Origin of the sequence: Paenibacillus amylolyticus, from assembly GCF_001570725.1 — a bacterium.
Taxonomy (GTDB): Bacteria; Bacillota; Bacilli; order Paenibacillales; family Paenibacillaceae; genus Paenibacillus; species Paenibacillus amylolyticus_A.
This window is the reverse complement of record NZ_BCNV01000001.1, coordinates 575,152-632,822: the sequence shown is the minus strand read 5'-3', so window position 1 is coordinate 632,822 and position 57,671 is coordinate 575,152. Positions and strand designations below refer to the sequence as shown.

54 protein-coding genes (2 of these 54 only partly in view) are annotated in these 57,671 nt (G+C 48.1%); 7 read left to right on the top strand and 47 right to left on the bottom strand.

Annotated elements, in window-relative coordinates:
• The 3 genes from PAHA3_RS03040 to PAHA3_RS03030 all read right to left on the bottom strand — a co-directional run.
• Nucleotides 1-1,462 carry the 5' portion of an ABC transporter substrate-binding protein gene (locus PAHA3_RS03040; protein ID WP_062833418.1) on the bottom strand. Its footprint begins 92 nt before the window's first position, so the window shows 1,462 of its 1,554 coding nt (coding positions 1-1,462); the start codon lies at nt 1,460-1,462; the stop codon falls past the left edge of the window.
• A 100-nt stretch (nt 1,463-1,562) separates the two neighbouring features.
• Complete coding sequence (locus PAHA3_RS03035; RefSeq protein ID WP_371327924.1) at nt 1,563-2,426, bottom strand: carbohydrate ABC transporter permease; 864 nt, start codon at nt 2,424-2,426, stop codon at nt 1,563-1,565.
• A gap of 96 nt (nt 2,427-2,522) precedes the next feature.
• Entirely contained in the window at nt 2,523-3,428 is a 906-nt protein-coding gene (locus tag PAHA3_RS03030) for an ABC transporter permease (protein ID WP_017689672.1), read from the bottom strand.
• 398 nt (nt 3,429-3,826) lie between these two features.
• Between PAHA3_RS03030 and PAHA3_RS03025 the strand changes: the two genes are divergently transcribed.
• Nucleotides 3,827-6,079, top strand: coding sequence for an AraC family transcriptional regulator (locus tag PAHA3_RS03025; protein WP_062833417.1), 2,253 nt, complete (start codon nt 3,827-3,829; stop codon nt 6,077-6,079).
• A gap of 135 nt (nt 6,080-6,214) precedes the next feature.
• Here the strand turns inward: PAHA3_RS03025 and trmB are convergent, their stop codons facing one another.
• Both trmB and PAHA3_RS03015 read right to left on the bottom strand, forming a co-directional pair.
• Nucleotides 6,215-6,958, bottom strand: a complete 744-nt coding sequence (gene trmB, locus PAHA3_RS03020; RefSeq protein WP_062833416.1) for a tRNA (guanosine(46)-N7)-methyltransferase TrmB — start codon at nt 6,956-6,958, stop codon at nt 6,215-6,217.
• 152 nt (nt 6,959-7,110) lie between these two features.
• Nucleotides 7,111-7,311, bottom strand: a complete 201-nt coding sequence (locus tag PAHA3_RS03015) for a hypothetical protein (RefSeq protein ID WP_036610190.1) — start codon at nt 7,309-7,311, stop codon at nt 7,111-7,113.
• Nucleotides 7,312-7,629: 318 nt separating this feature from the next.
• Here PAHA3_RS03015 and PAHA3_RS03010 point away from each other — a divergent pair, with 318 nt between their 5' ends.
• The 4 genes from PAHA3_RS03010 to PAHA3_RS02995 all read left to right on the top strand — a co-directional run bounded on the left by PAHA3_RS03010 (nt 7,630) and on the right by PAHA3_RS02995 (nt 11,357).
• On the top strand, nt 7,630-8,583 hold the full coding sequence (locus PAHA3_RS03010) for a TIGR01212 family radical SAM protein (protein WP_062833415.1): 954 nt from the start codon (nt 7,630-7,632) through the stop codon (nt 8,581-8,583).
• Nucleotides 8,584-9,168 (top strand): class I SAM-dependent methyltransferase, encoded by a 585-nt coding sequence (locus tag PAHA3_RS03005; RefSeq protein WP_062833414.1) that lies wholly within the window; start codon nt 8,584-8,586, stop codon nt 9,166-9,168.
• A 189-nt stretch (nt 9,169-9,357) separates the two neighbouring features.
• A complete protein-coding gene (locus tag PAHA3_RS03000) occupies nt 9,358-10,335 on the top strand; it encodes a type I phosphomannose isomerase catalytic subunit (protein WP_062833413.1) in 978 nt (325 codons plus the stop codon).
• A 41-nt stretch (nt 10,336-10,376) separates the two neighbouring features.
• Nucleotides 10,377-11,357 (top strand): alpha/beta fold hydrolase, encoded by a 981-nt coding sequence (locus PAHA3_RS02995; RefSeq protein WP_062833412.1) that lies wholly within the window; start codon nt 10,377-10,379, stop codon nt 11,355-11,357.
• A 129-nt stretch (nt 11,358-11,486) separates the two neighbouring features.
• Here PAHA3_RS02995 and odhB read toward each other — a convergent pair whose 3' ends face one another.
• The 6 genes from odhB to PAHA3_RS02965 all read right to left on the bottom strand — a co-directional run bounded on the left by odhB (nt 11,487) and on the right by PAHA3_RS02965 (nt 19,012).
• Nucleotides 11,487-12,752, bottom strand: a complete 1,266-nt coding sequence (odhB, locus tag PAHA3_RS02990; RefSeq protein ID WP_062833411.1) for a 2-oxoglutarate dehydrogenase complex dihydrolipoyllysine-residue succinyltransferase — start codon at nt 12,750-12,752, stop codon at nt 11,487-11,489.
• A 5-nt stretch (nt 12,753-12,757) separates the two neighbouring features.
• Nucleotides 12,758-15,631, bottom strand: a complete 2,874-nt coding sequence (locus tag PAHA3_RS02985; protein WP_062833410.1) for a 2-oxoglutarate dehydrogenase E1 component — start codon at nt 15,629-15,631, stop codon at nt 12,758-12,760.
• A 633-nt stretch (nt 15,632-16,264) separates the two neighbouring features.
• Entirely contained in the window at nt 16,265-16,699 is a 435-nt protein-coding gene (locus tag PAHA3_RS02980; protein WP_062833409.1) for an NUDIX domain-containing protein, read from the bottom strand.
• Nucleotides 16,700-16,752: 53 nt separating this feature from the next.
• Complete coding sequence (locus tag PAHA3_RS02975) at nt 16,753-17,238, bottom strand: GNAT family N-acetyltransferase (protein WP_062833408.1); 486 nt, start codon at nt 17,236-17,238, stop codon at nt 16,753-16,755.
• A 291-nt stretch (nt 17,239-17,529) separates the two neighbouring features.
• Complete coding sequence (locus PAHA3_RS02970) at nt 17,530-18,039, bottom strand: 8-oxo-dGTP diphosphatase (protein ID WP_062833407.1); 510 nt, start codon at nt 18,037-18,039, stop codon at nt 17,530-17,532.
• A 184-nt stretch (nt 18,040-18,223) separates the two neighbouring features.
• A complete protein-coding gene (locus PAHA3_RS02965) occupies nt 18,224-19,012 on the bottom strand; it encodes a DUF3891 family protein (RefSeq protein ID WP_062833406.1) in 789 nt (262 codons plus the stop codon).
• A gap of 194 nt (nt 19,013-19,206) precedes the next feature.
• Here PAHA3_RS02965 and coaA point away from each other — a divergent pair, with 194 nt between their 5' ends.
• Both coaA and PAHA3_RS02955 read left to right on the top strand, forming a co-directional pair.
• On the top strand, nt 19,207-20,136 hold the full coding sequence (gene coaA / locus PAHA3_RS02960; protein ID WP_062833405.1) for a type I pantothenate kinase: 930 nt from the start codon (nt 19,207-19,209) through the stop codon (nt 20,134-20,136).
• A gap of 68 nt (nt 20,137-20,204) precedes the next feature.
• Nucleotides 20,205-20,567, top strand: a complete 363-nt coding sequence (locus tag PAHA3_RS02955; protein ID WP_062833404.1) for a DUF423 domain-containing protein — start codon at nt 20,205-20,207, stop codon at nt 20,565-20,567.
• 68 nt (nt 20,568-20,635) lie between these two features.
• On the opposite strand, the gene PAHA3_RS02950 is transcribed toward PAHA3_RS02955, so the two are convergent.
• From PAHA3_RS02950 to PAHA3_RS02775, 36 genes are all read right to left on the bottom strand, one after another.
• Nucleotides 20,636-21,196, bottom strand: a complete 561-nt coding sequence (locus tag PAHA3_RS02950) for a histidine phosphatase family protein (protein WP_371327897.1) — start codon at nt 21,194-21,196, stop codon at nt 20,636-20,638.
• A 15-nt stretch (nt 21,197-21,211) separates the two neighbouring features.
• A complete protein-coding gene (gene murI, locus PAHA3_RS02945; protein ID WP_082762699.1) occupies nt 21,212-21,994 on the bottom strand; it encodes a glutamate racemase in 783 nt (260 codons plus the stop codon).
• A gap of 79 nt (nt 21,995-22,073) precedes the next feature.
• Nucleotides 22,074-22,460: a hypothetical protein gene (locus PAHA3_RS02940; RefSeq protein ID WP_062833402.1), complete on the bottom strand. Its 387-nt coding sequence runs from the start codon at nt 22,458-22,460 to the stop codon at nt 22,074-22,076.
• A 66-nt stretch (nt 22,461-22,526) separates the two neighbouring features.
• Nucleotides 22,527-22,997 (bottom strand): GNAT family N-acetyltransferase, encoded by a 471-nt coding sequence (locus PAHA3_RS02935; RefSeq protein WP_062833401.1) that lies wholly within the window; start codon nt 22,995-22,997, stop codon nt 22,527-22,529.
• Complete coding sequence (locus tag PAHA3_RS02930; RefSeq protein WP_062833400.1) at nt 22,994-23,713, bottom strand: GNAT family N-acetyltransferase; 720 nt, start codon at nt 23,711-23,713, stop codon at nt 22,994-22,996. The genes PAHA3_RS02935 and PAHA3_RS02930 overlap by 4 nt, the downstream gene beginning before the upstream one ends.
• A gap of 2 nt (nt 23,714-23,715) precedes the next feature.
• Complete coding sequence (locus tag PAHA3_RS02925) at nt 23,716-24,111, bottom strand: hypothetical protein (RefSeq protein WP_371327896.1); 396 nt, start codon at nt 24,109-24,111, stop codon at nt 23,716-23,718.
• Between the two features lie 65 nt (nt 24,112-24,176).
• On the bottom strand, nt 24,177-25,061 hold the full coding sequence (locus PAHA3_RS02920) for a serine/threonine-protein kinase (RefSeq protein WP_062833398.1): 885 nt from the start codon (nt 25,059-25,061) through the stop codon (nt 24,177-24,179).
• Nucleotides 25,058-25,636, bottom strand: a complete 579-nt coding sequence (locus PAHA3_RS02915; protein ID WP_062833397.1) for a GNAT family N-acetyltransferase — start codon at nt 25,634-25,636, stop codon at nt 25,058-25,060. Before PAHA3_RS02915 ends, PAHA3_RS02920 begins: the two co-directional genes overlap by 4 nt.
• Complete coding sequence (locus PAHA3_RS02910) at nt 25,633-26,214, bottom strand: DJ-1/PfpI family protein (protein WP_062833396.1); 582 nt, start codon at nt 26,212-26,214, stop codon at nt 25,633-25,635. Before PAHA3_RS02910 ends, PAHA3_RS02915 begins: the two co-directional genes overlap by 4 nt.
• Nucleotides 26,215-26,304: 90 nt before the next feature.
• Nucleotides 26,305-27,225 (bottom strand): SDR family oxidoreductase, encoded by a 921-nt coding sequence (locus tag PAHA3_RS02905; RefSeq protein WP_082762698.1) that lies wholly within the window; start codon nt 27,223-27,225, stop codon nt 26,305-26,307.
• Between the two features lie 63 nt (nt 27,226-27,288).
• Nucleotides 27,289-28,596, bottom strand: coding sequence for a F390 synthetase-related protein (locus tag PAHA3_RS02900; RefSeq protein ID WP_235599362.1), 1,308 nt, complete (start codon nt 28,594-28,596; stop codon nt 27,289-27,291).
• Between the two features lie 17 nt (nt 28,597-28,613).
• Nucleotides 28,614-29,474, bottom strand: a complete 861-nt coding sequence (locus tag PAHA3_RS02895; protein WP_062833395.1) for an MBL fold metallo-hydrolase — start codon at nt 29,472-29,474, stop codon at nt 28,614-28,616.
• Nucleotides 29,468-30,463: an NAD-dependent epimerase/dehydratase family protein gene (locus PAHA3_RS02890; RefSeq protein ID WP_062833394.1), complete on the bottom strand. Its 996-nt coding sequence runs from the start codon at nt 30,461-30,463 to the stop codon at nt 29,468-29,470. The genes PAHA3_RS02895 and PAHA3_RS02890 overlap by 7 nt, the downstream gene beginning before the upstream one ends.
• Nucleotides 30,460-31,752 carry a hypothetical protein gene (locus PAHA3_RS02885; protein WP_062833393.1) on the bottom strand — a complete coding sequence of 431 codons (1,293 nt, stop codon included), beginning with the start codon at nt 31,750-31,752 and terminating at the stop codon, nt 30,460-30,462. The genes PAHA3_RS02890 and PAHA3_RS02885 overlap by 4 nt, the downstream gene beginning before the upstream one ends.
• Nucleotides 31,742-32,743, bottom strand: a complete 1,002-nt coding sequence (locus tag PAHA3_RS02880; RefSeq protein ID WP_062833392.1) for a beta-ketoacyl-ACP synthase III — start codon at nt 32,741-32,743, stop codon at nt 31,742-31,744. Before PAHA3_RS02880 ends, PAHA3_RS02885 begins: the two co-directional genes overlap by 11 nt.
• A 152-nt stretch (nt 32,744-32,895) precedes the next feature.
• Nucleotides 32,896-33,786, bottom strand: a complete 891-nt coding sequence (locus tag PAHA3_RS02875; protein WP_062833391.1) for a TIGR01777 family oxidoreductase — start codon at nt 33,784-33,786, stop codon at nt 32,896-32,898.
• Between the two features lie 116 nt (nt 33,787-33,902).
• The gene (locus PAHA3_RS02870; protein ID WP_062833390.1) at nt 33,903-34,424 is read right to left on the bottom strand and encodes a hypothetical protein; all 522 of its coding nucleotides are present in this window, start codon (nt 34,422-34,424) and stop codon (nt 33,903-33,905) included.
• 159 nt (nt 34,425-34,583) lie between these two features.
• Nucleotides 34,584-35,318 (bottom strand): YdcF family protein, encoded by a 735-nt coding sequence (locus PAHA3_RS02865; protein ID WP_062835949.1) that lies wholly within the window; start codon nt 35,316-35,318, stop codon nt 34,584-34,586.
• A gap of 50 nt (nt 35,319-35,368) precedes the next feature.
• A complete protein-coding gene (locus tag PAHA3_RS02860) occupies nt 35,369-35,941 on the bottom strand; it encodes a nucleotidyltransferase family protein (protein WP_062833389.1) in 573 nt (190 codons plus the stop codon).
• Between the two features lie 196 nt (nt 35,942-36,137).
• Nucleotides 36,138-36,983: an AraC family transcriptional regulator gene (locus PAHA3_RS02855; RefSeq protein WP_062833388.1), complete on the bottom strand. Its 846-nt coding sequence runs from the start codon at nt 36,981-36,983 to the stop codon at nt 36,138-36,140.
• A 78-nt stretch (nt 36,984-37,061) separates the two neighbouring features.
• Nucleotides 37,062-37,670, bottom strand: coding sequence for a DUF1349 domain-containing protein (locus PAHA3_RS02850; RefSeq protein WP_062833387.1), 609 nt, complete (start codon nt 37,668-37,670; stop codon nt 37,062-37,064).
• Between the two features lie 168 nt (nt 37,671-37,838).
• A complete protein-coding gene (locus PAHA3_RS02845; protein WP_082762848.1) occupies nt 37,839-38,849 on the bottom strand; it encodes a formylglycine-generating enzyme family protein in 1,011 nt (336 codons plus the stop codon).
• 86 nt (nt 38,850-38,935) lie between these two features.
• Nucleotides 38,936-40,834: a rhamnogalacturonan lyase family protein gene (locus PAHA3_RS02840; protein WP_062833386.1), complete on the bottom strand. Its 1,899-nt coding sequence runs from the start codon at nt 40,832-40,834 to the stop codon at nt 38,936-38,938.
• A gap of 150 nt (nt 40,835-40,984) precedes the next feature.
• On the bottom strand, nt 40,985-42,502 hold the full coding sequence (locus PAHA3_RS02835) for a sulfatase family protein (protein WP_082762697.1): 1,518 nt from the start codon (nt 42,500-42,502) through the stop codon (nt 40,985-40,987).
• A 42-nt stretch (nt 42,503-42,544) separates the two neighbouring features.
• On the bottom strand, nt 42,545-44,899 hold the full coding sequence (locus tag PAHA3_RS02830) for an AraC family transcriptional regulator (protein ID WP_062833385.1): 2,355 nt from the start codon (nt 44,897-44,899) through the stop codon (nt 42,545-42,547).
• Nucleotides 44,900-44,942: 43 nt separating this feature from the next.
• Nucleotides 44,943-45,815, bottom strand: a complete 873-nt coding sequence (locus tag PAHA3_RS02825; protein ID WP_062833384.1) for a carbohydrate ABC transporter permease — start codon at nt 45,813-45,815, stop codon at nt 44,943-44,945.
• Nucleotides 45,816-45,874: 59 nt separating this feature from the next.
• The gene (locus tag PAHA3_RS02820; protein ID WP_082762696.1) at nt 45,875-46,843 is read right to left on the bottom strand and encodes an ABC transporter permease; all 969 of its coding nucleotides are present in this window, start codon (nt 46,841-46,843) and stop codon (nt 45,875-45,877) included.
• 24 nt (nt 46,844-46,867) lie between these two features.
• Nucleotides 46,868-48,445, bottom strand: coding sequence for an extracellular solute-binding protein (locus PAHA3_RS02815; protein WP_062833383.1), 1,578 nt, complete (start codon nt 48,443-48,445; stop codon nt 46,868-46,870).
• A gap of 204 nt (nt 48,446-48,649) precedes the next feature.
• A complete protein-coding gene (locus tag PAHA3_RS02810) occupies nt 48,650-49,186 on the bottom strand; it encodes a hypothetical protein (protein ID WP_062833382.1) in 537 nt (178 codons plus the stop codon).
• 224 nt (nt 49,187-49,410) lie between these two features.
• A complete protein-coding gene (locus PAHA3_RS02805) occupies nt 49,411-50,373 on the bottom strand; it encodes a glycosyl hydrolase (RefSeq protein ID WP_062833381.1) in 963 nt (320 codons plus the stop codon).
• A 29-nt stretch (nt 50,374-50,402) separates the two neighbouring features.
• Nucleotides 50,403-51,413, bottom strand: coding sequence for a carbohydrate ABC transporter permease (locus PAHA3_RS02800; RefSeq protein WP_082762694.1), 1,011 nt, complete (start codon nt 51,411-51,413; stop codon nt 50,403-50,405).
• A gap of 28 nt (nt 51,414-51,441) precedes the next feature.
• Nucleotides 51,442-52,341 carry a carbohydrate ABC transporter permease gene (locus PAHA3_RS02795; protein ID WP_062833380.1) on the bottom strand — a complete coding sequence of 300 codons (900 nt, stop codon included), beginning with the start codon at nt 52,339-52,341 and terminating at the stop codon, nt 51,442-51,444.
• On the bottom strand, nt 52,338-54,923 hold the full coding sequence (locus PAHA3_RS02790; RefSeq protein WP_062833379.1) for a DUF5696 domain-containing protein: 2,586 nt from the start codon (nt 54,921-54,923) through the stop codon (nt 52,338-52,340). Before PAHA3_RS02790 ends, PAHA3_RS02795 begins: the two co-directional genes overlap by 4 nt.
• A gap of 14 nt (nt 54,924-54,937) precedes the next feature.
• On the bottom strand, nt 54,938-55,558 hold the full coding sequence (locus tag PAHA3_RS02785; protein WP_062833378.1) for a YIP1 family protein: 621 nt from the start codon (nt 55,556-55,558) through the stop codon (nt 54,938-54,940).
• A complete protein-coding gene (locus PAHA3_RS02780) occupies nt 55,539-57,005 on the bottom strand; it encodes an NHL repeat-containing protein (RefSeq protein WP_062833377.1) in 1,467 nt (488 codons plus the stop codon). Before PAHA3_RS02780 ends, PAHA3_RS02785 begins: the two co-directional genes overlap by 20 nt.
• Before the next feature lie 11 nt (nt 57,006-57,016).
• A protein-coding gene (locus PAHA3_RS02775) for a carbohydrate ABC transporter permease (protein ID WP_017689719.1) crosses the window boundary here: on the bottom strand, nt 57,017-57,671 show its 3' portion. The gene runs 209 nt beyond the window's last position; only the last 655 of its 864 coding nucleotides appear in the window; its start codon lies beyond the right edge, outside the window — the gene reads right to left on this strand; its stop codon occupies nt 57,017-57,019.

Genomic DNA, 57,671 nt, shown 5'->3' with positions numbered 1-57,671 from the left:
TAAATGTGTTCAATCCAGCCTCCACGTCTGCCACCAATCCCACATTAAGCGGATACAAATATTGTTTTTCCACTTGCTCTAATGCAGCCTTCTCGGCTTGGTACGGAGTCCAGTCTTCAGCAAATCCTGTGAAAATATCCGGCTTTTTGATTTTGTCGAGATCTTCAAACATGGTCAGGACATCATCAAAGGTTTTATCATAGAGCATGAATTCCGGATTACGCCATGCCCAGCCATTCATGCCTTCACGTGGGAAGCCGTTTGTTTGTGCATCGCCGACCATTTTATAGTAACCATTATCTACCTCAAAGTTTTTACCCTCAACGCCGTATTCAGTCAACCAGTTGTAGCGTTTATCTGTCACGAGCTTCTCATAAAACGCCAATGCTTTTTCCGGGTTTTTACTGCTACGCGGAATCGCAAATCCGTTGTGAATCGGGTGAACCGGTTGTGCAAACCCTTTCGCATTCGGATATGGGAAATAAGCCAGTTTCCAATCTGGATGTGTAGACTGCACCTTGATGACATCTGCATTAAATTTGTTCGGGTTCTCCCCCGAGAGAACAACTGCCGCTTTTCCATTTTGCAGCAACGAGTTGGAAGTATCCTTTACATTCAGCACGTTTTTCGGGAAGAAGCCTTTGTCCATCCAGCGTTTGTATGTTTTCAGGTCTTCCAGATGCTGCGCCGATCCCCAATAGGACGTTACAGTCGATGGTGTGTCATACATAATATCCATTCCATATGGGAGTTGACCTGCTGTATTAACCAGCTTGGATGTCAATTGACGAATACCATGGGTATGGTTGGCATTGCTATCCGCAATCGGGATCATATTCGGTTCATTGGCTTTGATGCCCTCCAGATACGCTTCGAGTGTCTCCAGCGATTCCGGCTTCGGAAGATTGTACTTCTCGCGCAAGTCATCACGATACGCAATTCCCTCGGTTACATACTCAATCCATGTCGATGGAACCGTATAGATTTTGTCATTGATTTTGACAGCATTCCACATATCTTCAGGTACATGAGCCTTCAGTGCTGGGGCTGCTGTTGGCAGCATTTCATCCAGCGGCAGGAACGCGCCCTTCTTCGCATAGGACTGGTAGAATGTCCAATCCGCTGTAAAGATCAGATCGATCGGCTGTCCGGAAGACAGCAGCAGTTTATATTTTTGATCCCAGTCGGTCCAGGAGGTGTAGTTGAATTTCACATTGACGTTCAGATCAGCCTCAGCCAGCTTATTGATCTCGGATTCAATGACAGGCAGATCTTTCGGAGCATCCCCAAGCATGTAAAATTGAAGTGTGACTTTCTCGCCTTTGCTCTCGGATGCTCCTCCCTGCTCACTTCCTTGCGTCGATCCCCCCGAACCGTTATTACATGCGGCAAGCACCCCGGCGAATAACATCAGGGCAAGTACCAGAGACAGGCGCCGAATTGTTTTGTTACGCATACGCATCCTCCCTTTTTGTGGTGAACCTTTATATGTTAGCGCAGACTCGCCATGGTTCAGACCGGAGATGATGCCAGAAGCCTGATACCCACAGTGTGTTCACGTTCTAACCTTTCACTGCACCAATGGTAAGTCCTTTAACAAAATAACGTTGTACAAACGGGTACAGGAACAGAATTGGTCCCGTCACAACGATAGCCATCGCCATCTTGGTTGATTCCGTAGGCACATCCTGACTGAGCGTAATCCCTGTGCCAATTGCCATCTGGTCAATGAAAGTAATCGTGTTCATCGTGTTATAGAGATAAAATTGCAGCTGGTACATATCCGGGTTGTTAATGAAAAGGGATGAAGTAAACCAGTCATTCCAGTACCCTAGTGCCAGAAACAGACCTACGGTTGCGATACCAGGCATCGCCAGTTTCAACACTATGCTGAAATAGATGCGGAAGTCATTCGCTCCATCAATTTTGGCGGACTCAATCAACTCATCCGGCACAGCCGAACGAATAAAGTTTTTCATCAGGATAATGAGAAATGGCGTCATCAACCCCGGGAAAATCAGTACCGTGTACGTATCCGTAAGATTGAAGTAGTTCGCCAGCATAATGTACCAAGGCACGAGTCCCCCACCAAACAACGTTGTGAAGTAGATAAAAAACGAGAAGGTATTTCGATACTTAAAGTCCTTACGTTGGAGCACAAATCCGGCCATCGTGATGAGGAAAAGTCCAAGGGTAGTCCCCACCACCGTTGTAAAGACCGTTACCCCATAAGCCTTGAGTACCTGGGTCGGGAATTTGAACACCATTTTGTAGCCTTCCAGGGAAAAGTCCGTCGGAAAGAGGTGATAACCATCCCTCACAATGGACTCGTTGCTGCTGAATGAACCGGATAGAATGAGCAGAAACGGTATCAAACACATGATCGATAAAATGATGATGACACTGTAGGCAATTAGTTGAAACATGAAGGTGAATTCGGAATCTCTAAGACGCGTATTCGCACGCGTGTGAGTATTCATTGGCGTGTTCATGATCGTTCTCCCTCCTGCCCTGCGGGCGTTCTAGAACAAGGCGTAGTCCTCATTTACTTTGCGGATAATATAGTTGACGGTCATGATCAAAATGAATCCGAATAACGACTGATACAAACCGGCAGCAGTTGCCATCCCGATATCAAACGTTACTTTCAGTGAACGATATACATACGTATCGATGATATCTGTCGCGTTGTACAGCACCCCGTTGTTGCCGATCAGTTGATAGAACAGGTCGAACTGTCCCTTCATAATGCTGCCAAGTGAGAACAACAGCAGGATGACAAAGGTTGGCTTCAGCATCGGCACCGTGATGTACCAGATCCGCTGAAAAATATTGGCCCCGTCGATCCGGGCAGCCTCGTAATACTCGTCACTGATCCCCGTTATAGCAGCCAGATAGATGACCATGCTGTATCCAAGATTTTTCCAAAGATAAAAGATGATGATCAGGAACACCCAGATCCAGGGTGTGTTATAAATATCGACCGGGCCAGCCTCGAAACGCTTGAGCACCGTGTTCACGAAACCCGACTCGTAGTTAAACATGTTGTAAGCGATTACACTTAATAGTACAAACGAGATGAAATACGGCAAGAACATGACGGATTGCGTAATTTTTTTGAATAACCTGCCTCGGATTTCGCTAAGCATGATCGCACAGAAGATCGCCAGACCGTTTCCTAATATAATGAAGGCGAGATTGTAACCCACGGTGTTGGTTGTGAGCTTCAGCAGCATTCCCGATTGCCATAGGAACTTAAAGTTCTCCAGACCGACAAATGGACTGCCGAATAATCCTCCTTCAAAATCATACCGGGTAAACGCATAATAGATGCCGACCATCGGAAAATACGAGTTAATCAGAAAAAAGATCAGCGTGGGCAACAGCATCAGAAACATGATTTTGTTCTTGTTCAATTCTTTGAGCATGGCTCGATCCCTCCCGAATTTCTTGCGGTGCTGCCTGGTGGAGCTCTCTTTTTATTGTAGATGCTCGCTCCGCTCACCGATACTGAAGCTTCCCGTCAGAAAATGAACGATTCTGCGAAATGAACTATGAACAAAACGAACGAACCATGAAATGAACACACATCCGTTCACAAATGTTGATATCGTGCATAGGCTAAACCTAGTGAACAATCCAGCGAAAGTTGAACTTTATATAGAGAAAGCAGGCAAAACGGCCCGTCCAGCATTGATGTAAACGCATACATAATATATAATTCAAGATACTCTTGCTCTTCTGCTCATCCATATATGAAATCTAGCGTATGTATATGAAGTTCTACGTTGTTCACCCAATACAGGAGGTCCGAGGGGGAAAGAGAATGCGTAAACGTTCAGAGGACAGTCAGATGGTCTTTACACGAATTCTGATCGGCATTATTATCAGCACTATCGCTACCTTGCTTGTGGCTTCCTCTATTTTGTACGTCAATTATAATCGTATTGCTCTTCGCCAAGTATATCGGACAGATATGAACAGTCTTACTCAAACCAGCCGTGAAGTGGCCAAAATGACCGAGACTGCAAAATCATTGTCATATCAGATTTATCAAGACTACACCATCTCTTCATTACTACTCTATTCCAAACCCAATATCTATGAGATCACATCGGCGATGGAGCAGCTCGACAACTACCGTATGTCCCTTCCTTTTATCGAATCCATCTATGTATATAACTCCAAAAGCAATGAGTTCTTTATCAGTTCCGACGTGCGCAATGGGCAACAGTCCTTCGCGGAGATCGACGATCAGGGGATTACAAGTATCCTTCAGAGCTTCCATGACTATAAACCTTTTGTGCCCATCCCGCGTACATATCAGGTCGGTTCTACCGAAGCGACAGAGGTTAACAGCTACACCTATCTCTGTTATGACACAATCAATGACAACGCCAAACTAAACTATGCCGTCATCGTTAATATCAAGGATGATTGGCTCAGTCCGAATATGAATGCTGTGGATCAACCAGGCAAGACTTTTATCGTGAATGAGAATGGAGACCTTTTATCTGACTTTGGCGACCGTGCATTGATGAAAAATCTCTCCAGCGAAGCATTCATGCAGCCGATCATGCAGGACATGCAGCAGTCCGCTTACTTTACGGAGGAGGTCGACGGAGAAAAATCACTCATTACGTACACCGCTCCCGATGACCTGGGCTGGCGTTATGTGAGAATAACACCGTATGATCTGATTACCTCAGATATACGGAGTATGCGTACACATACCATTCTGTTTTGTGTCGGACTTCTCATCGCAGGCTTGCTGCTCTCTTACCTTGTGTCGCGAAAACTATATCATCCCATTGATAAGGTGCTTGTTCGTTTGCGTGTGATGGAAGCGGAGCGACGTGGCAGTCTTCATTTGTTACGGCAGGATTTTCTGCGAGGAGCTCTGCAGGGTCGTGAAACAGTAACCGGAGGTATGCTGGAAGAACGAATGAAGTTCTATGGTTCCTCCATTGACGTTCAACGTGCTTCCAGGCTAGTATTACTGCGGATTGACCATTTTACCGAATTCAATGAAACGTATCGTGACGAGACCCAGCTTGTAAAATACGCCATGATGAACATATGCACCGAGACGGCTGATCTCCACTATAATGCGGAAGCGGTGGACATGGGCCGCGATCTGATTACACTCATCTTCAATGAAAAAGAAGAAATCCCTCAACTTGGCCAACCTGCTCCTAACCGGATCGAAGAATTGCTACGTATGATGCAGGCTGCTGTAATGACCCATTTAAAATGCTCCATCTCCTGCACCATCGGCACGGAAGAAGATTCATTGGAAGACAGTATTGCATCCTACACCAGATCAGCCGAAGCTTCACTGCATCGTTTGTTCATGGGACCAGGCTGTCTAATCTATACCGCTGACATCATGGCTTATCACACGAAAGAATACGCATTCCCGGCAGGTAAGGAAAGACAACTTGTCGATTATCTAATGACAGGCAAGACGAGAGAAGCCAAACAAGTCTATGCAGACATCGTCGGCGAGACAGCCGCCTATCCGTTTACCGTCTTCCAGCTAGCTTTATCCCATCTGACGATGACATTGAATCATGTACGAAATACCCTCAAGAAGAACAATCAGCTCACGCTTGATTCCGTCTCCGATGGTTTAATGCTGCCTGTCAAAGACGCTGAAGACATCAGTGAAGTACATGAACACTTCTATCGGATGTTTGATGAGCTTGGTTCCAAAGTCGAGGAGAAACGCACACTGAAGCATGAAGAGTTGATTCGTAGAATCAATGGCATTATAGAGCGGGACTATGCTGATCCCAATCTCTGTCTAACCTCGATTGCAGATGAACTGGGCATGTCGCCCATCTATGTGAGCAGGCTCTACAAACAGCTCACCCTGAAAGGGCTCACGGATGTAATTAACGAAACCCGGATAGCTAAAGCTCAGCATCTGCTGGTAGAGACTGAGAATTCCGTTGCCGATATTGCCGAGAGAACCGGGTTCACCAACAGTTCCTACTTCTACCGCATGTTCAAAAAGTTCAACGGTGTTACACCGAACGATTATCGCCGCAAAGAATTCCATTCAGAGAACTTTTGAAATCATACCAGACATGAGTTTATGGAGTAATGTACATCGATTGTAAATTCAAAAAAAGAGCGACCTATGAGAATGAATCATTCACCTCATCAGTCGCTCTTCTTATATAAATTTAATTTTATTTTATTCCTGTTCCTATTCTTCGCCAGACTCATCCGAAGCTTCACGAACTTTATACTTGTCCAGACGTATCTGCTGATACTCACGCAAGGCCTCTTCACCAACGATCACTTCAACGCGGTGAATGTTCATGCCTTTGCCCATGAATTTCTGCTCGTACTCGGTCATTACATGTTCTTCGTTCAATCCATCGCGATGCAGGTTCAAAGACAGATTCGTCATTTGCAGACCAAAGTCGGAAATGGCGTTGAGTGAGAAATCAAACAGTGTCTCCGAGTCGGTTTTGAAATGGATCTGTCCTTTTGGATTAAGCAGTTCCGTATATTTCTTCAGGAAACGCGGGTGCGTCAACCGACGGCGTGCATGCTTTGCTTTTGGCCAAGGATCACTGAAGTTCAAATAAATGCGTTCCAGTTCTTCCGGCTCAAAAACTTCTTCAATCTGTTCAATATTCGCCAGCGCAAGCTTCAAGTTCGGAGGTGTCTCCACATCAGCCTGACTCCATGCATTACGAGCTTTCTCACTGGCACGTCGTACCAGTTCATCATACATATCAATACCGATAAAATTGAATTCCGGATATTTATAACTCATTTGGCTGATAAATTGCCCTTTACCCATACCAAATTCCACGAAGATCGGATGGTCATTGCCAAACAGTTCCGACCATTTTCCTTTGTGCTGCTTGGGGTCCAGTACAACAAGATCGACTTGTTGCTCCAGATTTTCTCTTATCCCTTTTCTGCCACGTAAACGCATTTTATTCCTCCGTTTGTCCCATACTTGTCTCAGACTTATTTTGCCGAAGAACCGGCAAATTGTAAAGAGCAATGAAAAGGGAATCTTCGGATCTGCCACTTTGGGCAAATCTCAAAGATTCCCTCTTCGATTTATTTGGAATTGGGGTCCAACTACTTTAGTAGTTCATAGTCTACCTTATCTTGGTGTGAAAAATCAAATGTCTTTTCGAAAGCATCGCGAACTTTTTGTCTTGCAGCCGCTTTCACTTTCGGATTTCCATTAAAACGAACACCTGTTAATGCCAGGGCTTCTTCTGCCGTCAATTCAACAGACACATGATTCAATTCATTGTTTTTAACTTGGGAATTCATTCATATCACCTCACGGTATAGTATGGTCCATGACGTCAACGTTGATTCAAATGCTATGATGAATAATACCCATTAGATGGTGTCTGACGTTGATTTAAATATAACACAAGGTGTAAACTATAGCAAGCAGAAAACCTTGATTTTACGGCCTGTTTTTGCGTTTCGATTCCCTTTTTTTTCAGTTTTTTGATACAATGATACATGTTCATGAAGACACCAATAATCGCTATCGATCGTCATTGACGGAAATCGCATAGCGCTTCTTCTTTTGTTCACGTATGATTACTGTAATTCGACTGCCAAAGGAGTACCTTAAAGATGAATGCACCTGCATTACAGCCCCCTCTTCTGTGGGGAGATAAACGATTCCATACCTGGAATTACGAGATGCGCGACCAATTTAACAATAAGGTTTTCAAAGTGATGCTGGATGCCGGCTTCACCTGTCCGAACCGTGACGGTTCAATTGCCAAAGGTGGCTGCACCTTCTGCAGTGCGCGTGGATCAGGTGATTTTGCTGGTAGCAGACGTGAAGATCTGGTCACCCAGTTCAATACGATAAGAGATAAACAACATCTCAAGTGGCCTACAGCCCATTATATTGGCTACTTCCAAGCCTATACCAACACGTATGCTCCGGTTGAGGAGCTGCGCGAATATTTTGAAGAAATTCTAGAGCAACCCGGTGTTGTTGGTTTGTCCATCGCCACTCGCCCGGACTGTTTGCCAGATGACGTCGTTGATTATTTGGCTGAACTGAACGAGCGCACCTACCTGTGGGTTGAGATGGGGCTGCAAACCATCCATGATTCCACATCGACATTGATCAATCGGGCGCACGACACGAAGTGTTACGAAGAAGCCGTTGAGAAACTGCGCAAACGGAATATACGTGTGTGCACACATATCATATATGGTCTGCCTCAAGAGACGCATGAAATGATGCTGGATACTGGACGTGCCGTCGCCAACATGGATGTACAGGGCATCAAGATTCACCTGCTGCATCTGATGCGCAAAACACCAATGGTAAAGCAATACGAAGCCGGTCTTTTACGTTTTCTGGATCAGAACGAGTATATTAAGCTGATCGTAGATACACTGGAGATGCTTCCACCGGAAATGATTGTACACCGCCTTACAGGGGACGCACCGCGTGATCTGCTGATTGGACCGATGTGGTCTATGAACAAATGGGAAGTGTTGAACTCCATTGATCGTGAGCTGCGAGAGCGGGATTCCTGGCAAGGTAAGTATTGGAGGCGAGCATAGATGGGCTTTCTTTCAGTTCTCAGCTGTGCGCATCAGTGGATTGCTTCCCGTCTGCAGCCAGGTGATCTGGCCATAGATGCAACCGTCGGCACAGGAGCAGACACACTATTTCTGGCACAACAAGTAGGCAGACGTGGTCAAGTCATTGGATTTGATATTCAAAGTGAGGCCCTCACGCTGGCACAGGCTCGGATTCGAAAACAAGACGACGAAGCCAAGCTTGGCTCCATCTCCATGCTTCAACTAAGCCATGAACGAATGGCAGAAGCGGTGCCTGAGTCATGGGTTGGTGAAGTTGGGGCGGTCATGTTCAATCTGGGGTACCTGCCTTCAGAAAGTGCAGATTCCTCGATCATCACCGAGACAGACAGCACGATCGCTGCACTCGAAGCCGCACTCGCTTTATTACGTACTCGCGGGATCATTACGGTTGTGCTCTACCCCGGTCATGACGGAGGGGCACAGGAAGCAGAAGCTGTATTGGAATGGTCTTCTGCCCTGCCGGTAGAACAGGCACAGGTCGTGATGTATCGCCAATTACAGCGAGAGACTTCTCCTTTTCTGATCGGAATCGAGAAAAAATAATTTCCTTTGTTCACCAAATACAATAAACTAGACACAGTCGCAAGGTGAGCCATTACTGGCGTTCTCTTACTGCGATCTGTGTTCTACATACACATATGCAAACGTATTCACTTGTTTGTTCATGGCGACTACATGCCCATGACTGATTAAAGCGATCCACCATTTCATATACTAGAGGAGAGATTACTGATGTCTACGCCATACCCATTACAATTCCAACCTGAATTCAAAGAACGTGTGTGGGGCGGTCGTGCGCTGGAGCAATTTGGCCTTACGCCCCCTGAAGGACATATTGGAGAAGGCTGGATGATTGCAGATCATCCCAATGGTACAACCAAGGTATTAAATGGAGCACTTGCTGGCAAGGGTCTGGATGAAGTTCGTGAACAGCTGGGCACCGAATGGCTTGGGACCAAAGGCGTTTCCGAGAAAGGTGGACGTTTCCCCCTTTTGATTAAATTGCTCGACTGCAACGATGACCTGTCCGTTCAGGTTCATCCGACAGACGAGTACGAGGCACTTCCTCCTGGCGAGCTTGGCAAAACAGAAATGTGGTATGTACTCGACGCAAAACCGGGCGCACACATCATCTATGGCTTAAATGAAGGTGTGGACCGTGCAACATTGAAAGAAGCATTGGAGAACGGTACGGTGATGGATACCCTTCGTCAGGTTCCTGTTGAAGCTGGTGATACGTTCTTTATCCCTGCAGGAACGGTACATGCGCTCTGTGCGGGTGTGGTTGTCGCTGAGATTCAGCAAAACTCGGATACGACGTATCGGATCTACGATTACAATCGTCCAGGGCTGGATGGCAAGCCACGTGAGTTGCATGTTGAAGACTCGTTGAATGTAACCGCCTATGAGGGCGCAGGTGCCTCAACAATGAAAACAAACAACGCTACTCCTGGTGAATGGCTCAAGCTTGCGGAATGCCCTTATTTTGTGGTCGAAAAAGGCATCGTGACTGAACGTTGGGAACTCTCCACCAATCCTGATAGCTTCACGATTCTCGTTGTCTGTGAAGGCGAAGGAACGCTGTCGTGGGCACATGCTGAATCAGACAACATTGAATTGAAAGCCGGACAATGTTATCTCTTGCCAGCCAATCTGGGTTCCTATACATTAGATGGAAATACCACTGTTCTTCGCTCTTACCTGCCATAAATCAAGCTTATATGTAACCTGTGAAGGAGGAATTACACGAGATGCAGGAATCTACCTTTGCCTTGGTCGGTAGTGAAGGTACCCGTATTCATGTGTACCGCTGGCTTCCCGATCCGGAATGCAATGTTAAGGGCGTCGTGCAAATCGCACACGGCATGGGTGAGACTGCAGCCCGATACGCCGAGTTTGCCGACACTCTTACCCGACACGGTTACGCGGTCTATGCCAATGACCATCGGGGTCATGGCAAAACCGTGGAGAATGCCAGCTTGCTCGGTAATGCTGGAATCGATGCCTTCCGCTGGATGGCAAGTGATATGATCAATCTGGGCGAAGTAGCCGCCAAGGAGAACCCTGGGGTGCCTCTGTTTCTAATGGGGCACAGTATGGGCTCGTTCTTGGTACAACATCTCATGTACGCTGGTCATGAGCGGTACCATGCCTTTATTTTATCCGGGACCAATGGCAGACGTGGTCTTCTCCGGTTTGGAGAGAAACTGGCCTTCTTGCAGTGTGGCATTCAGGGGGCTACTCATCCCAGCATGCTGCTTAATGCGATTGTATTCGGTGGATTTAACCGCTCTTTCCGCCCTGCGACGACTCCGTTTGACTGGTTGTCCCGGGACACGCAAGAGGTTCAACGATTTATTGATGATCCCATGTGCGGAGCGGTCTGTACAGCAGGATTCTTCCGCGATTTCTTCAAATTGCTGCTTGAAGTTCATCTTCCACACAATATGGAGCGCATACCTAAACATAAACCCGTTTATCTGTTCTCCGGTGAGAAGGACCCTGTTGGACTTCATGGCAAAGGCGTTCTTAATCTGGTCTCTCAGTATAAGAAGCTTCATCTGGAGAATATTGAGTACCACCTGTATCCAGGTGGGCGCCATGAAATGCTGCATGAGACGAACCGAACAGAAGTGGCCCAGCACGTTGTGAGCTGGCTAGAGCGGAATACACCTAACTCTAGTGAACACGACGATGCAGTGAGCCCTGCTGAGATGGCTGACACTATATAAATGATCTGAAAACTATATAACCAATTACAAGAAGCCCCTGAATCGGATGTGTACAGCTCACGCTGCGCTCCAGTTCAGGGGCTTTCTTGTTAAACAATATGAATAATAGCTATGATCAAACCTTATGGATTAACCTTCAATTAACAGCGATTCCGGGTCTTCAAGCAGTTCTTTTACGGTCACCAGGAAACGTACGGCTTCACTGCCGTCGATAATCCGGTGATCATAGGACAACGCGATGTACATCATCGGACGATTCTCCATCCGCTCTGCATCAATTGCCACTGGACGAAGCTGAATCTTATGCATCCCCAAAATACCTACTTGAGGTGTATTCAGGATTGGTGTAGATAACAAGGAACCAAATGTTCCACCATTGGTGATGGTGAACGTTCCACCTTGCAGATCAGACAATGCCAGCGTATTGGAACGAGCTTTGGATGCCAGGTCCGCAATGCTCTTCTCGATCTCGGCAAAACCCAGACGATCAGCATCACGTACAACAGGTACAACCAGTCCTTCCTTCGCAGATACGGCGATGCCGATATCATAATACTTCTTGAGTACAACATCTTCGCCATCAATCTCTGCGTTAATTGTCGGGAACTTTTTCAAAGCTCCCACAACTGCTTTGGTGAAGAAGGACATGAAGCCCAAGTTGATCTCATGCTTCTCTTTGAACTTGTCCTTACGGCGTTTACGTACATCCATGATCGCAGTCATATCTACTTCATTAAACGTAGTCAACATGGCTGCTGTCTGCTGAGCCTCTACCAGACGTTTGGCAATGGTCGCACGGCGACGAGACATGCGTTGACGCTCCACTGGTTTGGTATAGGTGGAACTTCCCGCTGCCGGAGCACTTGATGCCGCTGGAGCTTTAGTTGCAGGTGGAGGAGCAGGCGCCTGATTGCTATGGCTCTTCACATCATCCTGGTATACCCGTCCAATCGGATCTTTGCTCTGAACCTGATCCAACTCGATACCACGCTCACGTGCCAATTTACGGGCAGATGGTGAAGCTGTCTTGCCACTATCGGATGACTCTGGTGCTGCCGCAACAGGTGCCGGTGGTGTTGGAGCTTCAGGTGCAGGCGTAGCGGCCTTTTTCTCTTCAGCTGCTGCCGGTTCGGAAGCGGGTGCACCGCTTCCTCCTCCAGATCCAGCCGAGAGTGTACCGATCGTTTCACCGATCTCTACCGTCTCCCCTTCCTGACGAATGATCTTCTCCAGCACGCCACTTTCTTCTGCGCTGATTTCGATATTTACTTTGTCCGTTTCCAGTTCAAGAAGCACATCACCCTGATTAACGGTATCCCCTTCTTTGACCATCCATCTGGATACAGTTCCCTCAGTTATTGACTCACCCATTGCAGGTACTTTAATTTCACTCACAGCTGTTACCTCCCCAGTGGAATATTATTCTTCGTCGTTTGCTTCAACGCAGATGTAATAATCTGTTGCTGTTCCATACTATGCACAAGTTGATAACCGCTGGAAGGACTTGCATGTTCCGGGCGACCTTCGTATCTAACGGTTGTGCCTTCCGGGGCGACTTCACGAAGACGAGGCTCCATGTATGTCCAGGCACCCATGTTTTTGTTTTCTTCCTGCACCCATACCAGCTCTTTTACATTGCTGAAACGTGCGAGTACACGTTTGATCTCTTCTGCCGGGAACGGATACAGCTGTTCCACACGAATAATGTGAAGCCATGACCAATCTGCTTTATCCTTTTCAAAAGCATCTTCGAGGTCAATGGCCATCTTGCCACTGCACAAAATAATGCGCTCCACGCGATCCGGCTGTGTACCCAGTCCAGCTTGCTCCAGCACAAGCTCAAACTTGCCTTCGCTGAATTCGACTGCTGGTGATGCAACACGCGGATTCCGAATGAGACTTTTCGGTGACATCATCACAAGTGGACGAGCATCTTCCGTTTCAGTCAACGAAGCTTGACGACGCAACAAGTGGAAGTACTGGGAAGCACTCGACAAGTTGGCAACCGTCATGTTGTCTTCTGCACAAAGCTGCAGGAAGCGTTCAAGACGAGCACTTGTATGCTCAGGTCCCTGACCCTCATTCGCATGTGGAAGCAACATAACCAGACTGGATTTCTGAGACCACTTGGCGCGACCGGCTGATACAAACTGGTCAAAAATAACCTGTGCACAGTTGGCAAAGTCACCAAATTGGGCTTCCCAGATAACCAGTGTATCTGGTGAATATACGTTATATCCGTATTCGAATCCAACAACGGATTCTTCTGATAACGGACTGTTATAGATTGCAAAGGATGCTCTTGCCTGTGGCAAGTGATGCAACGGGCAGAACTTTGCTCCATTCTCCGAATCGTGCAACACCAGATTCCGGTGAGCGAATGTAGCTCGCTCGGCATCCTGTCCACTAATCCGAATTGGCTTGCCATCTGCCAGAATGGTTGCAAATGCGAGTGTCTCCGCAAGGCTCCAATCTACTTTTTCCCCTTCGTTCAGGGAAGTGCTCCGGCGCTGCAAAATCCGCTGCAACTTCGGATACACATTGAAATTCTCAGGCCATTTCAGCAGATCGGCATTAATGCTGCGCAGATTTTCCAGTGGTACCGCAGTTGGCGTAATCGTAACAGCTTCCGGCTCGCTGATTTTTCGTTGGTAATATTCATGTACTTCATTTTTCTTCATCTGGTCATAAGCTTCTTTTAATTTGTTCATTACTCCATCGCGAATGCTCGCAATAGACGCATCATCGATAACCGATTCTTGCTTCAAGTGATCCTGATACAAGTGGCTTACCGTTGGATGGTTTTTCACCTTGTCATAAACGGTAGGTTGCGTCGTTTCAGGATCATCCGTTTCATTATGGCCGTAACGACGGTAACCGATCAAGTCGATCAGGAAATCCTTTTTGAAACGATTGCGATACTCTGCCGCCATACGAATGGCTGCAATACACGCTTCCGGATTGTCCGCATTCACGTGTACAATCGGAATTTCGTACCCCTTGGCAAGGTCACTTGCGTAGTACGTTGAACGGGAATCACTGCTATCTGTAGTGAAGCCCAGACGGTTGTTAACGATAATATGAATAGTTCCGCCATTCTGATAACCTGGCAGAGCTTTGAAGTTTAGCGTCTCTGCAACGATCCCCTCTCCAGGGAATGCTGCGTCACCATGCATCAAAATGGTGGCTGCCTTCGTTACGTCCTGCTTCGGATACCCAGGGTCACGACGGTCATCCTGAGCCGCACGCGCAAACCCTTGTACAACCGGATTGACGTATTCCAGATGGCTCGGGTTATTCGCCAAAGTAAGACGGGCTTGCACAGTCTCACCGTCTTTCACAAAACGGTTGGCACCCATGTGATATTTGACATCCCCCGTCCAACCATAGTTAATTCCGGTTGAACCTTCCGATGGAACCATGTCTTTATTCGGAGCATGATGGAATTCAGAGAAAATCTTGCTGTACGGTTTGCCCAATACATGAGCCAGTACATTCAACCGCCCACGGTGAGCCATCCCCATCAAAATGTGGCTTGATCCGGCTTCTGCCATGATGCGAACAGCCTCATCCAGCATCGGTACAAGCACATCGTTACCCTCGATGGAGAAACGTTTCTGCCCAACAAAAGTTTTGTGAAGGTAATCCTCAAACTGCTCGACTTCCACCAAACGCTCCAGCAACGTCTTGCGTTCCTTCGGCGTAAGCGGGGCAGGTGATGTCCGAGATTCCGCACGGCGATTCAGCCACTCACGCTCTTGAACTTCGTGCACATGACTGAACTCATAGGCCATGGGTCCAGTGTAAATCTGACGCAAGCGCTGGATTGCATCCCATCCGGTTGCTGTCTGCCCATCTGCACCTTCCCAGATCAGGGAAGCAGGTAGAGCTTTCAGATCTTCTTCGTTTAATTCAAAATGCTGGGGCTCCAGCAAAGATGTATCTGTATCTTCACTGATTCCAAGCGGATCTATATCTGCAGCAAGATGACCATACGTACGGATATTCCATACCAGTTTGCCCGCTGTAACCGCTTTCTGTAATAATTGAATGTCTACGTTTCCGGAAGCCGATTGGGCGTTGCCGAAATTCGAAGTTGTACGTGCATCCGTGCCAGACATCGGCGGTGCACCCCATTGTTCAAATAATTCCCGATAGGCCGGTGTAACCGAACCAGGGTCTTGAGTGAATAATTCATATTGTTCCTGTACGTATCCCATATTGGGGCCATAGTAACTTTCCCAGGGCTTCTTGTTGCCTTCCACGATCGTCATCGACGTTCCCTCCGTCTTGATTTAGTCATAAGTTTTTGACGGAAATCATTGACTAAGCCGTAATTTGCGTTCGTTCAACATTTTAAGCGAAATTTTTCATGAAGTCCAATAATCGTGCTGTTGGTGGTAGTAACGTTAGTCCGACGCTCCCGTCAAGGTTTGTCTGCGTTTTCAAAATCAAAGTAAAACAATGATTGTATATACCGTCGCACAGATGTCGAATACTGTCCTGATCCGTTCGAAGGTTACACCTTCTCCTCTTCTTCAAGTGAAGTCCGTGTTCTAATATCTATTCTATAAACTTTTACGCTCAGGAGCATTTCCTATTTTTAGTTCAATTGATGCATAAATTAGATGAATCGAATAAATCGAGCAATTTGAGTAGAACAACGAACGATTAATTACAGCAAATAGGCATACGATCTCCCATTTTACCTCCTTAATTGAATTGTGGTCCATTATGTTCAAAAACAAACCGTCAAGTTAAACATTAACCAATTGACATCACATTCAACAAATAATTGGATTTTTCTTCAGAAGTCCAACAGAAAAAAGCCAGCCCAGACATAAACGATCCGAGCAGCTTCTTTGGATACAGCAAGTTTGAGTCAACAATATAGTTGATGATGCGCATCAAGCTCTACTTTGACTAATCATATACTCTGCAAACGGCGTTAGGGAAAGACTTCTAACCTGCTCCAGTGTAAACCACTCTGCGCCCAATGAATCTTCACCATCGGGTTGCTTTTTGATACGATTCGGCTGACTGGTTGCGGTCAAAACGACATCATACAACATCCCGATGTGGTGCAACTCTTCCGGCTCACCTTGATGCACCCATTCAAGTAGACTAGACTCCGCAGAACGAATTACCAATTGTAAATGGGTTAGGCCCGTTTCTTCTTCAATCTCACGATGAAGAGCAGTTTCTGGCCGCTCACCAAATTCCAGCCTTCCGCCTGGTAAATCCCATTTCCCTTGATATGCTCCGCGAGCCTTATGAATCAACAGGAATTGGTGCTCCCAAGCGACCAAGCCATATACCCCAATATGCGTATACCGTTGCACTTACATCTCTTCCCCTCGTCTGTAAGATGGTCCTTACTCCCAGCGAATATCTCCTATTTCTTCTCATCCTCTGTAACAGCATCCAGATCTATGGCCATACGGATCATATCCACACAGCGGATACCGTCCTCTATAATCTCTTCCTCATAGTGCCTCACAAAGAAGTCACGATCGACCCCGATAATGCGAAAACCACAACGTTGGTATAATTTCAATTGATGAAAGCTTGAGTTACCTGTCCCAATCTCGAGAATTCGGCAGCCCAGTCTCCGTGCAGCTTCCATCGCTTCCTTAATCATATGTTTGCCTACCCCTTGTCCCTGCAGTTCTTCCTGTACGGCAATATTAACAATCTCCGCAGTCTCCGGACGAGTCTTCAACAATACGAACTCCCCAACCATCTCTCCTTCATACTCGGCAATAAAACAAACACCCCGGCTCAGGTATTCGTCAACAATCGCTTTTGAAGGATCAGCCATCAATAAGAGCTCATACGGTTTCTCTTCTTCCCAGTCCAAAATCCGGAACGACAATTTCATGCCAATCTCCACCTTTTCATCGTACAATATTCATTTACGTCCTGTTTGCAGAAGCCTATGTATGGCGAATCTACAAATATATTATTCTTCGTTCCAACAAACTAGTTCACTCAATCTATTAACCACTTTCTGATCCGGATTGATTTTGATAATGTCTCTCGTCATCTCCCATAAAAAAAGTAAACTTCATTATATCATAATATATGGATATAAATATATAGATAGGGATGATACAATATGATCCATCATGTAATGGAAATTTTACATGCTGTATCCAACCTTTCTATCGGCTTATCTAACTTCACTCTGTTCAAGAACCGAATCGCTATACACCATAAATGTCTCTTGCAGAGTACGTCCGGATGACTTCTCCCAGATCACGCTCCGCTCAAAGGTACCCGCCTTGAAAAAACGCGGGATACGTTCAGCAAACCAATCCTGCATAGGTAAATCCAACACCTGCTTCATAGGCACCCATAACAGTTCGCCTTCGGGCGGATCTTGCAATAATTGACCCTCAAATGAAGTTGCCAAATAGTTGAATACCATGTACCGCAATCCTTGTTCGGGATCACAGAACTCATCAAGTCCTTTATACGTAATCTCATTAACCGCTAGTCCCGTCTCCTCCAAAACCTCTCGCACGGCACCATCCACGATACTCTCTGGAAAATCTACCTTTCCTCCAGGTGCGATGTATCCCGGAAATCCTTTGCGATCCGGCCGATTCATAAGCAGCACCTGATCATTCATTTTGTCCCATACCATACACATCGTTAATATCTCTATTCTGGTATTCATAATTGTCCTCCTGCTAACGTGCGCTTCTCTGCTGTACACTAACATTTCTGGGAATAACCTATGTTTTCCTTCTTTATTCCATCATGATATATGCATACGAAAGGCGGACGCCCTGTACATCAGAAGCCCGCCTGTTTTGTGATATTCTATGCTGTGCATTCCTCAAGCTCGGATGTTCGAGTTCTCACTTCAATTCCGTAATCAACACCCGACGTTCTTTCCACTCCGCCCGGCGATAAGCCTGCTGCATACCAAATTTGCGGATACTTGCCTTCGGTACCGATTTGTAGGGTAAAACGACCGTAAAGTCTTCATCAAACGGGAAAAAAGACAGGCCCACTTTCTCATTGGATAACCACTCTGCCTGAATTGGTTGTCTGGAACAGGCATCAAACGTACAACTGAGTCCTTCTGCAAAAAAATCATAACGTGCAGCAGGTGTTCCCGGTTCCTCCATACAGAGAAACAGACTGAGCTGATCACAGAATAACATGATTTCCACATCGCTTTGCAGCCTTCGTTTCAGTGCTTCAGCATCTCCACCAAGCTGTTTCTCCCAACTCAACTGATGTTCAAGCTCTTCGTTCAGGTAATCTCGGATGTCTTCATCATCCTGAGCATTGGCCCCCAGATTTTTCTGAAATAGCTCCGTATACATCAAGCTACACAGTAATCCGGCGTAGAGGTTTTTCTGCCGAACTTCTTCAATGCCTTTATGGTAGAATACAAAACGCGGACGCAGCGGAAAATCACGAAACGAATACGGCGATTGACTGTAATCATTCCAGAACGGAGATGAATCCAGTTCGATCCAGCCACGGTCATGTTCTCTCGCCGCCAGGATTAAATCATCCCGATGCGCAGCATCGGCAAGCAATTCACTTTTCCAATGGGAAGCCATTTCTCCGGCTACTAATCCATGCTCATGCTGTGCGGTCAAAACAAAATCATGCTCTCTCTCATATACGATCATTTGCTGTCACCCTTCCGCATGGTATACGTTGACTTTAACATAAATTGGGTTAAACTTTCCTATAAGTTGCTTTTCACTCCATTTTGACGAAAGGCATTATGGAATGCACAATGTAAAGGTGTTGTCAGTTTCCTGAAATTTGGTACACTAAAGGTTGTGTCCACGATTATATTACATACAGAAAGCGGGATCTCATGAATTTATACTCTCCTTACATCGAGTTTAACCGCAAGGAATGGGCTGAACTTAAAGAACATCAGACCACTCTTCCACTGACGGAAGCCGAATTAGAACAGTTAAAGGGATTGAATGAAGAGGTATCGATTCAAGAAGTCGAAGATATATATCTGCCTCTTACCCACTTTATTGACTTATATGCAAGAGTTTCACGAGAACTGAATCGACTGACGGCCTCCTTTATGAAAAAAGAAGCTCTCCCCACCCCCTACATCATTGGAATCGGGGGAAGTGTTGCCGTGGGCAAAAGTACAGCGGCCCGCTTGCTTCAGGCACTGCTCGCCAGAGGCAAGAATAGCCCCAAGGTTGACCTGGTCACAACCGACGGTTTCTTATATCCCAATGCCGTGCTGCAAGAGAAGGGCATTATGAACCGCAAGGGATTCCCGGAAAGCTATGATATCAAATCCCTGATTCAGTTCATGGGTGATGTGAAATCAGGTAAGCCCGAGGTGAAAGCACCGGTCTATTCTCACCTCGCCTACGATGTCATTCAAGGGGAAGAAAAACAGATCTGTCAGCCAGATATTCTCATTATTGAGGGCATCAATGTGCTCCAGATCAAAAAAGAAACGCCTTTACTGGTCAGTGATTTCTTTGATTTCTCCATCTACATTGATGCGGAAGAAGAACATATAAGGCACTGGTACGTTGAGCGTTTCAAGCTACTCCGCAATACAGCGTTTCAAAACACGGATTCCTTTTTCCATCAACGATTCGCCAATATTGATGAAGAAGAAACTGTGCGTACGGCCAACCAGATCTGGCAGGATATCAATGCCAAAAACCTGCATGAAAACATTTTGCCAACCAAAGGACGGGCCAGGCTGATTCTGAAAAAGGAAGCCGATCACTCCATTGGGCAGATTCAATTGCGCAAACTGTAAACAACATTCATGCTGGACAACTCATTTGATGTTGTATCTAATTACCCTTAAAAGGAGAGAAAAACACATTGCAAACCCTGATTATCCTAGGCAGTATTATGATGTTCCTGGCTGTCGCTTTGGGTGCTTTTGGCGCACATGCGCTCAAGCGCAAATTATCCGCTGACATGATCAAAATTTATGAAACCGGCGTTCAATATCACCTAATCCACGGACTTGGAATCATCCTGATCGGACTGCTGGCAGACCGCCTCGAATCCTCTTCACTCGTCATGCTGGCCGGATGGCTACTGTTCGCCGGGATCATCCTGTTCTCGGGTAGCTTGTACGCTTTAAGTGTAACAGGTGTTCGCAAATTGGGAGCCATTACCCCACTTGGCGGAGTCGCATTTCTAGCTGGATGGGTTATGATCATTGTTGCCGCATTGTAAACATGTACCGTGATAAACGAAAAAAGTGTTCTGGCTGATATACTATCGCTGGAGCACTCTTTTGCTGTTCAATCTGTCCAAATTCTACGAATGGTGGGTAGCCCTGCATCTGGCCGTTGTCGCTCCAGCACATACACATCCGGGTTAGACAGTTTGGTCCACTCTTCATAACCAAAGGATGATTCATACTCACGAATAAGTAGTGATAACAGGCTTCCATGTGTAACCACGGCCCCGTGCTGTTCAGGTCTGCTCCATAACTCTTCCAATAATGACATCCCTCTTGCAGCGGCGGTTCTGGATGATTCCCCGCCTTCTTCCACCCAGTCCACATCATCGTATGTACGTTGCAGCACATCCATCCAGTTAGGCAGATTAACGGAGCTAAGTATCCTCTCTTGGAGACGTTCATCCGTATGTATATGTTGCAGAGTTGCTGCGCCCAGTGGCATAGCCGTCTGAACGGCCCTTTTCCATGGACTGGAGACAATATACGTTATGGAATAATGAGCCAAGATATCTGCAAGTTTTTCAGCCTGCCTGAGCCCTTCAGCTGTAAGCTCTGCATGGGGTTCCTGCCCTGTGGCCTTGGCGTGACGGATAAGATAAATGGACTGCAAAGCTATCACCTCCTATGGTGTAACTTATTTGGAGTTCATCTCAAGATATTGAAGTGCTCTGTACATCTTCTCCTGCTCTTCCGGTCGGCCTGATGAACTGAGAAAAGTGACCTGTTCCCCTGTTCTGCCTCCAGGCTGAGCCACCAGTCCAAGCCTCTGCTTCAGATGGTTCACCGTACCTGTACTGCCATCAATAATCTGTATATGATCGGGCAGAATCGTGCGCAGAATGGACGTATAGAATGGATAATGCGTGCAGCCAAGCACCACTGTGCCATACCCTTGAAGATCGAGATCTGCCAGCTTGAACCGGAAATAATCAGCGATTTTGCTCGCATCAAAGTCCAGCTGTTCACACCACTCCACAAGTTCCGGCAGCGCAATAGAATCCACACTGTGGTGATCATCAACACGTGATACCAGTTCGTTATACTTGGTTTGACTCAGGGTGAGGGTTGTAGCAAATACAAGCGCTCTCTTCCCACTGTCCCGATTCATCTCCACGGCTGGTTTCACCGCAGGCTCCATGCCAATAATCGGAATATCGTACTTGGCGCGCAGATCCTTCACAGCCAGACTGGTTGCTGTATTACAAGCAATAACGATTGCTTGAACATCCTCCTGAACGATGGCTTCCACACAATCAAAAATATGTCCTCTAACCTCATCCGCAGACTTGGTTCCATATGGGACATGCAAGGTATCCGCATAATACAGAAATTGTTCTTCCGGAAACTGTTGTAATGCCTTATGCAAAACCGTTAAACCACCGATACCTGAATCAAAAAAAGCAATTTTCTTAGTCAAGGATTTCACCTCTATAATGTATTCTTTCGGGTTCCAGGAACCTCTCAATGCTGCTCATGCTGACTGGAGGTGAGGTTTGTTATTCTACGTTCATTTTATACTTTCTGAGCCAGTCCTTGCCACTATGCCATGCCTCTACGGGGTTATGCTCTCCAAGCAGTTCAGTACTGGCCTGAGCCATGATCCATTCCTTAAGACCGTTATCCGGACTGGATTCGAGCTGCTGTAGCAGTAAAAGCAGTCCTGCCTCACCCGTATGCAAAATGTCATCGTAAGCCTCACGGTTACCAGCAATATAATCATTTGGATTACTGCTGGTCAGGAGGACAGGGTCGCTAACCATCTGCTGCAACTTGCTTTCAATGGTTACTGATAATGCTTGGTCTTCTGTCCGAGTCGAACATGCTGCTACCGTCAATGCTGTGCACACGGATAACAAACCCAGAATCAGTCTTCTGCGATTCACTGTACCACTCCTTTCAACAACGAGTTACACTACAGATTCGGCTTTCATGCTCAAGCCCTCGGCCAACTACAGAACAAGTTCCCATTGTTCTTCGGTAAGCTCCTGGCCTGACAACATCTGCTTGCGGACTTCCTTCACTTCAAAGCCCACAGATTGATATAATCTGCGTGCTCCATCCAAAGACTCGTTGGTCCATAGGATGATAGATGTGTAGCCCTTTTCTTTTGCAAAAAGAACGGCCTGTTCAATAAGCTGACCACCCCATCCTGCACCACGCGCTTCCGGTTCGATCAGGAACCAGCGTAGTTGAGCCGTATTATCATTCACCTGAGTAAGACCTATGGAGCCTGAAGCTGAATGATTCAGCTCAACGATCCACAACATCTCCCTTGAGTGATTGCCCATAAGTCCAAACGAATTCACCGCATTTGTGATAAATTCAGCAAAGCTATCATCATAATTATACTCTTTTCGATAAATACGGATATGCGCTTCAATGACATATTGCAGATCCTTTTGTACAAAAGTGCGGATCATTGGACGTCACAGCCCTCCCTCGAATTCAGAGTTGTGATGCTGAAATCCACACCAAACTGAATTAGTCCCAGTTTGCGGGCAACATGCTGTGAAGCAAGATTATCCCAGGATGTACTGTAGATCGGCATGCGTCCACGCTCCTTAACATAATACTGCCAGCACTTTACCGTCTCTGCTGCATATCCATGTCCTCTATAACCGGGTGCCGTATAGAGGCTCGCCTCTGCACCATGAATGGAGACCCTTGCAGAGCAGCACACTGCCACAGCAGAACCGTTAACAACATAAGCGGCAACAGGTTTTTTTTCATGCAAGTGATCCTTTAATTCCGGAAAATGCTCCGCCAGCAAATAACGTTGCTCATGACCAATCAACTGCACCTTCAGATCCCACTCATCTAATGTTTCAGGAAAAGCATAGGCTGGTCCCATCCACACATTGTTGACTGGCTCAAAGGTTTCCACCTTTCGAATCAGTTTTGGAATATCCAATGGAAGCTCGCTAATGATGCCCAACTCATCCACTAGATTCGGCGGTAACTGCTCATGATAATAGGTCAGTGAACCCGCAGAAGTCATACCGATAAAAATGGCTGGAGCCTGCCCACCACCCGGTTCGTTAATACTCAGAAGACGCTGGTGCTCGTTGAACGTATATAAAGTGCTCGCCTGTATTTTCAACAGTTCCATAGGCGACAGGTTCGATTTTGGAATCATAACTATGAAGATAACCTTTGCAATAATCGTTCGCCTACACTGCCTTTACCAGCTTCCTGCTGCTCCAGAAATTCCTGCAATTGACGTAATTCAGCAGGACGATATCCTGCCCCGCACCCGCAATTATGATAGGTAAAACCATGACGATACAGCGTCATCACTTTGGTCCATTGTTTAGTATCATTTTGCTTAGGTGCCTGAAAATCCTGTCCCATGTTAACCATAGATGCGGCGCATTGCGGACACTTATATTCAAGCTTGGCAGCCACTTCAGGGCTAACGTCGTATCTGGAAACTTGTTTAAATGATTTGCGACAAATGAAACATGCATAGATATCTTTATATGGTCCTGACATGGCATATCTGCACATCGTCTGCACCCCCTTAATAATTTCCATTATACGGGATTTCACATGCACATACGAATGGATTTTGCATATTTGCGAAAATTCCGCCCACTCACTCATTGACCTTGCATCACAGCTTCTTTCCATGCCTCACCGAGTTCCGCAATCGTTGCATACCGCTCGGACCGATCGTCGCTCACTGCACGCATCACAACCTGATACAATGCTTCTCTGGCATCCCATCTGGCATAGGAACGATCTTTCTCCCCGCCAAGCAACCCGAACGCCGTTGCCCCCATATTGAATACATTGGTAACCGCATCTATGGGTGCGCCTAGTTCAAACTCTTCGGGAGACATAAAGCGGGAAGATCCCCACATACGCCCCATGGTATTGGTAAAAGAGCCCTTCCGATACAGATCGATATCACAAATTTTCATAAAGTTTCTGTCAAAATCATAGATCAGACTGCCATCATACAAGTCAATAGCCACATAACCTCTTCGTTCCACCTCGATATGAAAATTCAGAATCTGCTCCATTGCCAGAATACGTGTTTTCACCGGAAGCTGTCTGAACCGATAGTAGGGCGAACGCGGATCTTCATACTTGGCCGGAGGCGGGAAATACCAATGGGAATGCAGACACTCGCCATCCACCCAATCGAAGACACAGGCATAACCCTCATCCGTTGCAAAGTGATCCGTTAGTCGAATCAACGTGTCATGCGCCAAATCTTCGTAGACGGAAACAGATGATTTCAGATGACGAATGGCTTCCGGGGGACTTCCCGTATGATTTGCATGAATTGTATGTGCTCCCGCATATTTAACGAACAATCGCTTTCCATCCTTTTGCACAATACCGAAGGAGAGATTCCCTGAATCCTGCTGATCAAATACGCGAAAGACCATACCCAAGGGCCGTAACCATTCGAAAGAATGAGACTCTTTCAAGACAAAGGAAACACCATCGATTTCATGTTCAACATGATCTGTCATCGGACTCCTCCTGTGCTGATATCATCATCCAATGTTGAACGCTCCGCATAAAAGTAATTCATATGCGCCTCATCATATCCCTGACCATGGACTTCCAATGCGTTTCGCTCAATGCCGTATACTTCAAATCCATATCGCTCGTATAAACGTCGGGCTGATTCATTCGTTGTCACAACACTCAGATTAATCTGCTTGATGCCCTCCAGATGTCTTCCGCGATCCAGCACCTCGCGGAGCAAACGCGAAGCCAGCCCACTTCCCCGATATAGAGGAGCAACATAGACGCCCCAGATCATGCCTTTGTGCCTGAGTTTTAGGCCGTGTTCCCTTTTGAAACCCATCATTCCCGCCAGTGTTCCTTCTGTTGTATATGCGCCCAAAATGTAATCATCGGGCTCATTATGTATGCGCTCTTGCACTTCATTCATGGGAATCTGAATGGACAATTCAAACGAAGCCCCGAAGGCTTCAGGATGTGTTTTCAGTGCTTCCAGTCGCAAAGGCCAGTAGATGTCTGCTTCATCCCGCTGAATATTGCGAATGATATAGGTCTCTTGCTTTCGATCTTCGTTCATTCTTCGACCACTCCCTGCATCTCATAAGGATAATCGATCTGAAGTTTCACATTCGCCGCCGCTTCCTGCCCTGCGAGCAAACCAACAACATAAATCCCCAAATCTATGGACGTGGCTACTCCACCGGCTGTAATTACATTTCCATCTTTTACAATCCGCTTCTGGATCACCTCGGTGACATACGGCTCAAGCAAATCATATGCACCGGGATGTGTTGTTGCTTTTTTAGAGGATAAAAAACCAGCCGCACCCAGCAGCAGAGAACCTGTGCACACCGAAACCTTCAAAGGCACAGACTCAGCCTGTTTCAGCCAACCTACGAAGGCCTCGTCATATCGAAGCTTGCGCGTTCCCATACCCCCAGGGATAAACACGAGATCATATTCCGACAGGTCAGGCTTCACTCGATCCACCTTCAACGTTAGACCAGACTCATCCGTAACCTGATCTGTCATGGCGCAAGTTTCCCACGTCGTTCCTTTGGTAGGTTCAAAGAAATTCAACCGATTGATCACATCATAAAACCCTGCAAAATCAAGGAAAGTCAGTCCATCAAACAAAACGAATGCAATTTTCATTGGTAACCTCCGCGTTTTAATTTGGAGCATCCTGATTATGTTTCTGATTCCGATCCCGTTCCATTGCTTCCTTCACCCAGCGCCTAATCTCTATTTTAATCCACGGGCGATGATCCGCTCTAGCCACTTCCAGGGTAGTACCGCTTTGCCTATGATCAGCACACGCGAACCTTTTCCGAGCGCATATCGAAGCCTTGGTGCACGCATCCGAGCAATTCGACCAATCAGATCTGCCACTTCCTGTGGGTCAGGTGCAGTTTCACTCGCATGTTTGGAATAGCGAAGAACCGCATCCAGCTTATGCTTATATGGAGAATGTTCGTTACGGTGAATTTCCCCCAGACCCTTATTCCAGATCGGCGTGCGATAAGAGCCAGGCTCTATTAATACCACCCGAACGCCAAACGAAGACATCTCATGGCGCAAACTTTCCGTGAATCCCTCCACAGCGAATTTGGAGGCAGCATAGGGCGCATACCCTGGAAAACCGGACAACCCGCTTACGCTGGACAAGTTAATAATCAGCCCCTGCTCTTGTTCACGCATCACAGGCAGAACCGCACGTGTAACGGCGATTAATCCAAATAGATTCGTTTCCATCTGTCGCCGCCAATCCTCCATGGATACTTCCTCAATGAATCCGCCCACCGCAAATCCCGCATTGTTCACCAGTATGTCGATTCGGCCATGGTTGTGAAGTACGGTACTCACAGCTTTCTGCACCGATTCAGCCTCGGTTACATCCAGTTGCACATATTGCAAACGCTCGGATATCCCCGCCTGTTCAGCCAGCTTCACCAATTCTTCTCTTCGACTCAGGTCACGCATTGTAGCAACAACAAGATATCCTTGCTTGGCAAGGGTGATTGCGGTAAGCATACCGAAACCACTGGATGTACCTGTAATTAAGGCCACAGGAGCGTTCGCTCTCTCCTTCGTCTTTTTCACTGCATCAGAACCTGTGTTAATCCGTCCCTGTCCGGCCTCTATTAAGTGTTCCTCTACTGTCACGGCGTGACCTTCTTTCCTCGGTAAATTGCTTACTTCCTACCTATACCGCATGGCCCCTGCTGCTTAATCCACCACTCCGTTATGCCGTCTCTCCACCCTACGCAGCTTCGTGACTCCCGGTTCGAACGTATACGGAACGAATCTGACCTCAGGCAGAGTACATTCCAGCCGCTCTCCCAGCTTCATCAGTTCACCCCGTACATTGGTCTCAACCTGAGCCATCACTCCGCTCCCGCCAAGTCGAAGAGATACTTCCATTGATCTGTCCCCTTGCTGCACCACACGATAATGTTCAATATCCGGCGAAGCTGCAATGACTGCACGGGTAACGAAATCCGGAAAGACGGGTACCGCCTCACCCGTATGCATGTTTGAAAAATAAAGCGTGTCATCACAGCGGCCTTCGATCCGCTCAATGGCGGTAAACGGGGAACCACAGGCACACGGCATCGCCGCCTCGGTCAGAATATCATTCAGCCGATACCGGATGATCGGCTGTGATGTTCTGGAGAAGTCCGTAATAATGGGCACGAACCGCCGGGTGGCGGGATCAATGAACTCTTTTTCAATATGCACGATGTCTTCATTCAAATGCAGTGTGCCATAACGACAGGTCGCACCCAGAAATCCTTCCGTACACTGATAGACTTGATGAACGGTCTGTCCGAAGACCTGCTCCAGCACCTTGCGATCCAGGGGGTCCAACACCTCGGCAACCGAGATGATTTTATCTGGTACAGTGGTCAGATGGCCTGCCACATAGGCGTCCGCCAACAGACGCAGCATGGATGGAGGAGCCACCCACACCGTAGGTTGGTAGTTTTCCAGCCGATTCACCAAGGTCTCCACACGCTCCAGCAGATCAAAGTACTGAAACTGCAATTTGCCACGCTGCACGGATTCATACAAATTACTGTTGGCCCGCAGGAAAAACGCAATTTTTGCAGGTTTCCACAGTCCACCAGGCAGCAACTTGGCCAGCACCGTGCCCGTCCACGCATCCTGTTCCCGATCACTCACCAAAAATATCCCCCGGTTCCCTGACGTACCCGAAGACAGTCCAACCGTCACGCCTTGAATGGAAGGTTTGAAGTCACGCGTTTCTTCACTTTCGCCTGCAAGAGCCAACGCTTCATCCTTGGTAATGCCTACCGTGTTCAGTGTATCGAAGTGCTCCATCATAATCGATTTATCAATCAAGGGAAATCTTCTCCAGTCGGATGCGTTCAAACTACCCCACCACTTCCGGTAAAACGGAGAGCGGGCACGGATCTGATGGACATGCTGAATAACCCGGCGCTCTTGCCAGCGCTCCAGTTGTTCTCGCGTTTTCCATGTTCGCAGCCCACGTGCAAGCGCATAATGAAACACAATACGAAGGGTATTGCTTATCGTTTCTGCCCTCCTGTACCCCAAGCGTCCAGTACATCTCGACAATGACTCGGCACAATCCGAATGTGAGGAAACTGCTGATGCAGCTGAACCAATCGGTCAAAGTTACGATGGTATTCCTGTCGATTCGACATAATAATACCCGCGAGCGCATGAGGTCTGCGCTGTTCACGAAAAGCCCGACTCGACCACACCGCGTCCGCGCACAGGAAATAGTCGTGTTCTTCCGTACGCAGCAGGAGCCCCATCATACCTTCCGCATGCCCGGATACATCCACCCCCAGCACACTGCCATCGCCAAAGATATCGTAGACCTCATCAAAAGGGAATCCTTCCCCTATTCTCGTCAACCGCTCAGGCTCACACGTAACAGGCAATGATCTGGCCATAAAATCATCAGGCAACAGCCCGGAAAGAAATCCTGCCTTTACAGCCGCAATCGGACCAAGTGAGCGCACAGCATCATAAGCTCTGGGCAGATAGATGAATTGAGCCTCCGGGAAATCTCGTACACCCGCGATATGATCGCCGTGAAAATGCGAGAGGATAATATACCGAATATCGGAAGCTTTCAGTCCAAGCCCAGCCAAAAATTGAAGGGCACTATCCTCTTCACGATAAACCACCGGTGTAATATGACGATACAGTGCGTTAGGCAGATGAGCCGTTTCCTCAAAAAAGCGGGAGCTATATCCCGTATCCAATAAAATCGGTCCATGTAAGGGATGAATGATGCAGGCAAACCCTGCCGGGAAAGGTACTGGGTTCAACCGACCACCGCGCAGCGTTAGAAACTCTGGATGTGTGCAGTAACCCGCCGCACCCAGATATAGATCTACCGGAGTTGTCGTCAGCATGATTCAGCCCTCCACCAGTCTGCAAATTGTTGCAAACCCTCTTCGATAGATACCCGAGGGATGTACCCCAATCGCTCCCGTGCATCTGTAATATCCAATGTCTGTGGAATGGATAAGGAGCCGACTGTGTACCGTGTCAACGGAGGTTCACCCAACGCAGGAATAAAGCCATGAACACGCTCCAGCAATGCCGCCGCTCCATATGCCGTCCGATAAGGAATGTTGCGACGACGCAATGGCATATCCAGCATGCCAAACAAGCTGCTTACCAACTCACTGAACGCCTTCGGATCGCCGTTGGAGATATTGTAAGCTCGGCCGAGCGCTTCGTCAGAGGCATCGCGGCACAATAATAGGGCATCCACCACATTATCCACACATGTCAGATCAATTAATGCCTGTCCACCACCGATCATGGGCACGCCCGATTTCGCATTTGCTGCTACAATTCTGGGAAATAACGTCTGATCGTATGGACCAAAGATCGCTCGCGGTCGAATCATGATCGACGGAAGTCCCTTCGCATGCCCCTCCATCACAACCTGCTCAGCGAGAAGCTTTGTAGCGGCATAATGATTGGCTGGTTTGGCTGGCAGCAGATCATTCTCATGTACGTCATATCGCGGGTTGTAGTTAAAATATATACTCGGCGTCGAGACGTGTATGAATCGCTGTACATTACCACGTATACCGCCAGCTACGAGATTCTGTGTCCCTTCTACATTACTGCTATAAAAATCACGATATCGGCCCCATGGGGAGGATAGAGCTGCGCAGTGAAACACCACATCCTGTCCCATACACGCTTTGTTCACTGCTGCCTCATCCCGTATATCTCCACTCTGGAATCGGATTCCTGCCAACTCAAGTTCTGCACCAACCTTAGGCTGTCGGCCCATACCGGTGACTTCCCATCCCTCTTTTGCAAGTCGGATCGCGAGGTGCCTACCCAGACATCCCGTAGCTCCTGTAACCAATGCTCTGTTCATTGTTGTTCACCGTTCCATTCTATGTCGTGAGTCAAAGCTTCAGTCAGCGAGCACTTCTGCGATCTTGCCAGACGCCATGCGGCCAGCACCACTCCGAATTGTTCCATTAAAGGTTGAAGATCCTGTCGTGCATAGACCACATCCCTGGTGCCACGCCACGCTGCTATCCATGCAAAGAACTTTCCTTTGCCGAAGATCTGCTGAACCCCGCTTCCCAGCATGGGAAGCATGAGCATGGCTTTGCTGCCCTGTGCCGGCATGATCATTTTTCTTTCTTTGATCAATGTCTCAGGTTCAGTCAGTGCACGTACCAAGTCACCTCCGGGGTGAAACAGATGAATCCCACTCGTTGCCCTCGGATTACACTCAATTGCGTACACTCGACCATTCTGACCTTCTATAAAATCAAACCCAATCTGTCCGCTAAACCCCGTTGCCTGGGCAAATTGTCTCACCCACGCAAGGGCACCTTCATGTTCCACCTGTTCAAAAAAAACACTCGCTCCCACGCTACCTGTACGATAGCGGCTGTCGTAAGTGGAATGCGCAACCAGTTGCCCTTCATGCGCTATGCTGTATGTACATAACATCTGACCGGGAATGAATACCTGTGCAACCCAAGGTGAAACAGAGGATAATTCCCCTTCGTCCGGAGGATCGTTACGGATATGTCGATGATTCTTTTGGCTTACATTTCCTTGCTGATCAGTCCTTGCCCCCGTGTCATCTGTCATAAACGTCGGCATGCGAACTTTGGCGGCAAAACGGGAATACACCGGTTTCCATACCCAATCTCCTACTTTTCCCAGAACAGACTGAGCTTCCATCCATTCCTGCCGACTGTTGATCAGGCGTGTATCCGGAACCGAAAGACCGAGTGATCTTGCGAGCTGGATAAAATCATATTTATGATGCAGCTCATGCAGCTGCTCCAATGAAGAGACCAAAACACGACAGTATGAACGCAGTCTGTCTGCCCCTTGAGCCACATAGAAGACTTCTTCACACATCGGAATCAATAGGTCAATCTGCCAATCCTGAACCAACCGTTCCAGCTCCGCAAGATACGCACGTGTGTCATGACGCGGTGATGGGACCACAGCACACTGTTCCACTGCACTAGATGATCTGGTCAGATGCCGTACGGCACTCTCCGCAACATAGACCCGATGGCCTGCCCGATGAAGCATGCGTGCCAGATCGAGCGTTACGGGAGCCCTTCCGCCTGTAAGCAGCACACGAAGAGAAGCAGCTGTACAATGTCCGGTTTCCCCAGATCTAGTAGTCAAAAATGAGTCCTCCCAATGATAATCCGGCAGCCGTACCAATCATCAGCACGCGATCCCCACGCTGAATGCGCTGCTGTCTAATCGCTTCATGCAGCCCCATCGGGATCGATGCCGCAATCGTATTGCCGTGATTTCGTGTGATATCCATGAATCGATCTTCAGCAATCCCTAGCTTCTTGCGGATCAATCTCATCGCCATGGCACTCCCCTGATGGGGAATGACCAATTGAAAGTCCTCCATCTGATTTCCGGTCGCTTGCAGCATATCGCCGATGAATCCAGGCAAAAGTCTGGAAGCCATGCGGAAGATCGCCTGTCCATCCATATGAAATAGGTACGCTTCAGGCTGATCTGCTTTATAATTCGAAGCATGCATCCGTGTACCTCCACCTGCAATTTCCGAGAAGCGAGCACCTCGGCTGTAGGTTTGAAGGGAAGCATGTACAATCTGAGAGGATGACCCTTCAGGCGAACGCTCAATAATAACAGCGGCCGCTCCATCTCCGAACAGGGCTGCACTCTCTTTATCCGACCAATTTAGTCCCGCTGAGGCAATCTCGGTGGCTACGAGCAGTACTCGCTGGTAACGTCCGGCATCTACCATATAGGAGATCACATCGAGTCCGTTCAGGAAACTCAGGCAGGTTGCATCCATATCAAAGGCAGGTACGCCCGAATCTTCCTGCCCCATGGCCTGCTGGATAAACACCGCCGTACTTGGTAACGGTTGTTCCTTCGTGCCACTGGTACACACAAGGCAATCGATATCCCCGAATTGCAATCCTGCATCCGCCAGTGCAGCTTCGGCAGCCCGCGCGCCCATGAAGGAAGAGGTTTCTTCACCCGAAGCATAGTGGCGTATACCTACGCTTGCTGCTTTGCTAACCCAGCCGGCAGGCACGCCCAAGCGACGGTCCAGTTCCTCATCGGTAACTTCCTGTTCAGGCAGGTACTTCCCTGTTCCCGCGATCCTTACTCTTCTAAGTTGCATTTCCCCAACCTCTTTCTGTTCATCTGACTGATTTAAATGAAATTTACACCTCACCTTGAATGGCGAAACGCCATCAAATAGCAGCTTTGAAATATATAATAAAAGGGCAGATGCCTCTGCCCTTCCTGTTGTGTTTTCTTTTGTATGAAGTGTCATTTCTTCTTATTCAAGATCTCGGCAAGAGCGGTATCTAGCGTACCGTATGTGAAAGTGAATCCTTCCCTCTCCAATCGCTCGGGAATCACCCATCGGCTTTTGAGGACAAGCTCTGTTTCGGTCTGAATAAAACGTGCGCCCAGTTCAAGCATCCAACGAGGGGAAGGTAATCCGATCCGAACACCCATCTGCTCTCTCAGGCTGGCCATCAGTTCGCGATTCGTAACAGGATGCGGTGAGGAGGCATTGAACACACCATTCAGGTGTGGATGCTCCTGTAGATAGATCACCATGCGGAACAGATCCTCGATATGAATCCAGCTGAACTGCTGTGTTCCTGCACCTTGCGATCCTCCTAGGCCAAAACGGACCAGGTTTGTCATGGGCACCATCACGCCGCCCTCCCCCAGCACAATCGCAATCCGCAATGCAATCTGACGCGTAGATGGCAGACTGAATTCGAAGAAAGCCTGTTCCCACGCCTTGGCAACGTCAACCGAGAAGCCAGAGCCAATCTCGCCCTCTTTTTCCGTCATGGGACGATCTTCGGCATGTCTGTATATGGTTGCTGTACTCGAATTAATCCATAACTCGGGAGGATGATTACAAGCCAGGACGGCTTCACCGAGAATCCGCGTTGTCCGGGTTCTGGATTCCAGAATGACTTTGCGATTCTCCTCCGTATAACGGCAGTTCACCGATTTACCTGCCAGGTTAATCAACATTTCTGCTTCTTCGAGTGCCCCTATAATTCCTGCACGATCCTCCCAGGCAATATGACCGGGCTGACGCGAGATAATTAACACCTCATACCCCAACTTTCTGAACCTTTGGGCAAAATCCTGTCCGACAAATCCCGTTCCACCAGCTAATACAACCTTCTTCACGGTATCCCCTCATTTCCCATACTGGGTAAAGAACTCGCAAGATATAGATTGGAATGTTTCTATGCATGCAAAATGCAGATATTAGATTAACACCGCCGGTGACCCGTTGGTTTGATTTAATTCGCACCCAGAGCTGCGTACAAACGATCCCGCTCTTCGATCGCCCATGCGTTTGCAGCGTTTTGTTCCAGTTGATATCGGAGTTCATCATAAAAGTCATGGATCATGAATCCGTCTGGCAAGTTGCCAAGCATGGCTGTAAAGTTATACTCTGGCAGTGTTTTCTTTCCTTCACTAATCTGCTTCAACCAGTTCATCCACTTCGCAAGAGTGAGCACTTCCTCCTGCCATAATTCAGCCTGTAACCCAAGTGCATCCTGAAGTTGCTCGTACGCCAATGGATCGGCGAAGACGCGGCAAGCCTGAACAGCCAGTTGATACAACTCGGTCACTGCACGGCGTACCTCATGCTCAAGTTCGACCTCCAAGCCTCCCATGTAATCCTGAACCTGTATGCTCTGTCCATCATCGTATAATAGCGGTGCCTGAGCCAACAGGCGTACAATCTCTTCCATCTCGTGCATTGAAACTTTCTTCTGCTCATATAGAGCAGGTAATTGATATGCTGTAATGATCATTCACTCCTACATCGTTCTTCTATTAATGACGTATATTATAGCATGGTTTGAGATTCAAATATTTGATTCAATTCAACTTGTGCAGAGACAATGACAAAAAGACAACATAAACTCTATTAGGAGAGTCTAACGTTGTCTTTTCGAATATATGCCAATCGGTTAGATAAATGTTTTGATCGTAGCAAAATATTCACGGATCATGTTGACGGGTTTCAGATAACCCGGTGACGGGGCCGATATGCCATATTCTGCCGCATAACCGTTCTTGGCAGCGATATATTTGGAGCGGAACATATGATAGTCACTGGTGACGATCATGATCTCGGGGTGTTCCAGCCCGGACTCAAGAATGATTTTTTTGGAAAAGGCCAAATTCTCCTGTGTACTTGTGGAGCGATCTTCCATAATGACTTGGGCAGGGCTAATCCCCTGTTCAATCAGATAGTTTTTCATGGCAAGTGCTTCGGGAATCGATTCTCCCGGTCCCTGCCCACCCGATACAATGACCGGTGTCTGAGGGTGACTGCGAATGTAGTCCAGACTGGCATCCAGCCTTTGCTTCAGGGTCAATGACAATTCCGTTCCTCTGATACCCGAACCCAGAATAATGACATAGTCCGCTTCTTCCGGATCATTCGCACCAAGCTGTGTGAATACAAGCGCTTCTATGATGACAAAAGAGACGGCAACCACGCCAAATCCGGTGAGGATAATCCGCTTCAGAATAACATGCTTCTGATAGTCGATTCGTCTTAGCACGATAAAGGCCACCGTGATCATTCCGAAAAACATAACTGCAAACCTTTGGCCCCAGAAGATCAGAAATGCCACAAAACATGCCAACAGGACAAGATCAATGATCAGTCCATTTTTTTGTAAGAACTTTTTTATCAAATCCGTAGACACTCCTTCTTGTACTCGCAATTCCGCATATCCCTTATTATTCAGGCTGTTATTATCGTTAGTTTCGGCCATTGTTCCTGCCAGCACTTCTTCTGTACGCGTTGATTATAATAGTCGGCATCCGTGAAGAAAGGACTTTTGCGGACTACGAGTTGATACAGATCATGCAAGCCATGCGGAGCACAGATGTTCACCTGATCCTCTTCATCCAGCTGTACTCCTATGGCAGTCACAACTTCTGGCCAATAGCGAAGAGCATCCTCAGTAGATTGATAAGGAACTGTGCCATTGCGCAGATGCATTCTCGCCTGATTTTTGACCGACCACTTGGCATTGCCTGTCAACTCACGAAGCTGACGCTCCAACTGGATGTCTCGTTCCTCAAGCAGGTCCGACGCATCATAATAGACAACATCGATATCACTATGTAGCTCGCGAAGGGCATATCCATGAAGAAGATCCCAGATATAATTACGAACATATCCTGCGCCTATGTAACATTGAGGCAATTGCAGACTTCGAACTCGCCGCAGGTCGTGCATTAATTCCTCATGCTCCATAATCGCTCGAACGAATTTCTCCACATGCAACACGTCTGCCTCCCTGCGCTTCATCTTATTGTTCTCTTAATGCGATAAACTCTTGTTCCAATATATCATGTTTACCTAGTTGCAATAAAATGAACAACGCTTGAACATCCTCTGTACAACTTCGAATCCCTGATTAATCACAACCAAATAACCCATAAACAGCTTCGGTTATCCGACTGTCTATGGGCTACATTTGTATAGCGTTTGAAATGGTTAATATTTATTTAATCGGTATCCAGATTTGCGGCGGTTGGTTGGGTCCCGGGTATACTTCCATCTCTGGCATATACGCGTGCTCATAAGGATTGGATGGAAACCATTCCGAAATAATCTGTTTCCACAGTAGCTGCATGCTCTCCGGCATCGGGCCTTCTACTTCAAATACACTCCATTTGGAAGCAGGCATAGTGAAGCTTGATAATCCTTCCGGTACTTCACCATCGTAAGCCGTAGCAATCCAGTATTGCATCTGTTTCTCCTGAATTTCGTTCTGATCCACAACGACACCGAGTAATCCTTGAATACCCCCATTGTTCAGTTCAAACAAACGATCCTCTGTACCGCTCGTCCACGCTTCCTGCCACATCTTTCCGATGCCTTGCAGATGTTCTCCATCTGCATATGAGAAAGCCTGCTTCACTCCTACTAACGTAAATTCAGGATGTTCAACGATTTTATACTTCATCGGTTCTGCTCCTTGTAGACTCACTTGAATAACCAGACGATTATACGATTGGACAGCGTTACTATTCTTTCGAGCCTCACTGGGTGCGATACCATGTTGTCTACGAAAGGCTTTGGAGAAAGATTCCGGTGTATCGAAACCATATTTAAGCGCCAAATCGATAATTTTAATATCACTCTGAAGCAGCTCATGTGCCGCCAATGTCAATCGTCTGCGTCTTATGTACTCGGACACAGTAACATCAGTTAGTATGGCAAAGGTACGTTGAAAATGAAAAGGAGAGATATGGGCCTGCGCTGCAATCTGCTCCATCGTCATATTTTCGAGCAAGTGGTCTTCCATATATTGAATAGCGACCTGTAATGAGTTGATCCAGTTCATGTGTTAATCACTCCTTGATGTCTAATATAACTGAAAAACAACCCAATAACCTGTCATGCTGTGCTTTCATTTGTCCGGTTACTCTACCCGGCGAACACTTCCCGTCACCCCATGTTGAAGCTGTACATTTGTAAAAGTAACCGTCGTCCCCTGCCCAATGGGGGATTGGGCCACAATGCCAACTTTGATCTCTTCCGGACAGTCGAGACCGAAATAGCGAACCAGCTTCCACTTCTCTCCATCCTGAGAATAATGGAAAGCAAAGCTGTTGCCTGCCCGAGCTACACGTAAATAAGGCTTACTAACCTCTACAGGTGCTGATACACAATCATCCGAGTTACCACGAGTCACGACACTGAGAATGGACGGCTGTTCTTCGAAATACTCAAAGCAAACTTTAGCCCAATTCGTATCGTCCACTCTCACCATCAGGCAACCCGAGTCATACTGTTCTTTCATGTCCACCTGTACTTGAGTGACAATGCTGAAATCTCCCTTGATGATCGTATGTAAAAATGGTGCTGAGGCTTTGACCGGGTCACCTCCCGGATCAATGAAAAAGTCACTGATCGGCGAAACGGTTATCGTTACTTTGCCGTCTTCAATGGACCAATCCGCTGGCTCGTTCAGCCATCCCAGATTAGCAGATAATGTTTGACCTGAACATTGTTCGAATAGATTCGTCATGTGGCACACCCTTTGTCTGTAATTTTAAATTCGCTGAGTTCTCTGTTGTATTCGTGAAATAACGGAATTATCCTTTCGGATCAGTAAAAGGAAAAAAGCGACTCACATGAGTCGCTTGTATTCCTTTCATATACATAATCGTATTCGGTATGTCCAATCAATAGCACGCTATACCGGCAATACATCGGATGCACATCTAAAACCGATATGTCCGGTGGATGTATCCGGCGTATTGGGAATCCGTGCTGCCACTCTGTACCGATTGCAATAGGAACGGTGGCAAAGGTAGGAACCACCTTTTAACACCTTGCGGACTTCATCGGGAGAAGCAACCGTCTGAGCTAGTATAGGCTTTTCATGATCCGTAACATAATTGTCAGCGCACCATTCCCATACATTACCTGACATGTTGTACAATCCATATCCGTTCGCAGTAAAGGATCGGGATGGAGCTGTACCTGCATAACCATCTGCGGCATTATTTTGAGTTGGAAAGGTTCCTTGCCAGATATTGCACTGGTGCTGTCCATCCGGCCGCAGAACGTCACCCCAGGGATATTTCTTCTGGATTAATCCCCCTCGGGCTGCATATTCCCACTCCGCTTCTGAGGGCAGGCGCTTACCCGCCCAGCCACAATACGCATTGGCATCGTTCCAGGAGATATGGATAACGGGATGGTCAGCCCTGTCATTCACATCAGAGTCAGGTCCTTCGGGATGAGACCAGTCCGCACCTTCAACAACCCACCACCAGGGCGTTTGCTGCACTACGGTACGAACATGAGCAGCCGTTTGCGAAGAAACGAATAAATGAAAAACAAAGGACCAGCCGAATCGCTCGGCCTCCGTTCGATAACCTGTCTCCCTTACAAACTGTTCAAACTGTGCATTGGTCACCGTGCATTCATCCAGATAAAAGGAGTCCACCTGGGTTTCCCGGACAGGCCCTTCCCCATCACCTGCAAAAGCTTCCGGATCATTGGTGCCCACAAGTAAACGTCCACCTTCAATCCATATGCGGTCCCTGTCCTTTCGCCCAGCGATGTATCCATCATCTCCCGCCAGCGCACTAAGCGGTAGGCGGTCAACGGAAAGTGGAGATGCATGGTCAGACGCTATATTCATGTCACGGGAAGCCGTCAATTCGGGATTGTCCTCTGATTGAATTTTCACTTCCATCCTGCCGCTTCGACTTGCAGAACAGCAGCAGGAAGTTTCCTTTTTGGATATCTGACCGTGCATCTGAAGCATCCCCTTCCCCTGGTTTAAGATTCCTGATCCCCATTGTACACGACGGGAAGAATGTTCGGAACGGTTGGTGTTGTCATCCCCTCACCCAGATAATAATCCGTCAACAAAGATTGCATATATCCTTTCACCGCCAGCCCATTTCGGTAGGCGGGGTTATGCGGCAACGTGTAGATGCGGACATCGGATGGTATCGTTGTTGTGTACAGACGTAATGCTGTGAAATCACTCGTTTCATAGAGTATTTCCTCTCTCCAATCCCCGAGCAGATCGCCATAGAGCACAGGGGCGTTTCTGGAATTCACGCGAACATCATCGGCTGTAAACAGACGTGTCGTTGTGTTCTGCTCCCAATCCCACTTTTCCACAAAATTTTTATCCAGCAGCTCACCGAGTACATCACCATCCCACCAAATTCTGAAATTGGTTGAGGGCTGAACTGAACTGATCACTTCGCCATCCACATTGTAGATATTGCCTGAACTGGACCACATCTCAAGCCCATGGTACGTTGGATCAATATCCGCCAGTGTTCCCCGTGCGACATCCTGCGGGATTTCCCCTGTACGAATGATCTCGCCCGTCGCCGCATCGGCATAAAACCAAGGGAATTGATTGACGTTTCCGTTCTCCGCCTGCTGAATCCCGAATTGCTCCAGCCCCGGTCGATCCGGATCAATGTCTGTAATGTGAAAACGATCGCCATGGACTACACCCGGCAGACTGTATAAGGTCTCTCCGTTATCATCCAGCGCCCAGCCTCCGAATGACACCTCATCCTTCCCATCCCCGTCAAGATCCAGTATACGAATCTGGTGGAAAAACTCACCGTCCGCTCCCGCATGTCTCCAACGCTCAGTCAGGGCACCGCCTGCATAGTCATAGGCTGACGTCACATACTGAAAGTTGCGGCTGAGCGCACGATTCTTAAGCGCCGTAATCAGGCTTGGATGTTCACCATCCAGATAAGCAATGCTAAAGTGCCCACTGAGCGGACCATCGGCTGCATAATCATTGGTTATCGTTGTGCGTGCCGCTTCTGTTCCGGTCCATCCATCCACGACAGACACATACTGTGCACGCTCCGCTGTGGCAGGAACGACCTGACCATCCGCAAACGCTACCCCTTCAAAGGTACGCAGCAGCACTTCAGCCTTCCCGTCACTGTCCAGATCAAACACTGTAATATTGTCGTTGTCACGCCAGCCGCCCAGTCCAGCCACACCGAATTCGCTCACCGAAGCAGGTGGCGCATTATATGTATCGATCGTGGTCACGCTGTAAGGTCCCAGATCAATTCGCCACAGGAAACCTTCGGTCAGGCTGTAGGCCTCCACATATTTATTGCCTCCGTTCACTGGAATGCGGGTGACTACGTATTCATATTCCCCATCACCGTCCAGATCCCCAGGCCAGCCATGCTGCACAAAATAATCGGACGGATTGGATGTTATATTTTGCAATGGAATACTGAAATAATTGCGGATCTCGGGATTGGCTGCCAATACGACCTCGTCACTCACATCCTGTAAGCTATCCTCCACATAAGACTTCACGATATACGTATGGCTCTGGGTTACATCCACATTGGTGTCCGTATAGTTGGTTCCCTGCGTCAAAGGCTGGTCATTCAGCTTCTCCTCTTCCGTACCCGTCCGACGATAGATATCAAATGTAACCTGCTGCGGTTCGGTCCCAAGCAGACGCCAGCTCAGATATACCTTGTTCTCTCCCAGATATACGGCAGTAAGGCCTCGTCCCAAATTTTCAACCAGACGTGGTGCAGACCCTTCTGCGGCATCTGCCTGAAGTACTCCCCCTCCTGGTAAAACAAAGCCTGTCCATCCAATAACTCCACTTAACAGCAATGTGAATAGTACTTTTGTTCCTTTGGCCACAGTTGATTTGGTTTTCATTTACAATTCCCCTCCATCGATTGGTTAGTATATGCGTACAAAAAAAGCAAAGCCGGTTATCTCTGTCCCTACGAGCCAATCTAATGAGATCGACTGAACTGGTTCAGCAATAACTGCTTTGCCTCCGGTTGCCCGGTCAACAGGGTCTATCTACCGCTCTAACGGCTTGGTTCCTCCACGATCATAGAAAAAGGGGCCTTTCGCCCAACTGACAGCCAGATGCATCAGCAGTTCGGTCTTTAGTTGCTCCCGAATTACAGCATGCTGCTCCTCATCATACAGGTTCGTCCACTCATGAGGGTCAACCGTTAGGTGATACAGTTCACCCTTCGTTTCATGCACTCTGGATGCGGACTCCGCGACAGAGCCTTCCATGTACAGAATGAGCTTCCACTCCGTGGTCCGCCACATATAGGCCGGAGCCGAATGAGGCGCCGTAACGCCCTTTCCATGAAATTCACAGAACGTTCCGCGATGCCGGAGATCGCCCAGCAGATCGACACCAGGCAGCATCGGATTCGCTTCAAGTCCGGCTGCACGTGTCAATGTCGGCACCAGATCCACCAATTCCGCAGGCCCCTGGTCAATCGTTCCGCGCTTCTGCTCCTCAATGTGTGTACCAGACAAGATAAGCGGCACCCTCACGCTGCTGTCATACAGGTTATATTTGGTGAAGCGAAACTGTCGTTCCCCCAACATCTCTCCATGATCCGAGACAAATACAATCAGCGCGTTCTCCAGCCTACCCTGGTTCTCCAACTTCTCCAAAGCGAGTCCAAAGTAATGATCGAGCCAGGAGCAATTCGCCCAGTATCTTAACGTAGTCCTCCTCCGCTCCTCCAAACTTCGCTGGTCCCATACCTTCTTCTTGTCGAGATACGACTGGCGACTATTCGAATTCAATTCATCGGAAGCTGCAAGGTGAGTCTGCATTTCATCCTCCCAAGGCGGTTGCGGGATATCCGGAATATCTTCCAGCCTGTACAGATCTTCGAATGCTTGGGGCACATTGAACCCGGCATGTGGCTTCAGGAAAGACAGATAAAAAAATAACGGCCGCTCCGGGTCTACCCCTTCATCCAAAAATTGCAGCGCCTGCTCGGCTACCCAGCCATCCCGATGCTGGTTCATCGGAATCTGACTCGTAAGCCCTGTATAACCGTTGACATTTTCCTCGCCGCTGCCAAAATCCTTGGTCTCCTGATGATAGGCTTCCAGTGCTTCGGGATGGGAGTCACCCATCATTGTCGCTCCCTGTTCATAATGACCACTTTGACGGGAAAGACCGATCGATCTTACTTCGAATCCTCGCGTAGAAGGCTCATCTACACCATCACTATGGTTCCAATGCGTTTTTCCAAATCCGGCTGTCTGATACCCTGCGCGGTGCATTAACCCCGGCAACGGTTCGGAGGGCAACTTGTCTTCCTCGAACAATCCGCCATAATTCGTTCGGACCCCAAGCTGAGACGGATAATACCCCATCATCATGGAGCTTCGACTTGGCGCACACATTGGCGATTGGCAGACCGCATCGCGGAAAGTGATGCCCTCGGCTGCAAGCTTATCGAGATTCGGTGTATGAATATGTTCATTGAACGTTCCAATACAGTCCCATCGCTGTTGATCCGTCATGAGAAAAATAATATTTGGCTTGTCCTGTGACACGTCACATCCCACTCTCCTTTGGGCTGAAAACTAAGGCGTGATTTAAACGGAGCGGTTACCCCGATTGTGCCCGGTATGCTTGTGAATGTCTTCCCTGTAACGACTTGGCGTGGTCCCTTCGCTTTTCTTGAACAAACGATTGAAGTAACTGGGCTGATAGCCCACCTGCTCCGCAATTTCACTGATCTTGACATCTGTTGATTCAAGCAGCTCCTTGGCCCGGTGGAGCCTCACCTCAGTCAAATAGTCCACAAAATTTTGCCCGAATGTCTGCTTGAACGCCCGACTTAACGTGTAGGAATGAATCCCATGAAGATCTGCCAATTCATCCAGCGATAACGCTTCTGCATACTGCTGCTGCGCATGCTCCTTCATCTGATGAACCGCCATCTGTATTTGCTTCTCTTCCTTGCCTGTAAATTCCTCTACACATACGTGCACAATCCGTTCCCTGAACCACTGGAACAATTCATCCAAATCATGCAGCTGCATCGCCTCTTCGTATATCCCCACCCCAAACAGTTCGACCGGATCTTCCCCTAATTGCAAAAGGGCATGTTGTATGCGTGCCAGCAGTTGGAATAAAGCCTGACGTACATGCTTCTCCGGCACTTCAGATCCGGCATAGGTGCCAATAAATATGCTGAACTGTTCCAGGGCGGAGTCCTGTTCACCACTACGTAATGCCGAGATGATGGCCTGCTCCAGCTCAAGCGGATATACTCCATGTTCATTCACATCCTGCTCTGCCTCCCCATTCATATCAATAATGGTCACATTGGGAGAGAACTGTCTTTTCCTCAACACAGCCCTCGATTCTCTGACCAGCTGTGGGATATGAGAAGCATCTGATGTAAGTTTGCTGATTGAAACTGTCATGCGAACGTTCCATTCCGACTGCACAGTTTCAATCCAATGTTGGGCCATCCGAGATAATTCTTCTCTGAATTCAGGTGTCTCTGGCTGGACCTCTGGAGGGACAGCGAGCAACAGCGCAATGGACATGTCATGGTAATTGATCGTTTCAGCCCGGTAAGGAAGGTCCACCAACTGCCTGTTCAGAATGTCGGTTGCGGCAAAACTGATCCACTCCTGAGATTCACTCCGATTTCGCTCCTTAGCCCCATATAGAAGAACTGCACTCGGACGAATGTGAGCAAATAGGATGATAAACCGCTCATCCCTAAGAACCCAACCCAGCTGTGCCAGACGTTGCTTCCATTCATGGTCGGATGACAGTAACAGATGACCCAACGTGAGCTGAATCAACAAGCTCTCCCGGGCGAGTGGAAGTTGCTCTTCCAACCGTTGCTGCAACGATTCTCTCTCCTGATTAACGCCAATCCAGCGCTGTTCAATATGCTTGATTTCATCCAGTTGTACAGACCCATTTGGGCGGACAGAAGCCACTGTAAATATTCGCAGTAATTTCGTAAACGGTTTATAGAGCTGGAGCGAACCAACCCACGACAGGATCAGAGCCAGCAAGAGTCCAGATCCGTTGATGAGAAGAACGATTCGGGGTACAGACACAATCGGAGCTACAATTTCATTGAGGGGAACCGCGGAAACGTAAGTCCAATCGGTACCCAATCTGCGGAAGGTGCCCGATTGAACCGAGTAGGTCAGTCCCTCATATTCCATCAGGAATGAAGACAGATTACCTTCCAGGTTCAACAGATGTTCACGGACAGCATGCTGTAATCCACCAAGTTCTTGCGCTCGTGGAAGCATGGGCTTGCCCTGCTCATCCAACAAAAAAGTCGTCCCTCCATTATACGGAGACAAGGTCTGCAGCATGTTGCTCAATTGCTTGTTATCCAGCGTGACCGTTAGTGCCCCGAGTGCATCGTCGCTTCCACCAGGAAGTCGATTCACCATCATCATGGATGTGCCCTCCATGGACCGTGACCAATATGTGGCCTGGGGCTGGTGAGTCAACCGTTCATACTTCTCGATCTCCCCAGCGTCTTTGATAAAATCATACCGTTCAGAATCCATCTTCACGGCCTGCGGTTCCCCCAGATACAACTGAACTTTGCCGATCAGTGTATTGGAATTCTGAATCATCAGCAGCAATCGGTACAGTTCATGCACCTGTTTATACTTGAATACAAAATCGAGCTCTTTGAGACGGTTATCGAAAACCGGATCGAAGGCCCACTGCGAGAAGGTCAATTCAAGCGCATCCAATTGATCGCCAACCCACACGGTACGTTGTTCAAACTGATTCAGATGCGTTTGCTGCAAAATCTTTTCCATTTTGACGGTGACCCAGCCATACAACAACACACCTGTAATGACTCCCGGAATGCAGGCGATAAACAGAATCATCATCAGGCTGCGCCTGAAATAACGCCCTTTGGGTAATGGGTCTGCTGTGCGCTTGAATATCATCTGTATGGCCCTCCTATCCGGGAATACCCGCCTGAATGCAGATTCATCCTTTGACCGAGCCGATCAGTGCTCCTTTGGCAAAATGCTTTTGAATAAATGGATACACCACCAGTACTGGCAATATGGCTACAATGATCGCGGCCATCTTCAACATTTCTGTCGGCGGTGTCTCCACCTGCTGTCCAGGCGCAACCAGATCGATATTGGATGCGTTCAGCAACATGTTTTGCAATAATACTTGGATGGGCCATTTCGCAGAATCATTCAGGTATAACAGTGCCGCGAAGAATTGATTCCAGTAGCCTACAGCGAAAAACAATCCAAAAGCAGCAAGCGCAGGCATCGATAAGGGCAACACAATCGTGTACCAGGTTCGGATGGCACTACAGCCATCAATGGATGCCGCTTCGCTGATCTCTGCGGGCAGGCTGTCGAAGAAATTTTTCATCAGCAACACCGTCCAGCCATTGGCGAGCGCAGGCAGAATTAATGCCCAGATATTATTGATCAGCCCGAGTTCCCGCACCAGCAGATAATTTGGAATGATGCCCGGGCTAAACAAGATGGTTAGTACAATCAGGAACATCAGTATTTTTCTGAAGTGGAATCGCTTCTGGGACAGCGCATACGCCAGAGAGGATGATACAGCCAGGCTGCACAACGTGCCGACGGTTGCCAGAAATGCACTGTTCCCCAGCGAGCGTGCAAAGGCAGGCGTGGATAACAAATACGTATAGGCTTCAACAGACCAGCGTTCCGGAAAGAGTACAATTTTCTTTTGCAAATACTCTCCGGGGTCCGTGAATGAAACGACGAAAACATAATATAGCGGGAAAAACATGACCACAGCCAGTAGTCCAAGCGTAACCACATTTAGGGACTGTCCAATCCGCTCACTCCATTTCATGCGATGCATTCGAAACCTCCTCTCCATTGATTAATGGCTGCCCGGGTATGGATAGGTGCCGGATCGAACTAGTAGACGCCTTCCTGACCCATGCGCTTAACTACACGATTTGCGACAACGACCAGCACTAGACCAATTACGGATTTGAACAGTCCAACCGCTGTACTGTAGCTAAAATCGCCCTGCTCGATCCCTGTGCGGTATACATAGGTGTCGAACACCTCGGCCACTTCAGATACAGCGCCGTTGTACATAAGGAAGATTTGCTCAAACCCCACCTCCATGATGTCTCCGAGTCTTAAAATCAAGAGCACGATGATGACACTGCGGATGGCAGGCAACGTAATATGCCAGATCTGGCGCAATCGTCCCGCTCCATCCATGCGTGCTGCCTCATACAGCTGAGTATCCACACTCGCCATGGCGGCCAGGAACACAATCGTGCCCCAACCAGCTTCCTTCCACATCGCTTGCAAGGTGACCATGATCCAGAAGCTGTCCGGGTTCGTCAATATATCCACGCGGGGCCATCCCCATAAAGTGAATAACTCATTAATCAGTCCCGTTCCTTTGGCGAACAGCAGCAGTGTTAACCCGGCAATGAACACCCAGGAGAGAAAATGCGGCATGTAGATAATCGTTTGAATCAGTCTCTTATACGCCACACTTCGCAGTTCATTGAGTCCCAAGGAGATCAGGATCGGAAAAGGAAAGAATAAAATCAGATTGAGCAGGCTGATTGCCAGCGTATTTCGGAACAACAAAGCAAAATCCGGATTACCAAAGAGTGCTGTAAAGTGCTGCAAGCCTACCCACTCACTGCCCTGAATCCCCCGAAAGGGCGAGTAATCCTGAAATGCAATGATGATGCCCCACATCGGGATGTATTTGAAAACGAGGAAGAACAATACGCCCGGCAATGCGAGCAAATATAACGACCGGTCACGCCGAAGTGCGGACAGCAGGTTTAAGCCTTTCTTTTTGGATGAAGTCTGCCTCCCCTTAACCGTACTCATTCGTTGCTCATGGGTGCTCATGGTGTGCAGCTCCTTCCCTCAGATTCACTGTCCATTTCTTTTCTTGTAAGCTTCGGTCATCTCATCACTCATCGCCTGGAAATTCGGATCATTCCGCAGGGTTTCCACAAAGGCATCCCAAGCTTCAATCGGCTCCCGGCCCAAAATAATTTTCGCTTTCAGATCCTGGATCTTCTTGTTGAGTTCAGGCAGCACTTTCTGCCCGGTCTCAGATTGAAGGCCAGCGGCCAGATCCGCCACGCTCGTTTTGTCTCGCTCTGCCTCCACTTTTTTGAACAGTTCATTGGCCTGTGTCTCTTCATCCGTTTCACCCGTGGTATCCCAAGGCAGGTCGATGACGTTAACGATATGATTGAAATCCGACGCGTTATCCGCCGTCAATTTTTCACTACTCGCTACCTTTTTACCATCCACCACTTCATAATGCGTACCTTCAATCCCGAACTGCTGAATTTCAAATACTTCCGGATTCATCCAGGTATCAACGAGTTGGAGAATTTGTTTCATCTTCTCTTCCGGCACACTGGCAGGGATCGCCAGAATACCGTTGTATCCCGAACCTTTCGGATTATATCCATTCAGATTGGTCAAAGGATAGAAATCCGTATATTTAAAAGAAGGATCGACCTTCTTCAGGTCATCGGCATAGATTTTGCGCATCGTACCTGTCTTGTCCACGATAATGCCCGCCTGATTGCGCTTGAACAGTTCCCTGGCCTGCGTCAGCTTGAGCGAAAGCAGATCTTCCGGCATCATGCCGCTGCTATAGGCTTTGGTTAGATATTGAAGGGATTCTTTCACCTCGGGCAACAGCTCCCTGTAGACCAGCTTCCCCTGCGACTCATCCCATTTCCAACTGCTATTGGTTCCGATAAAAGAATTCTCAATGGCACCGAGTACTGGGCCGAGATTACCTCCCCAACCGAGATCATCCGGACTGATATAAGCAGCAAGTGCCGTGGTATCTTTGGTTCCGTTACCATCGGGGTCCTGCTCCACAAAAGCCTCCATCACGTTGAACAACTCATCCGTGGTCTCTGGCACCTGCAAATTCAATCGGTCAAGCCAATCCTTGCGGATGATGAAAAAAGAATCTCCAGTGACCGGGCGAGGCCGCGGGATCCCATAATTGTTGCCATCTGATGCCTTGGTTGTATCCCAAGCAATATCGGGAATGCCTCCGCTGAGGTTCGAATAGTCCTTGATATAAGGGGTGATATCCCAGAAAGCACCTTGTTTGACCATCTTGGTGAAGGTACTTCCAAATGGATCATTAATCATGATGAGATCAGGTATATCCCCGGAAGCCAGGGTCAGATTGAGCTTGTCACCGTAGATATTGTTGGAGACCCACTGGATATTCATTTTGGAGTTAGTCGCTTCTTCAATAGCGCGTTTGATTACATTATCATCAGCAGCAGGGACGGCACTCGGCGTGATGGTCATAATGCTGACTTCCAACGGATCGTCGGCATTGCCACTGCTGCCACTTACCTGTCCTTCTTCATTATTTCCGCATGCACTAAGCACCACGGACATGACCATGACAACCGATATGATCCAGGTCAGATTACGGGTGTTACGTTTCCCCACTTTTTGCATAGGCTTTCCCATCCTCCTTAGTCTCTTAAACCTATAGTCTTAATCGGATTAACAATTAAAAAAGGGGCTTTGACAGGCTCTTGAAGAAGATTCTTCCTGACCGGTCAAAGCTTTCACTCACTATAACGAACACCCGTATTTCCTGCAATTGCACTTTTTTGCACCGGTTATAAACGGTGAAAATGTGCCCTAAACGCCTTCGCTTCAACGATAAGGTCTAAAAATGCGCTCGTCCCACACTTGTACTTCAATATATCGTTCCGGGCCTTGATTACCTTGCCGGTTCCATTCTTGAGGCCAACCATAGGCCTGAATAATTTCCAGAATTTCGTCTTTGGTGTATATCTGCTTACGGTAAGGTTTATCATCCATATATCGCATTGTTGGAAAGAGGTCTCCATAGGTGAAACTTACAACTTCGGCAGACAGATCTTCCCAAGGGATGATCAGTAAATCTGGTTCGTTATACCAAGATGACAGCCATTCACATGCACCAAGGGTCAGATAGTGGGGATATCGATTGGTGGGGGTTCCTCCCTTGGCCTTAAACTGCTCGTACGCTTGATGTTCAAGTGCTCTACGGATGGTCATATAATCCGCTGATCGCTGACTGGCAAAATTCCGGCCTTGATCACGGATTTGTTGAGTAACTATTTCGGCTTCTTCATTAGACAGGCTGGAGAGATTGCGGAAAGGTCCAAGACTTTGTTCAAAATAATGATACGCCTTCAAATCCGTCATAGGAATCTCACCACCTCCAACAAATCGTTCCGTATCCATATTCGTTAGTCATAGTGTACATCATGCCATCATTTATGGAAATATCTGTAGCAAATTAGTTCATTCATCGAGACCTGTATCCATTCGCATGAGATCGTTTCATATAAAAAGCGTCAGCATTGGCATAATTCTCTCATGCCTTGCTGACGCTTTTTGTAAGTTGAGTATTCTTTCAGATGACAGCCCTACAACCAACTCCACTTCGGTAACTGATCGAGCGTAATGACCTCTTCGCTGTTATACACTTTCTTCAAAAACGCCACATCATTATGTGTCCCATCTCTGAGGAATCCACCTGTCCAAGTACAGAACCAACTCCAGTGCACATCCTGTTCCTTCATTTGCTCAGGATCAGGGATGGAGCCGTTCTCGGCGAGTGCAATGATTTTGTTGTCCTTCACAAGTTCTCGCAGGTTGGCGTAACGTGCAGCCAACGGGCTGTGATCTCCTGCTTCCGGGTATACATCTACACTCACAATATCCACGACATCATCCCCTGGATACCATTCCGGTTTTTCTGAGTTCCAGACCCAGATAAGGTTGTGCAGCTGATGTTCTTGAACCAATCGATCATACAACAACTGATATAACTGTATGGCAGGTTCGGGGCCTTTCGCTCCCCACCAGAACCAGCCGCCCTCCGCTTCATGAAGTGGTCGGAATAAAACAGGCACACCAGCATCCTTCAACTCTTGCAAGTGAAATGCAATCGCATCGATATCCCGGATCAAAAGTCTGTACTCTTCTGACTCAGTATCAGCCAGCGCTGATGCCAGATCATAGGTGGTTGCGTCCGTATAGAACCCCCGCCACCACTCTTTACCTGGTTCATCGATCAGATCCGTCGGTGCATTCCAGTGCCAGCACAGCGTCACAATGCCACCTTGTCGGTGCCATGCAATCGCATCCCGGATCTCCTGAGAGACCGCGCCGCGCTCTGTTCTTGATGGCGAATATTCCATGAGATCAAAGCCAATCACAGCTGGTTTGCGGCCTGTGTTTTCATTAATCCAGTTCAGATTGCTGTAATCCTGCTGACCTGACAACATCCCTTTCCCATAACGCTCGACCAGAAACGCCATTAATTCTCTCGCTTCAGATGTCGCTGCTTCATTCACCGGAGCACTGTTGATCGTAGGCACCGTCATCACTAACACCTCCAATTGGGTTTACCATGTTAACCCACAACACCGGAACGTTCAATACTCTCCACGAAATAGCGCTGTACAAACAGATACAAAATAATCAGCGGTGCAATCGCCAACAAAATGCCTGTATCCACGATCATGGCCACATAGTTCGGATCCGCCTTAATGCCCGAGTTCGAACCAAATCCCATCAGTTGCGGAATCAACTGGTTCGCCTGAGCTGGTAAGGAAGCCACCTTCAGCGAGATCAGTGGACTTTCACTCATAAACAACGCCGAATAGAATGTATCATTGTACTGCCATACAAAAGAGAACAAAATGACCGTAATTAGTGGTGAGATCGCATTGGGCAACATGATTCGAGCAAACGTTTTGAATCCGCCTGCACCGTCAATCAGTGCGGCCTCCTCAATCTCCTTCGGCATGCCCTTGAAGAACTGACGGAAAATATAGATGAACAGTCCCGCCTTCAGCCCTCCCGCTGTAGCAGCCGTAATTATTGAAGGCCAGTACGTATTCAGCAGATTGATGCCATTCGTTCCGGTGAACAACTGGATGATGCCCAGAAAGTCAAAGCTGCGGAAATGCAGATACATCGGCACCATGAGCGTACTTGTCGGTACCAGAATCGTGAGAATTACCAGCACAAAGAGCACATTGCTACCCGGAAAAGAAAACCGGGCGAAGCCGTATCCTGCAAGCGCACAGGACATGGCTGTCAGAAGCGTTGTAATGGTAACGAACAATAACGTGTTCGCCAGCAGAGGCAGGTAATCCATCACTTGCGCCGCTAGCCGGATATTATCCAATGTAAAGTGCTGGGGAATCATATAGATCGTTGGATTGTAGATATCCTGCTTATCCTTGAACGCAACTGACACTTTGAGAAATAACGGGTATAAAATAATAAATGAAATACCGATGACCAGTGCATATCTGAATATGGAATAGAGAAGGTCCGATGTCTTGTTTCGCACCCGATGCATGTGATAATTCTGCTTCGGAACTACCACCATGCGATCTGTCCCTGATGCAGCCATAATCTGAAGCCTCCCTTAATGTTAACCGTCAGTTGTAGTGAACCCGCCGTGACAGCACCCAGCCTACTACGATCAGGACAAGACCAATCACCAGCGTGTACAACCAGGACATCGCCGAGCTCAAGCCAAAGTTCTGGGTTTTGAATGCGGTTTGGTAGATGGCCTGTGTGACTGGACTCCCGGCAAATGAATCAATGATCGTATAGATGACATTCGTCAGAATCAAGGGACTGACCATGGGAAATGTAATTTTCCAGAACGATTCATAGGCTGTCGCCCCTTCGATCTTCGCAACCTCATACATCGATCCTGGTACTGATTGCAGCGCGGCGAGGAAGATCAGAATCTGAACGCCTGAGCTACTAATAATCTCATAGATCCGCATGATGGCTTCTACAATGTAATCCACATAGGCCATCGGTAGTCCCACATCCGCCAGCATCCGCACAATGGATACCACGTTGAACGAAGCACCGCCATCGGCTGATGCATCCACCGCACTCGCATCCCCCATTAGATTGATTAATCCCGCAGACTCAGCTGCTGCGACTGCACTGGAAGCCAGAATAACCGGCAGGAAAAAGATCGCACGTGCCATCGTTCTGCCTCTGAACTTCTGGTTGAGCAATGTCGCCGTAAACAAACTGAAGAACAGAATCATCGGCACGTTCAGTACCATCGCTCCAACTGAATCCACCAGAATTCGGTTGAATGTAGCGTCAACCAGAAGTGCATCCTTGAAATTTTTAAATCCAACGAAGTCCAGAACGTACCCGCCCGGAGCAACGGACAGATTACTCAGACTGAACCGAATCGATTGCAGGAGTGGTGTGGCAAAGAGGAAGATGAAACCGAGCAACCACGGAGAAATGAATGCAAGTCCAAGCAGCGCTCTCCGTGACTTCAATGATAATCGAATGGTTCTCATCGGTTCATTCCTCCCACCACATAGTCCGTCCCGCCAACCGTTGTTCCATCCACGGTTACTGCATCCGCATTGTAATTCACAAGGATGGATGTACCCCCAGTATAGGTGATCCGAACCACGCCATCCTGAATGCGTTCATGCTTGAGAATCTGCTTATTCGCCAAATTTCCCAGCACTTCATTGGCCTGCTTATACAAAGCAACGGCATCATCCACCCAATATGCATACTCCGTTGCGTAGGCCGAATCATAATTCGTCAGCTTCAGCCTGGATGATGGTTCATAGGTCCATTGAAAATATGGAGCTGCCCCATGCTCCAGACTGCGCAGCAACTGTTTGCGGAGATCCTGATCCCCCGACGTGTTCATCGGAGATGCCGCATAGTTCATGTATCCATGAATAACCATCGCATAAAAAGGAACTTCTTCATCGGTAATATTGAACCGACTCGACCCTGCGGGTACATTCACAACATGTTGTGCACTTCCCCAAGCGTAACTATTGGCTGCGGATACCATCAGGTTCGGATAGGATTGTTCCAGCTTGCCCAGCTGCTCCTTCACAATGTTCTTCGCCGTCTCCCGATGAATCACCCGACTATCCCGATAATCTGAAGTCAGGACCTGCCCGAGATCACGAAGGGATAATCCACCAAGGCCCAGTTTATTGAATTTGTCAGCAAACTCATTCACCACATAAGGAAGCTTGGCCGCTGAGAGCAAATAATAGCTGTCCTTACTCTGATCCATGCGATTAAGCGCAGGATTGTATGGATATAGTTCCGCGGTCTCCTTCGTTACAAACCGAGCTGCATCCGAGGAGGGAGCAAAGCGCAAATCATCGTGATACATGTGCTGGAAAGCCACATCCGGGAACAGAGCTCCACCCGACTGCTCCAGCTTAGCGGACAATGCTTGTAGCTCGGAACGACTACCTACTTCACTATCCAATTTCACCCGGGTTGGCGTATGATGGCTGATGCCGCCACCGAACCATCCCTGATAACGCATCTGTACGCGGTTCACACCTTCCTGCTGTAACTTCGCCGCCATTTCGGTGGCCTGTTCGTACGTCGTCATGGCTAAGGTGGTCCGATAAGGCACACTCAGGAACGAAGCCTTTTTGTCCACTGCACCAAGCACATCCACATAAAACGGCAACTCCGTCTGTTCTGAGAGTGGCTGCAATACATCCTGCTCGATCAACTGCTGCTGATACAGGCGGGCCATTCCTGAGTAACTGGCATCTTCTCCATGAAGAAAATGATAGCGAACCTGAATATCTCCACGGAAAGGCTCATCGCTAAGCAGCTGGATCTCCTGCATTTTCTGCGAGGTGTACATCTCCAGCTCATCCTCTCCGCGCAGGGAGAAGGTCGCGTGTACATGGTTGTAGCTATTCTGTCTGCCTCCAATATCCGCGGAGATACTGGCAATGCCATCCCCTTTTTCAATGACTGCAAACCAGGCTTTCTCCCCGTTCTTCAGACCAAACACAGGCATATACGCGGATTCACTAACCTGAGGACGACTGAGCGAATTATCATTTGGGTCTGCGCCATATACACGCTGTACATACTGCTCTTCCTGGGTTTTTCCGTTGTTCAGATGGATCAGGCTGCCTGAACCGTCGGGCACGAGCATGTAACCCTCACCCTTCGTATCCGCCGCACCAAAATAAGCGAGCAAATCAATATTTCGAATGCGGTACTGCCCACTTTCTTCTATTTGGCTCAGAGGCACGGTCACAACGAGTGCCCCCTGCTCAAGTCGATATTCCACAGAAATGACGAAGCTGGGCTTATCCGATACACCTCCGCCTTCGACTCCATTCTCCTGATTGTCAAAAGCCAGATCGTCCACCGTGTAACCTGCCGTCTCAAAGGCACCCAGCATCTTGTTCAGCACAAGTTGCTTCGAAATCTGTCCATCCAGCCGTTCCAGAATATCCGGATTGTTCTTGGTTGGATAATATCGGGCAGATGTGTACCTTGCGACAGTAGCATCCAGCTTGGAAAGCACTTTCTCCTCCAGACGCTGTTTGCTAATCAGTTTAGGCAGCGCATCAATGCCAAGTGACGTATCACCAAGCGTATAGTTCACCCGAATCCCTTGATCGATCTGGCCCACTGTGAATTGCTTGTTGCTAATACTGGAGCTGAAATTCGGAAAGTTCTCCAGTGTGCCCATCGAATCCCGGAAAGACACGTTCAACTGGGAGGACAGCACCTCTTTTTCATATGCAGAAGCGAGACCATCCTCAGCCCGTTCTTTCGGATTGCTGTACCAAATCTCTCCACTTTTCCCGTCCCGTACTGCAATTTCCGTTGTCTCCTCGTTATAATACAGGGCGAGTCTCTGATCTTCGGCGACCAGTTGCATACCAGGCACGCCCTGCGAGGAGTCGCTAAGGAACTGCAACGGGTCCTCCGTGACGGGCATGGCTCTGGTTGTCGTATCCAGATAAGCCGCGGCTTCTACGGCAGGAACCCCCCTGTTGTTTATATACAGCAGCCCGGCTGCAATCATGATCACAGCTGTACCACCAGCCAGCACCGTATATAATCGTTGCCTTTTGTTCACGGATGCCGCCTCCTTTAGGTCCGAAAAATCAACTCGCGGTAAATGTTATAACCGAATTCGTACAACTGTTGCAGCATGCTGAAGACCAGTGCGCCAAGGAATACGATAATGCCCATCACAATGAGTGTCAGCACCATCGTTATCATTGTTCTAATCACCGTGTACTGGTGTACCGTCATCATGCCAATGAACAGAAGCAGTATAAACCAGAAGAATGCAATGCTATTGAACAGATAATAAAAAGCAGTCTCCTCCTGCACCATGAACCGGCTGATCACGATCATCGGGGCATAGATCAGAATAATTGGAATGAGTGAGTAACCTGTCGCCAGAACGATTTCCCTGAACTTGCCTTCCCCTTCCATCAAGGTCGTTACCGCCCAGTTGGCCGTGCACCATAGAAAGAAAGGGACCGCAACTGTGGCGATCTCGATGATGCTATTAATCGTACGAGGATCGATGTAATTGACGAGAAATCCTGCGTACTGCTTTTGCAAAATCATCATGACAATGGTAAGCGCCAATGCTGCAAAAGCAACAAGCAGCCGTCCCCGGTTATCCGACTTGAGGTCCCAGAATGCATCAATGGGGTGAAAAATGAGATGCAGCGGAAACTTAATGAAATCCTGCTTCACGATCAACCTGCCTCCTCCGTCTCCATTTAACCGCTACCCGGGTCAGGATCAGAATGACAATCAGCGCGATTGCAGCGGTCAGGAATGTACCGAAATGTTCCTTCATCATCTCCCGCCGATGCCTCTTGAACGCGACAGAATAACTCTTGCGGTCCATTCCAAGTTCGAAGTAACCCAGCGCTTCCTCGTTTTTCTTCTCCATTAATAAGGACTTGCCGATACCGATATAAGCGATGTCATAGTTAGCATTCAGCTTAAGCACTTCTCTCCATATATTCACGGCCTCTGTGTCCTCGCCCCGATAGTGGAGTGCCACCGCTTCATTCACACGGGCACCAAAACGGGTCGGCTCATAAACGACAAGGTTGTTCTTGCCCCGATCCAAAACCAAGTGATGCTCACCCGATTGTTCAATCGCGACAGGTGTTTTGAGCGTGCCCACCTGATTTCCTTTGCCACCGTATATGTAGAGCAGATGACCTTCATCGTCGTACGTGAACACCCGGTTCTGTGTCGCATCCAATACACTGTACATGCCGTCGCCCAGCACTTTCACATCAATCAGTTTGGAGGGACCCGGATTGTTACGGAACCGGATATCGCCTTTGACATCGTAATAACCAAAGCGTTTCAGTACATCTTCACCAGACGGGTTAAGCCGCTTGATCGGTTCATTCGAGCCGGGATCAATATTCGTTGCATACACGAATCCTTTGTGGTCAATATCCGCATTGGAGAACTCCGTTGGAACAAACAGGACCATCTGCGCGCGCTGGGCTTTGGTCGATAACATGCGCCAGATGTATTCCCCGTAGTCCCGCTCCACTTTGTTGGTACCGACATATCCGATAAATTTCCCACTCTCGTCAAACTGCATGATGCCTTCGTAGACCCCCTGTGCCACAACATACACTCGGCCTACATGGTCCACCGTCAGCTTCAAAGGCTGAAACTGGAATTGGGTCGATAGGATATCTGACTCGGGCTTCGTGATGGTTTGTATCAACGTCCCCTCTCCATCAAGGACAACCACACGACTGTTTCCCGTATCGGCGACATATATGCGTTCTTCTTCATCGACAAACAATCCACCTGGAAGGTTAAAGGCCTCCTTGCTACCCTCCATCATGAATCCATCGATTACGCGCAGCAGCTTAAAGCCTGGGTCCAATACGACAATTCGGCTGTTACCACTATCCAAAATATAGATCAATCCAGAGGGAGAAACGTTCACATCACCGGGGTCTTTGAACTCACTAATGCCGAGGTCACGGCCTGATATCGTACGCTCGGGCAGATAGGCATCTGGTGAAGGAACAGCCTCTTTCCAGTAGTTGTAGTTATAACTCTCATACGGCGCCGGGGAGGCCGCCGCAGGCACGGCATTCACCAGCAGCAGAGATACTGCCGCCAGGAGAACAAGCCATCTTTTCACTGTGCGTGCCATATCGTTCCCCCTTAATCCTTCATGCCCGAACTCGCCATCGTCTCAATGATTCGGCTCTGAGAGAAAATAAATAGCGTGATCGGCACACTCATCAAAATCAGTGCTACCGCAGCACCCGCTCCTGCCCGGGATATTCCGCCCTGAATAATCTGACCTGCTGCATAATGCAGGGTCTTGAGCTGCTCGCTATAGATGTATCCATTGCCATCACTGCCCCATAACATCTGGAACAGTAGAATGATCAATGTAAGCCAAGCTGGCTTCACATTGGGCATGACGATGGACCAGAAGATCCGGTATTCACTGGCACCATCAATCTTGGCCGCTTCCAGCAGCGCATCCGGGATCTGCTCCATGAACTGCTTCATCAGATATAACCCGAGTGAATAGGCAAATGCCGGAATAATAACGGCCCAGTAGGTGTCGATCCATCCGAGCCATGACATGATCATATAGTTCGGAATGGCCGTCACCGCAGGTGTGAACATCAGTGACAGTACGACCACTTGGAACATGAATACTTTGCCCGGAAACTTGTGTTTGGCAAGCGGGTAAGCCGCTGCGGAAGCTAGCAGCACATGGCCTACGATACCGATGCCGGTTATAAACACTGTGTTGAATATATAACGTGAGAACGGCACCCACGAGTCACTCAGCAGATTCAGC

Coding starts and splice junctions, on each gene's coding strand:
- PAHA3_RS02890 (WP_062833394.1), bottom strand. CDS start 30,463: ATGAACAGAGCATTGGTTACAGGAGCTACGGGATGTCTGGGTAGGCAC.
- PAHA3_RS02850 (WP_062833387.1), bottom strand. CDS start 37,670: ATGACGAATCTATTCGAACAATGTTCAGGTCAAACATTATCTGCTAAT.
- PAHA3_RS02825 (WP_062833384.1), bottom strand. CDS start 45,815: ATGCATCGCATGAAATGGAGTGAGCGGATTGGACAGTCCCTAAATGTG.
- PAHA3_RS02830 (WP_062833385.1), bottom strand. CDS start 44,899: ATGATATTCAAGCGCACAGCAGACCCATTACCCAAAGGGCGTTATTTC.
- PAHA3_RS02880 (WP_062833392.1), bottom strand. CDS start 32,743: ATGCAACTTAGAAGAGTAAGGATCGCGGGAACAGGGAAGTACCTGCCT.
- PAHA3_RS02795 (WP_062833380.1), bottom strand. CDS start 52,341: ATGAGAACCATTCGATTATCATTGAAGTCACGGAGAGCGCTGCTTGGA.
- PAHA3_RS02920 (WP_062833398.1), bottom strand. CDS start 25,061: ATGACAGATCATGTTGAACATGAAATCGATGGTGTTTCCTTTGTCTTG.
- PAHA3_RS03025 (WP_062833417.1), top strand. CDS start 3,827: ATGCGTAAACGTTCAGAGGACAGTCAGATGGTCTTTACACGAATTCTG.
- PAHA3_RS02975 (WP_062833408.1), bottom strand. CDS start 17,238: ATGAAATTGTCGTTCCGGATTTTGGACTGGGAAGAAGAGAAACCGTAT.
- PAHA3_RS02925 (WP_371327896.1), bottom strand. CDS start 24,111: ATGGAAATTATTAAGGGGGTGCAGACGATGTGCAGATATGCCATGTCA.
- PAHA3_RS03015 (WP_036610190.1), bottom strand. CDS start 7,311: ATGAATTCCCAAGTTAAAAACAATGAATTGAATCATGTGTCTGTTGAA.
- PAHA3_RS03005 (WP_062833414.1), top strand. CDS start 8,584: ATGGGCTTTCTTTCAGTTCTCAGCTGTGCGCATCAGTGGATTGCTTCC.
- PAHA3_RS03035 (WP_371327924.1), bottom strand. CDS start 2,426: ATGTTTCAACTAATTGCCTACAGTGTCATCATCATTTTATCGATCATG.
- PAHA3_RS02910 (WP_062833396.1), bottom strand. CDS start 26,214: ATGAAAATTGCATTCGTTTTGTTTGATGGACTGACTTTCCTTGATTTT.
- PAHA3_RS02870 (WP_062833390.1), bottom strand. CDS start 34,424: ATGATCATTACAGCATATCAATTACCTGCTCTATATGAGCAGAAGAAA.
- PAHA3_RS03000 (WP_062833413.1), top strand. CDS start 9,358: ATGTCTACGCCATACCCATTACAATTCCAACCTGAATTCAAAGAACGT.
- PAHA3_RS02895 (WP_062833395.1), bottom strand. CDS start 29,474: ATGCTGACGACAACTCCGGTAGATCTATATCTGGGTGCGGCGGGTTAC.
- PAHA3_RS02935 (WP_062833401.1), bottom strand. CDS start 22,997: ATGATCCGCACTTTTGTACAAAAGGATCTGCAATATGTCATTGAAGCG.
- PAHA3_RS02915 (WP_062833397.1), bottom strand. CDS start 25,636: ATGAACGAAGATCGAAAGCAAGAGACCTATATCATTCGCAATATTCAG.
- PAHA3_RS02800 (WP_082762694.1), bottom strand. CDS start 51,413: ATGGCTGCATCAGGGACAGATCGCATGGTGGTAGTTCCGAAGCAGAAT.
- PAHA3_RS02860 (WP_062833389.1), bottom strand. CDS start 35,941: ATGAAGCGCAGGGAGGCAGACGTGTTGCATGTGGAGAAATTCGTTCGA.
- PAHA3_RS02840 (WP_062833386.1), bottom strand. CDS start 40,834: ATGAAAACCAAATCAACTGTGGCCAAAGGAACAAAAGTACTATTCACA.
- PAHA3_RS02855 (WP_062833388.1), bottom strand. CDS start 36,983: ATGAACTGGATCAACTCATTACAGGTCGCTATTCAATATATGGAAGAC.
- PAHA3_RS02995 (WP_062833412.1), top strand. CDS start 10,377: ATGCAGGAATCTACCTTTGCCTTGGTCGGTAGTGAAGGTACCCGTATT.
- coaA (WP_062833405.1), top strand. CDS start 19,207: ATGAATTTATACTCTCCTTACATCGAGTTTAACCGCAAGGAATGGGCT.
- PAHA3_RS02965 (WP_062833406.1), bottom strand. CDS start 19,012: ATGATCGTATATGAGAGAGAGCATGATTTTGTTTTGACCGCACAGCAT.
- PAHA3_RS02810 (WP_062833382.1), bottom strand. CDS start 49,186: ATGACGGATTTGAAGGCGTATCATTATTTTGAACAAAGTCTTGGACCT.
- PAHA3_RS02845 (WP_082762848.1), bottom strand. CDS start 38,849: ATGGAAGTGAAAATTCAATCAGAGGACAATCCCGAATTGACGGCTTCC.
- PAHA3_RS02805 (WP_062833381.1), bottom strand. CDS start 50,373: ATGACGGTGCCTACGATCAACAGTGCTCCGGTGAATGAAGCAGCGACA.
- trmB (WP_062833416.1), bottom strand. CDS start 6,958: ATGCGTTTACGTGGCAGAAAAGGGATAAGAGAAAATCTGGAGCAACAA.
- PAHA3_RS03030 (WP_017689672.1), bottom strand. CDS start 3,428: ATGCTCAAAGAATTGAACAAGAACAAAATCATGTTTCTGATGCTGTTG.
- PAHA3_RS02780 (WP_062833377.1), bottom strand. CDS start 57,005: ATGGCACGCACAGTGAAAAGATGGCTTGTTCTCCTGGCGGCAGTATCT.
- PAHA3_RS02985 (WP_062833410.1), bottom strand. CDS start 15,631: ATGACGATCGTGGAAGGCAACAAGAAGCCCTGGGAAAGTTACTATGGC.
- PAHA3_RS02970 (WP_062833407.1), bottom strand. CDS start 18,039: ATGAATACCAGAATAGAGATATTAACGATGTGTATGGTATGGGACAAA.
- PAHA3_RS03010 (WP_062833415.1), top strand. CDS start 7,630: ATGAATGCACCTGCATTACAGCCCCCTCTTCTGTGGGGAGATAAACGA.
- PAHA3_RS02820 (WP_082762696.1), bottom strand. CDS start 46,843: ATGAGCACCCATGAGCAACGAATGAGTACGGTTAAGGGGAGGCAGACT.
- PAHA3_RS02815 (WP_062833383.1), bottom strand. CDS start 48,445: ATGCAAAAAGTGGGGAAACGTAACACCCGTAATCTGACCTGGATCATA.
- PAHA3_RS02930 (WP_062833400.1), bottom strand. CDS start 23,713: ATGATTCCAAAATCGAACCTGTCGCCTATGGAACTGTTGAAAATACAG.